We start from the raw sequence: 49,541 nt of genomic DNA, 5'->3' as shown, positions 1-49,541 counted from the left end.
ATGATGCTGTCGCCCGAGAGACCACCGGTAAGCCGTGTGCGGGAAATCCGCACGCACGGTTTGAACGGGAGTCTTGCTCAACCCAGGCGCGGATGTCCGCGGAGGAAGAGATAGGATTTACCAATGGACCCGACCCGAGACACCAGCGAGACGCGTGACCTGCGCGAGCGGGCGCGAGCGTTTTTTCGTGACAACCGCCCGTCCGACCCGGGATTCAAGCTCCCGCAGACGTTTCTGGAGGTCGAATCGGAAGAGCAATTCCTCTGGCTCAAGGCCTGGCAAAAGCAGGTGTACGGCGCGGGCCTGCTCGGCGTCGAGTGGCCCGTGGCGTATGGTGGAAAGGGTTTGCCGCCCGGGTCGCAGCGCGTCGTGGCCGAGGAGATGGCGCGCGCCGGCGTCCCGTTCATCGTGAACCGCATCGGCCTCGATTGGGCCGGCCCGACGATCCTCGCGGTGGGCACGGAGGAGCAGAAGCAAAGGTACCTGCGGAACATCCTCTCCTGCGACGAGGTCTGGTGCCAGGGCTTCAGCGAGCCCGGCGCCGGCAGCGACCTCGCGAGCCTGCGCACGAGCGCCGTTCGGAAGGGCGACCATTACCTCGTCAATGGCCACAAGGTCTGGACGACGCAGGCGCTCTGGGCCGACTTCATGATCCTGCTCGCGCGCACGGACCCGAACGCGCCCAAGCACGCGGGGATCAGTTATTTCCTGTTCCCCATGAAATCGAAGGGCGTGTCGGTGCGGCCGCTCGTGAAGATGACGGGCGAGGGCGGGTTCAATCAGGTGCTCTTCGAGGACGTCGAGGTCCCGGCCTCGTGTCTGCTCGCCGGCGAAGGGGACGGCTGGCGCCTCGCGGTCATGACGCTCGCGTTCGAGCGCGGCGCGTCCGAGGGCAGCGCGACGGGCGGGGCGCTCGCGGCGGGCGGCGAGGTCGCGCGGCTCGTCGCGCTCGCAAAAGAGGTGTCTCGTGATGGTCGTCCCGCGAGCGAGGATCCCGTGATGCGGGATCGTATTGCGGAGCTCGCGATCGAAGAGGAAGCGCTGCTCGCGTCGGCGCTTCGGGCGCGTGTCCCCGGGCTCGTGGAAGAGCACCCGCTCGCGCTTCCGTTTTTGAGCAAACTGGTGGCGACCGAATTCGGGCAACGGCTCGCGGCGCTCGGTCAGGAGCTCGAAGGGCCGCTCGCGCAATATGCGTTCGGCGCCGAGCGCGCGGCGGACGGGGGCCATTTCCAGCGCGCCTACATGAACAGCTTCGGCTTCACGATCGGCGGCGGGACGAGCGAGATTCAGCGAAACCTGGTGGGCGAGCGGATCCTCGGCCTGCCGAAGAGCACCTGAGGAGAGCGACCATGCAAAAGAGCGCTCGGATCCCCGACGATTTCGGTTATGGCGAGGAGCAGGCGCTCCTCCGGCGCGAGGCGCGGAAGCTATTGGAATCCTCCTGCAAGACGGAGGACGTGCGGCGATGGATGGAGACGCCCGCGGGGTATGACGTGGGCCTTTGGGCGCGGGCGGCCGAGGCGGGCTGGCTCGGCCTCGTGGTGCCCGCGGCGCACGGCGGGAGCGAGATGTCGATGACGAGCCTCGTGGTCCTGATGGAAGAAATGGGCCGCGTGCTTTTGCCCTTGCCGTTCGTCGGGACGCTCTTCGCGACGCTCGTCCTCCGGGAGGCGGCGAGCGAGGCCGAGAAGGCGCGCTGGCTGCCGCTCATCGCGGAGGGCAAGGTCCGCGCGGCCGTGGGCCTCGAGGAGCGGCGCGGGGGGTGGAACTTCGCGCATGTCGAGGCCACGGCGCGCCGCGAGGGAGAGCGCATTCTTCTTTCCGGCGAGAAGGAGCTCGTCGTGGACGCGCCGAGCGCAGACCTCCTGCTCGTGACGGCGACCGAGCCCGAGGGGCCGAGCCTGTTCGCGCTGCCGGCCGCGTCGCCGGGCGTGACGGTGTCGCCGGACAAACTCGTCGATGCCACGCGACGGAGCGGGGCCGTGCGGTTCGAGGACGTGGCGGTGAGCGACGCGGATCGGATCGGTGAAAAAGGCGCGGCCGCGTCGATCCTCGGCCGGGTGATGCCGCGGATCTGGACGGCGCTCGCGGCGGAGATGGTGGGCGGCGCGGATCGGCTGCTCGGCATGACGACCGAATACGCGAAGATCCGGCAGCAATTTGGCCGGCCGATCGGCGCCTTCCAGGCCGTGAAGTTCCCGCTCGTGGATCTGCTCGCCAAGATCGAGCTTTCGCGTTCGCTCGTGTATCGCGCGGCCGCGGCGATCGATCACGCGCCCGCGCAGGCCGAGAAGCTCGCGCGCATGGCGAAGGCGCACGCGTCGGACACGTACGCCTTCGCGGCGGCGAAGTCCGTGCAGCTCCACGGCGGCATCGGTTTTACCTGGGAGTGCGACGTGCAGCTTTATTTCAAGCGCGCCCAGTGGAGCCGGGCGGCGTTCGGGGACGCGGCGCATCATCGCAAGCACATCGCGGAGATGGTGATCGACGGCTAGGAGGCGCGTTTGTCCGAGGACGGCTTTCGACTGCCGGAGACGCGCGTGGTCTTCTCCGGCTCCGAGCGGCGGCGCCGGCGCGCCCGCAAGCTCATGATCGGCAGCCTCGCCGTCTCGCTGCTCTGCGGCGTGCTGGGGTTTGTCTTTTCGGGCGTGTTCCTGTGGCCCCTGATCGCGCTCCTCGTCGTCGCGGGCGTCGCGGCGATCGTCGCGGGGAGCGCGTCGCTCCGGCGCGGCGCTTCCTCGCCCGGATCCTTCGCGATCGAAGGGGAGACGATCGTGGTGCGCGCCGAGGGCGAGCGCGAGCGATCCTTCTCGCTCGGCGCGGTCGCCGAAGGCTGGCTGGAGGCGCCGGGCCGCGCGGTCTTGCGTCTCCGCGACGGCCAGGATGTCGCGATCGACGTACCCGACGATGCGACGGGCCATCAATTGCTGGAGGCCGCGGGCGTGGGCGCGTCCGCGCGCGTGATGCGCGTCGCGCTCGCCAGCGCCGCGTCGCGCGTGCCGTGGGGGGAGGTCCTGGGCGTGAGCGGCCTGCTCTTCACCACGCCGCTCACCGTGCTCCTGGTCGCGGTCCTCCTGGCGAGCTCATTCGAAAAGGGCCCGGCGAGCCCGAGCGTCCTCTTTTCGTTTGTGCTCATCCCATCCCTGGGACTCTTCGGGCTCGTCGCGGCCCTCTTTCGATTCATGCGCAGCCGGGAGGTCGTGGTCGGCACCGACGGCGTGGTGTTTCACGGCTACTTCGGCCCGCGCTTCATCCCGTACACGGAAATCGAGAGCGTACGCCGCCATTCGCACGGGGTCTTGCTCGGTCTGCGTCATGGGAAGAAGGTCCTCTTGCCCGTGCGCGCGGCGGTCCTGCGCGGCATGCCGCTCACGCCGCCCCCTCGCGTGGCGCGCGCGGCGGCGGCCGTGCTCGACGAGAACCTCGTCCGCCGCGAGATGCTCTTCCGGCGCATCGAGGAGGCCCGCGCGGCGCGAGGGCAAAGCAGCGGCGTGCGGATCGACCTGGAAAAGCTCGACCAGCAGGACAAACCGTTTTTGGTGTGGCTCGACGAGATGCGCCGCCTGCTCGCGGAGCGTGGTGGGTATCGCGAGAGCCGCATCGTGCCCGAGGATCTCGCGATGGTCGTGGAGGACCCCGGCGCCTCGCCCGAGCGCCGCATCGGCGCGGCGATCGCCCTCTCGCAATCGAACGACGAGGGCACGAAGCGGCGCATCCGGATCGCCGTGGAGGCGTGCGCGGACCTGGAGCTGCGTGCGGCGCTGGAAGAGGCGGCGCACGGAGAGATCGTCCAGGCGCGCGTGGAAAAACTCCGGCAACGCTTCCGCGATTGAAACGCTCGAAGCCGTCCGCCTTCCTTTCCGGCACGACCGCTGCTAGGTACGTCCCATGACCGTCTCCCCGCCCCTCGTCGTTCGTCCGGCCAAGCCCGAGGACGTCGCCGCCCTCGGCCGCATGGGCTCGGCGCTCGTCCGCTTTCACCATTCGCTCGATCCGCTCCGGTTTTTTCTGGTGAGCGACGAGCGAGGATACGGGGCGTTTCTCGTGAGCGAGATCCGCCGGGAGGGCTCGATCGTGCTCGTGGCCGAGAACGGGGCAGGGCAGGTCGTCGGGTATGCCTGGGGTCGCCTCGAAGGCCGCGACTGGACGCTCTTGCTCGACGCTTGCGGCGCCCTGCACGACATTTACGTGGAGCCGGAGGCGCGAGGGCTCGGCGCGGGGCGCGCGTTATGCGAGGAGATGATCCGGAGGTTGTCGGATCTCGGCGCCCCGCGCGTCGTGCTCTCGACGGCTTCGAAGAATGAAGCGGCGCAGAAGCTTTTTGCGTCGCTCGGGTTTCGCGCGACGATGATCGAGATGACGCGCGAGCGGTCGTCTTAGGAGCGAGGGGAATCGCCGCGCCCCGAGGCGGGGGAGGAGAGGGCCTCGGGGCGCGGCGTTCGTTTTTCAGAACCCGCAGTAGCCGTAGGGCTGGCTCGGCTGGGGCAGGGCGACGGAGGAGACGATCGTCTCGGGGCTGGTCACGTCGCTCGCGGTCACGCCGCCGTACGAGATCGCGTAGACGTAATCGTCGATGAACACGCCGCGGCGAACGTCGACGCCGTAGTAGCCGCCGCAGTAGCCGTACGGATCGGACTGGAAGAAGTTCGTGTGGTCGATCGAGCCGCGCTTCACGATGCCGCCGTCGAGCGTCACGTCGAAGAGCTCGAGCGAGCTCTTCATGTTACCCGTGTTCGGGTTCCAGCCGCTGAAGGGGAACGCGAGCAGGTTCTTCGGGCCATACCAGTTGAACGCCTTGTGGTTGTACGACGCCTCCGAATAACCGGACTCCGCGCCCGAGAACGTGTACTTGTGCATCAGCGCCGGCGCCGTCGGATTCGTCACGTCGAAGACCTGCAGCGCGAGGCCGATGACCTGGCCTTCATTCGTGGCGTCCTGGCCGATCGTGAGCAGGTGGTTGTCGTCGATCGGGTGCATGTACTCGCTGAAACCCGGGATCTTGAGCTCGGCGAGGACAGCGGGGGCCTCGGGCGTCGAGAGGTCGATCACGAAGAGCGGGTCGACCTGGCGGAACGTCACGACATAACCACGGTCGCCGATGAACCGCGTCGAATAGATCTGCTCGCCGGGGGCGAGGTCCGTGACGGCGCCGACCTGCACGAGTTTGTCCTCGCTCTGGCCGAGGACGTACACGGAGTTCGAGGACGTCCAGTCCGTCTGCGAGGCGAGCTGCCGCGTCGTCGCAATGCGGAGCAGGCCGTCCTTCTCGTCGAGCGAGAACTGGTTCTTCACCTGGCCGGGCACCGTGCCGGTGGCGACGTAGGCCGGCTGCGCCGGGTTCGTCGCGAGGTCGAACTTGTGGACGAACGTCTCCGTGGTGTCGACGGCCTCGACGGGCAGGCTCCAGTTGTACGACGGGTCCTTCCAGGACTGCGCCGCCAGGTAGAGCGAATCCGCGTTCGCATACACGGTGCTCACGCTGCCGACGATGCTCGTCTCGACGACGGGCGCCTGGAGGTTGTCGAGGGCGAACGATTGCACCTGCACGAGGCCGTACGCCGTCGAGCCCTCGCTGGGCACGTAATACGAGCCGCAGCTCGGCGGGACGACCGAGACGGCGCCATTGCTCTTCTCGAAGCGGTAGGGCAGCCAGTCGTTCAGGGTCGAGCCGTAAATGGCGAGCGCGTTCTTGAAGCGGAGGTCCTCGAACGCCGCAACCCAGCCGTCGACCGTCTGCGGGTAATCGGATTCGTTCTCGAACGAGGGGTAGTAGCTGAGCGCCGGGCCGTGCTGGCCGCCGGAGAGCACCGTGCGCACGTGCTGGCCCACGCGGCGCGAGGAGGCGTAGTTGCCCTCGAAATAGACCTCCTTCTGCACGCCCGTCGTCTGCCCGGCCTCGAGGCCGAGGACCGTGATCTTCGTGAGCGGCGCGTAATACGGGTTGTAATACCCGTCGTAGGCCACGCCCCCGCCGTAGTAATCGTAATACGGCGAGCGCGGCTCGACGCCCGCGTCCGTGTAGAGCTGCGAGCCGTCGACCTGCGAGTAGATGACGAGCTGGTCCTCGGTCACGAACATCTCGATCGGGTTGCCCTCGACCGCCGTGGTCGTGTTGATCGCGAGATCCGAGGCGGGGAAGGACTTCAGGACCTCGAGGCTCTGGCCGTGGAGCAGGTAGAGGTAATTGCCGTCCGTCTTGAGGATGTCGGCCTCGTCGACGCCCGCGACCTGCGTGTTCGTCTCGGAGTGCTCGGGGGGCGTGCCATTGCCGTCGCCGCCGCTGCTCGGATCACCGCTGGCGCCGCCCGAGCCGCCCGTGCCTGCGCCGCCGCCCGATCCGCCCGTGCCGCCGGGGGGAGGTTCGGGGAAGCCGCTGCCCGAGGAGCCGACCTGGCCGCCGTCTTCCCAGCCGTAATCGGGGTAGCCCCAGTAACCGCCGTTGGCCTCGATCTCGGCGATGATCGCGTCGATCTGCGCGTTCATCTTCGCGACCGCGTCCTGCTTGAGCATCTGCTCGAGATCGGCGCAGCTCTGGGCCTGCGTCAGCGTGCCGCGCGCCTCGGCCGTCACCGGCTTGGGCGAGTCGACCGTGCCGCTGCAGCCATAACCGGCCGCGGAGAGGGGGAGAAGCGAAGCGAAGAGCCACCAGGCGGAGCGAGCGTGTTTCATCATGCCCGCCCATCGAGCAAGCGCCGGGCCACCGGGCGCTCGGGACGGGTCCCTTGAATTTCCACGTGAAATGGGGCTGTGTCGTGGTGCCGGAGTGTGCCATCGAGGCGCCGATGCCAGGAGGGGCGAGGACGGATGGCACAAGCGGCATCTCTTGAGGAGCGAGGGCGGGCGAAGTAGGGTGTGCTCCATGCGCGTCGTCACCGTCCCCTGTTTGAGCGACAACTATGCGTATCTCGTGGCCGACGAGGGGCGGCGCGAAGCGGTGGTCGTGGATCCTTCGGAAGCGGAGCCGGTGCTCGCGGCCCTCGCGCGCGAGGGGCTCGATCTCGTGGCCATCCTGAACACGCACCACCACTGGGACCACGTGGGCGCCAACGAGGCGCTGCGGAGCCGCTTCAGAGACGTGCCCGTCTACGGACACGCGAGTGATCTGGCACAGGGGCGGATTCCAGGGCAGACGGTCGGGGTGGAGGAAGGGACGCCGTTCGAGGTGGCGAGTCTCACGTTCCGACCGATTCACGTGCCGGGACATACACTCGGCGCGGTGGCGTACGTCGTGAAGAACGCGGTTTTTACCGGGGATACGATGTTCGTCGCGGGCTGCGGGCGGCTCTTCGAGGGCACACCCGCCATGATGTATGCCGCTTTGTGCCAGAAGCTCGGACACCTCCCGGGCGAGACGAAGCTTTATTGCGGGCACGAGTATACCGTGAGCAACCTGCGATTCGCCGCGTTCGCGGAGCCCGAAAACGAGGACGTGAAGCGCGCGCTCGAAGCGGCCCAGGACAAACGCAGCCGCGGCGAGCCCACGGTGCCTTCCACGATGGCGGAGGAGCACCGGACGAATCCGTTCTTGCGCGTGGATGAGCCGAGCCTGCGGGCGAAGTTTGGCGGGGCGAACGGGGCCGAGACGCTCGGGAAGGTGCGGGCCGCGAAGGACGGGTTCCGTTAAGCCGTCGGGTTCGCGTTCGTGTCGCCCAGGGCGCCGAGCACGACGTCGACGAGCTCTTGCGCGACGACGATCCCGCCCTCGCGCAGGGCGCGCGCGTGCGTGAGCGCCTGAGCGCGGTGCACGGGGTTTTCGTCGAGCCTTTGGCGGAGCTCTCGGACGTCCGCCTCCTGGAGCAGGTATTGCGCGAAGAAACGGCTCACGGCGTTCCGAGGTTCGGAGGCGAGGAGCTCATCCATGACGTAGACGTCCGAGAGGCCATCGTCGTACTCGCCTTCCGGCGTCGCCGTGCGGAAGAAGGGCGCGAGCCGGATGCGGAGGGATCGCTTTTTCGTGCGGGTGAACGGGAGCGGGCCGTTTCGTCGAGCGCGCGGGCGGGCTCCGTTTTCGGGTTTGTCGCCGAGGAGATAGTCGTACATCGTCACGTCCGTGAGATGCACGATGCCCGCGGCGTCGAGGGTCGCGACCATTTCCGCGAATTGGATGTCACCCGGCGATACCCGATAGCCGCCCTCGCTCCTCGGGGAGGGCGAGAGCGGCGAGACCACACGCCCATGGCCCGCGAGCCAAATGAGCTTGCCCCACGAGGCCGATCCCGATCCGCTCGCACGCCACTCCGTGCTGGTGACCGCGTACTGGAGGGTCGACTCGCCCCCGAGCGCGCTCCGCAACGTGAGGATCGAGCCGAAGACGCCCGCGCCGCCCACGGCGAGCAGGAGCAATCCGAGCGCGCCGCAAGCGAGCAGCACCCAGACGCGGCGCTCACCGTCGTGATAAGGCCCGATGAGGACGAAGAGCCCGAGGCACAGGAGGGCTCCGAAGAGCGCAAGCCCGAAAACCGAGCCTGCCCAGCCTTCTTTGTTGACGGTGAACGCGTGGGACCGGTCGCAAGGCGGCTCGCCGCAGACGGGGCAAACGGCGTCGTTCGGGGTGCGCTCGCCGCACGTGAGGCAATGGGCGAGCGCCTCGTCGGGCACGCCCGGGGTCTTTTCGCGCTTGCCCATGAGGGTCTGCGCGGCGAGGGATAGCAGGACCGCGCCGATCGAGCCGAGGAGGAGCACGATGAACCCCTTGAGCAGCGCGGCGAGCACGGGATGCATGTGGAACGGCGCCGCGAGGATGCCGAACGCGAGCGCGAGCAAAAAGAGCGCGAGCGCGAAGGCGCAGATCGCGCCGAGCACCCGGGAGCGCGTGCCGAAATCGAGGTCGTCGAGCACCGAGCGAGCTTACCAGCGGAAAGCGCGCCCGCGCCACCCTCGTCGCAGACTCAGTCCTTCACCCAGAGCCGCAGGAACGGAACGCCGCGTGTCTCCTCGGGCAGGTGCACGAATCCCTTGGGAATCGCGCCGCCGAATCCGTGAAAGGTCACGACACACGTGCCGCGCCGGGCCCGCGCGAGCGCGGCCTCGACCCGGGCGACGTCCCCCGAGGCGCGCTCCTCGGAGAGCGGGATCGTCCGGTCGACCCATTGCGAGGGCGCGAAGGTGCCCTCCTCGAAGGGGTTGAACAGGTAAAACCCGTCGTACGCGTCGAAATCGACGTCGTCGAGCGTGCCGTGGATCAAGGTGACGCGCGGAATGGCGTACGTCGCGACGACCTCCCGGCCGGCGGTGACGAGGTGTTCCCGTTGCTCGACGCCGGAAAACTCGACGTCCGTGGTGATCGCGGCGATGGCGCAGAACTTTCCCATGCCGGCGCCGATGTCGAGCACGCGGCGCGCGCCGTGCTTCGCGAACAGGAATGCGGCGTGGCGGGCCACGTGGACCGGGGTCCAGTATCGATTCGAGAGTTTGCGAATGCGCTCGGGGTAGAGCCGATCGAAGGCGAGGTCGGAGACGGTGCGGCCCGCGGCGAGGTCGGCGAGCAGGGCCCTGCGCGCGTGGTCGCGGGAGGTCGAGCCGGACGCGCGCGACACCGAGCGTCCTTTCTACGAGACGTCGCCCGCGTCGCTCGCCCGCGTGGGGCGCGGGGCTGCGGGCTTCTGCGCGCGCGTGGCGCGTTTTTCGACCTTCGGCGGCGGGACCGGCTTCTTGCCGAACTGCCGCTTGAACGCGAGCACGATGCAGACGACGCCGAGCAGCCCGCAGGCGAGCGCCGCGGCGATCTTCGCCCACTCCGGCGCCTTGATCCCGTACGCCATGCCCGCGACGTTGAAGAGCGCGAAGCCTCCCATGAGCAGGATCCACGGGTTCGGTTGATTCATGATCGCGGTCGTCCTCGGAGGCGCCCGAAGGTAAGACCCCGACGCGGGGATGTCTATACCTCGACCACGCGGAGGAGCACTTCCTCGGCCTCGGGCGACGCGTCGCCGCGCGCCGCCTCGGCGAGGATGCGCACGGAAGAGCCGTCCTTGGCGAGGATCTGCGAGCGGCCGTCGAAGTGGCTGTCGAAGACCCGGCCGAGGAGCTGCGCGGTCACGCCGTAACGCACGGCGCGGAGCGGGGCGCTCTCCATCTGCGAGAAGAGCCCCTCGGCGAGCCATTGCTCCTTGCGAATCAGGCTTCCGTCCATTCCGCCGAAGGTCCAAGGCGTCTCCCACGGCCAGAAATTCGCGGCGGGGTGGGCGACGACGCTGCAGCCGTGATCGTCGTAATGGGAGAGCAAGGGGCAGAAGTCGGGCTCGCGCGGGGTGTGCGGGACGGAGAAGCCGTCGTAACAGATGAGCGTGCCGACCTGGCCGAACGGCGTGGAGAACGGCATGAGCTCGCCGCGCCGGCCCGGCGAGAGGCCGAGCGTGTCCTCGACCGTGGGGACGAGGTTCACCTTGCGCGAGACGCCGACGTGGCGGCCCGTGGGATTGAAGGTGTAGGAGGTGTTGTAGACGCGCCCCTCGGCCGGCGAAAAGGAGTCGGCGAGGTTTCCGTGGGCATTGCGAGGCAAGAGCGCGCTGCCGGCGACGGTCCAGGCCTCGTAGCGGCGCGCGAAGCGGGAGAAGGCCTCGCGATAGATGCGCCGCACCCCCGGGGCGACCGCGAGGAGAAAACCGACGCCCGTGCGGATCGTCTTGCCGCGGAGCATCGCGGACGCCATGCGGAAGGGCGAGCGGATCGCGACCTTCGTGAGCGCCTCGTCGACGGTGCGCGCCGCGCGGACGGCGTCGAGGCGGCCGGCGAGCGGCAAGAAGCCGCCGATCATCTCGGGGAAGACGGCGAGGCAAGGGTGCTCGTACGCGCCGCTCGCGAGGCGCGCGCGGCTCTTCGAGAGTTTGTCGCCGACGCGATCCAGCATCGCCTCGAAGGCCTCGGCGGAGGCGTAATCGTCGGGCGTGACGTGGACCTGGCAGGCGGCGAGCTCGACCTTCTGGGGCATCTCGGGCCTCCTATTTCTGCTCCAATTGCCGCTCCACGCGAATGGCAGGCACGCCTTTGGGCACGAGGAGCGCGTTCGGCGCGCGATAGCCGCCGGGCGCCTCCGGATCCACCTCGCGCTCGAGCTCGCCATAGACACGCACCCGATCGCCCGGACGGATCACGATCTCGTCGACCGTGTCGAAGGGGAAGGGATCGAGCCCGGCGTCCTCGGGGTCGTCCTCGTGCGAGATTGTCTGGACGAACTCGTCGACGGGCGGCGCGTCCGAGCGATCGACCCGCTCTTTCGGGCCTTCGATGCGAATGCGGCCGCCGGGGACACGCAGGCTGGTGCCGTCGTCGAGCTTGACCTCGAAGCCCGAGGTTTCGGCGTCATGCAGCATGAGGTCGGTCCCGAGGAACCGCTTGTTGCGCAGATCGAGCGACCAGGCGACGCACGACGTGCCCGTCGCGGGCGCGAGCATGCTGGTTTGTCCGAGCACGACCCCGCTCGGCCCGGCCTTGCGCCCGAGCGACGGGGGCTTCGTGAGCCCGCCGTTCGGCCGAGGCCGGTTCTGGTAGGCGCGGATGGCCTCGACGATCTTGGCGATGAGCCAGTAGAGCGCGACGCCGGCCGCCGCGATGAGCGCGATCACGGCGACGACGGCGACGAACTCGCCTTCGAGCGCGACGCTGCCGCAGTCGCTGCAGCCGCTGCAACCCTCGAAGATCGTGCCTGCGCCGAGGCTCGTGCCGCCGGCCTTCGCGAGCTGTTTGGCGCGCCTGCGCACCGACGGCGGGCCCCACACCTCCGTGCGCAGCGCGTTGCGTCCCGTGGGCGTGTCGACCGAAACGACGCGGTGCTTGGGCCCGCCGTCGCACGTTTCCTTGGGGCCGAGGAGCGTGCGGCAGTCGACGCACACGCGGGCGCGAGGGAATGCGGCGCGCGTGGCGAGCGACGCCTGGTTGGCTTTGGACGTGGTGAGGGACGTGGACGCCATCGAAGGGGGCGCATCGTACTATGCGGCCACGTCGAGGCATCTCCCGAGCAGCATCCGAGCCTGCTTGACACGAACTCCCCCTCGCTTCGATCCTGCCGCCCCGGTCCTCGCCCGGGGGGAAGCCTTGTTCATGACGCCGAGACTCGCCACGGTTCTGCGATCCATCGTCCTCGTCCTCGTCGTGCTCGTCGCCGCGGCCTGCAACCGCAGCAAGGACGGGCCCGCCGCCTCCTCGGACAAACCTCGCGTCGCGGTCTCGATCTTCCCGCTCTGGGACATCGCGCGTCGCGTCGCGGGTGACGGCCTCGACGTCGTGCTCGTGCTTCCGCCGGGCCGCTCCGAGCACAGCTACGACCCGACGCCGAAGGAGATGGCGCAGGTCGCGAAGAGCAAGCTCGGCGTCTCGGTCGGCCTCGGCATGGATGGCTGGCTGGAGAAGATCGTGCGTGGCGCCGCGGGCACGGACGTGCCGATCGTGCAGCTCGGCCCGAAGGCGAACCCGCGGCGCATGACGGCCGAAGAGGTCGGCGCCGAGGCCGCGGAGGACGGCGAAGACCACGACGAGAAGGGCCACGACGATCACGACGCCGACAAGGCGAAGCACGAGAAGGAGCACGACGAGCACGCCGATGGTCGCGAGCACGACGACGGCGATCACGCGCCGAAGCCCGAGCCCAAGGGCGCGGCGAAGGGCGAGCACGACCACCACGGCCATCACCACGCGCACGGCGCCGAGGACCCGCATTTCTGGCTGGATCCGGTGCGCATGAAGGCGGTCGTGCCCGAGCTCGTGGAGGCCTTCTCGAAGCTCGATCCGAAGGGCGCCGAGGGCTACAAGGCGCGCGGCAAGGCGGTCGAGGCGGAGCTCGACAAACTGCACGCGGACCTCGAGGCGCGGGCGAAGGGCTGGACGAAGAATACGATCGTCACGTTCCACGGCTCGATGGGGTATTTCGCGGAGCGCTACGGCCTCACGATCGCGGCCGTGATCGAGCCCTTCCCCGGCAAGGAGCCGACGGCGCGGTACGTGAAGGACGTGCTCGGCGCGGTGGAGAAGACCAAGCCCGCGGCGCTTTTCTCCGAGCCGCAGCTCGATCGCAGGCCCGCGCAGGTGATCGCCGATCAGGGGAAGTTGCCGCTCTTCGAGCTCGATCCGATCGGCGGCAGCGCCGGCGCCGAGACCTACGAGAAGCTGCTCCAGAAGAACGCCGACGTCCTCGACAAGGCCCTGAAATGAGCGCCGTACACGCCGAAGCGGAGGGGATGCCGCAAGGGCATTTCACGCTCCCCGATCCATCGCTGTCGCGGGTGCTGGAGGTCGAGAACCTCATCGTCGACGTGCCCGGGCGGAGGCTGCTCGACGGGATCTCGTTCTGGGTGCCGAAGGGCGAGTTCGTCTGTCTCTGCGGACCGAACGGCGCGGGCAAGAGCACGTTCCTGAAGACGGTGCTCGGCCTGATGCCGCCGACGAGCGGTTCGATCCGGATCATGGGCAAACCCGCGCAAAAAGCGCTGCGGGAAGTGGGCTACGTGCCGCAACGCAAGACGAGCGACATGACGTTCCCGGCGCGCTCGATCGACCTCATCGTGGCGAGCATGCGCGGGAGCTGGCCGCTGCGCATCCGCGAGGAGGAGCGCGCCCGCGCGGCGGAGATCCTGCGGCACGTGGGCGGGGAGAAGCTGCTCGAAAAGGAGATCGCGCGGCTCTCGGGCGGCGAGACGCAGCGGGTGTTCCTGGCGCGGGCGCTCGTGAACAAGCCGTCGCTCGTGATCCTGGACGAGCCGACGGCGGGCGTCGACGTGAAGGGCCGGGCGGAGTTTCTCGATCTCTTGGCGGAGATCTCGGCGAGCGACGAGCTCGCGGCGATCCTCGTGACGCACAACCTGGCGGCGGTCGCGCGGTGCGCCGAGCGGGTGGTGTATCTCGATGCAGGGAGGGTCTCTGCGTGGGGATTGCCGAGCGAGCTGCTCGGCCAGGCCTCGCTCTCGGCGATCTCGGCCGTGGCGGGCGGCGATCACGCGGCGCATTCGCATCACCATCATTTGCCGGACGAGGAGTGAACGTTCGTGGACGCGTTGCTCGAGCCCTTGCTGGTGCCCTTCATGCAGCGGGCGATGATCGCCGGCGCGGTGGTGGGTGGTCTCTGCGCGATGATCGGCGTGTTCGTGGTGCAGCGGGGCCTGTCGTTCATCGGCGACGGCCTGGCGCACGCGGCGTTCGGGGGCATCGCCCTCGGCCTTTTGCTCGGCGTGTCGCTCGAGCGAATGACGTGGGTGGCGCTGCCGTTCACGGTGCTGATCGCGCTCGGAATCGGCTACGTCCTCAGGCGCGGGAGCCTGCGCGGGGACGTGGCGACGGGCGTGTTTTCGGCGGTGTCGTTCGCGCTCGGCGTGCTCCTCCTCGGGCTCCGGTCCACGGACGGGCCGCAAGTGAACGTGGAGACGGTGCTCTTCGGGAGCATTCTCGCGATATCACCGGATGATCTGATCACGGTGGGCGTGGTCGGCGTGGTGACGGCGGTCTTGCTCGCGTTCACGTGGACGAAGCTCGCGTATGCGACGTTCGACCCGGAGCTCGCGGCGCTGTCGGGCGTGAAGGTGGCCGCGCTCGATTACATGCTGCTCGCGCTGACGGCGGTGGTGATCGTGGTGGCCGTGAAGACGGTGGGGATCGCGCTGGTGAGCTCGTTCGTGGTGATCCCGGCGGCGACGGCGAAAATGGTGGGCCGGAGCATCGGGCGGGTGGCGCTTCTGGCGATTGCGATCGGAACGATCGGGTCGTCGATTGGATTGATTCTTTCGTACCACGCGAACGTGGCCAGCGGGGCGACGATCATCCTGACGCTGGGGGCCGTGTTTGGGCTCGCGCTGTTGTTGAGGAGGCGGTGACCCACAGCATGGTCTTTTTCACGAAGATCGACGATCGAGCGAAGGTGAAGGGATCTCGGGATCCGCTCGGCATCGAGCCCATCTGGAGCGCCTTCGGGCGGGAAGTCGTAGGAAACCTGACGACGGTCACGACCTCCTTACGTGGGTTCACGACGCTCGTCTTGGGCATGTATTTTGTGGATCGCCTCGTTGAGCGCGGGAGAGTGAGTGAGGGAGCACGTCTCTCGTTGTTCCTGCGGGCCGAGCAGCTCGCGGCATACAGCCGCCACGCAGCAGGACAAGAAGGACTCAGGGGAGAGCTGCGTGGAATCGAGCGGGTGAAGGACCGCCTTGCGAGCGGGGGAAGCGTGAAGATCTCCGCGGACCCCGCGCATCAGATTTTGAGCGATCAGCGAACCTACGGCTTGTGGGGCTTGTACAGTCAAGCGGCGCGCAAGAGCGGCATCTTCGACACCTACGCGCAGAAGCTGACGCCCGACGCAACGGACTTCGTCGAGCTCTTCCACGCAGGCAAGCTTCGCGGCTTCAGGAAGGAGATCGAGGATCTCATTGGTAAGAAGGAGGCCGCGACCTTCGACCCGTACAACAAGCACAGGGCTTGCGCCGCCACGCTCGCAAGACAGCTCGCGCCGAAGGTCGAACAAGAAGAGCGAGACTATTACATGAAGACGCTCGTCGAGGGCGGCGAGGGCATGCCTCCGGTCGTTCGGGCGCGGCAATCGGAGCTGTGGGAGACCATGGCCGAGGTCTACGATTCGAAGCGCGTGCCGTGGAACAGTTGGTTTGGCATGAAAGACCTCCGCGAGCTTGAGCATCGTGCGGAGAAAGCGGGGCGCGGCGCGCTTGCCGAGCGCCTCTCGTACATCCGCGACGTCGAGCCGCTCCTCGGCGCGGTGGCGCGGCTCTTCGGTTATCTGATGCGCTGCGGGGGCCGCTCGGTGAAGGCGGTCGCGAAAGATGTGGAGGACACATGGGGAAAAGGGCTCGTTCATCTCGAGCCGGAAGCGTTGCCGCGAGGTGCGATCATGATTTTCGATCACGCGGCCTCGGACAAGGCCCGCGGGCGTATCGTCGACGCGGGCAGCGCGATGCAGGCTGGGAAGTATAGCGACGCCATCCGCCTCGTGCTCGAGCAGAACGAGGCCGTCATGAACGCGCGAGGGGGCGCGGCCCCGTGGGTGAAGATCGACCGCGGCAAGCTCGACGTCCGTTTCCGTGGTGATGACTGGCCCTCGCTCCCCTCGCGCAGCGAGATGCCGGATCTCTGGACGAACTCCTACTTCCTGAACAGCTTGAAGGCGATCGGTCGCTCCGTCGTGGGGCGTGCTTGATGCAAAGCCCCATTCCCGAGAATTCGCTTTGCGATGCGCTCCGTGACGCCATCGGCGAGGGCCGCGTCGTGGCCGCGGCCTTCACGACCTACGCGTTTCAGCCGGCGTTTTTCGAGGAGAACGTGCTCCCTGTCCTCTGGGACAGGACGTTTTCGCATCATCCTCGCGCGCGGCTGATCGAGGTTGGTAATGCCTTGCGCGACGTGATGACCGAGGTCGCGGTCTATTATGATCCGGCCGGGCTCGACAAGGTCGCCTCGCCGCGCCTCGGCGTGACGTACCGCGCGGTCGTTCGGCGAAGAGGGACGAAGTTCCACCCGAAGGTCGTCCTCGTCCTTGTCGAGGGAGATGGTGCGAAGCGGCCACGAAGGCTCGTCGTTTGCGTGTCCTCGGCCAACCTCACGGAGCCCGGATATTTCACCAACCTCGAGTGCTTCCACATCGAAGAGGTTGCGGCCGAGGCGAGATGTTCATTTCGGGACGACCTGCGCCACTTGCTGAGCGCAATCCGGAGCGACGCACCAGAAGGCGAAGAACACACGGCGCTTGACACCATCGATGTGTTTGTCCGCGAGCTTTTGCCTGACGAGCGCAAGAAGACACGGCTCTTCGTTGGACAGAACGAGCTCACGGAGTTTCTTGGCGAGGTGTTGGCTCGGGGCGTACGGAATCGGTGTGGGCTGGAAGTCGTATCGCCCTATTTCGATGACACGGACGCAGCACCCCTTCGTGCGCTCGCGGACGCCCTCGCTCCTACAGAAATTCGTGTCTACCTGCCGACGGACGACGAGGGCAAGGCGTCTTGCTCCGCGGAGTATTTCGAGGCCGTCAAGAGCATCGCTACCTGGTCGGACCTGCCGGCCCAGCATCGCAGGTCGTCCGAAAAGGATACGAAGGCGGCTCTTCGCCGTGTGCACGCGAAGCTCTACAGGATCCTGGTACAGGACGGCAGAGAATACTCGCTCGTCGGCTCGGTGAACATGACGAGCGCGGGGCACGGGAGCAACCGGAAGGGAAACCTGGAGGCGGCATTCCTCGTTCTCGAGAAGTACGCCGAGGGCCCGCGTCCCTTGCTTTTGCCACTCGGACGAGCGCGGCCCAAGGCCTTCACGGACCCGGAGGAGGCCGACGCCGGGGACGACGTGGACGAGCCCATCGTTCTTCCGTTGTATCTCCGTTATAACTGGGAGACCCAGCGCGCAGACTATTTCTGGGATGGGAAGGTGGCGGCTATTCCCCGGCGAATTGGGATCTCCTTGGCGGGCGCGCCGATCACCACCATCGCGACCGTCAAAGCGAACCAATGGGTAAATTTTCCGGACGATGTATCCCGCTCCATCGGCGAGAAGCTACGCGGCACGTCGTACGTGACCGCGAAGGCGGATGAACTCCCGGAGGTCATCGTGCTCGTGCGAGAGATGGGTATGTCCGAGAAACCGTCCTATGCAGAGGGGGTGCGGTGGACGGCGGAGGACATTTTGCGGGCCTGGTCGTCGCTCAGCGAAGAGCAACGACAGATTGCGCTGGAGCGCTCTCTCGAAACCATGCCGCTCGGCGGCTCCGTGGCGCGGGCAGGTGCGACTCCGAAGGAAGTCGAGAAGAGCCTATTCGATGGCGTCGCGGGGATCTACCAAGGCTTTTTTCGCCTCGAAGATCGGGTGGTTCAGGCCATCAAGGACAAACGGCCGAGAGAGGCTGAGTTTCTACTCTTCGGGAAAGGATACGATACCCTGCCCGCGCTCCTCAATCACGTCATCGAGGACGAGAAAGGGGATCGCGTGCATCGATACGTCACGCTCCTGTCGGCGCGGGTTCTTTTCGATCGCCTCGACCGGCTGGGAGACGACACCATTTCGGACTTCCTTTCGGAACGGTCGAAGCGACGTCGAGAGTTGGAGAGCAAGCTTGACCAGAACATCGACGTCATCCGCGCGACGTTCACCTTCGACGACGTCGAGCATCGTCGGAGGTTCTTTGCGTGGTTCGATCGCTGGTTTCGTAGAAGTGTAGAGCGTGGAGACGACGTGGAGGACCGGGGATGAGAAAGCCCATCACGCGAATCGGTCTCTCCGAGGCGCGGAAACTCCTGGACTTTCACGCGAAGGGGCCCATCGGTCAGGACCTGGCTGACGGTCAGCTTCGCGGCACCGTGGCCCTCCACAATATCCTTGCAACACAAAATTTTGCCTACCTTGCCGATGAAGTGGGGATGGGCAAGACGTACGTTGCTCTCGGCGTTTTGTGCATGCTCCGATTCGCGCATCCGGATTTGCGCGTTCTCGTGATTGCGCCCAAGAAAAACATCCAGGAGAAGTGGATCAAGGACTGGAAAAATCTCATCGCCACAAATTATCTCGCCACGGACCTCGTCGTGAAATCCTTCGGCGGCGTTCCTGCGCGTCCTGCAGTCGCCTGCAACAGCCTGATTGAATGGGCAGACGAGGTCGTGAAGAACCCGGACCGAGATGCGTTCTTGCGGCTTCCGAGCTTCAGCTTCGGGCTCGCGCACGACAGCGGGGCGGCGGGGGAGAGCAAGAGGAAGATGCGCGACCAGCTCGTGCGGCTCGGGCCGATGCTCGAACGCTCGGGCCTCGACCTGCGTTCGCTCCAGGACAACGACGCGTTCAAGGACGCGTATGCGCGAAGCATCAACGCGCTGCTTCCACATTACGACCTCGTCATCGTGGACGAGGCGCACAACTTGAAACATGGGTATGGCGATGCCGGCCGCGTGTCGGCGCGCAACCGCCTGCTCGCAATGACGCTGGGCTCGGCCCCGGACGGCGCACACGATGCGTTTCCATTATGGGGGAAGCGCTTCGATCGGGTGCTCTTTCTCTCGGCGACACCCCTCGAGAGCAGTTACGACGAGCTCTACCGTCAGCTCGCGCTGTTTGGGTTCGGGGAGCAGGCGCAGGCCCTCCTCGGCGAGGACGCCGACAAGCGAGCGAAGGAGTTCATGATCCGCCGGCTCACGCGCCTTCATATCGGAGGGGTGCAGCACACGAAGAACATGTACCGCCGCGAGTGGCGGGGCGGGGGCGTGAGGACACACGACGAAGCGCTCGAGATCCCGGACGATCAGCAGCGGATGGTCGTCGCGCTCGTCCAGCGAAAGGTCGCGGAGGTCATCCGGCATCCGAAATTCGACAAGACATTTCAGATGGGCATGCTCGCGTCGTTCGAGAGCTTCGGACAAACGGCGCGCAAGAAGAAGCGCGGAGCCTCGGGGGAGGACGGGAACTTCGAGGGCTCGGATCAAGCGGAGACCGATGCCGAGAAGGAAGGTGCCGACGTCGGCGTCATCGAGGGGCTGCGCAAGTCCTACTTCAAGCACGTGGCCCCGCGGCCCATGCCGCACCCCAAGATGGATTGCGTCGTCGACAGCCTTCGAGCGGTGTTCGAGGATGGCCAGAAGGCGCTCGTGTTCGTCCGGCGCATCGCTAGCGTCCGTGAACTCGGCGATAAGCTCAGGGACCATTACGACGCGTGGATCGAGGAGACGCTTTGCTGCGAACTCCCGGACATGCGGGCCGAACTCGGTAAAGTTTTTGATGATTACCGTACCTGGCGCCGCAGCCGGATGGGTATTTCGCGCGTTGAAGGGGAGGTCGTTCCCGTTGAGGAGGACGATGGGGCGGCGCCGCGCATCGCCACGGACGAGTCGGGAGACGTCGACGATCCAGACGATGACGTGACGTTCTTTTCGTGGTTCTTTCGCGGCGAGGGGCCGGAGAAGCGTTTCTCCGGCGCTTCCTTCCGCAACAACCAGCTTCAGGGAGATTCCTCGCCATTCGGCACGTTCTTCGAGGAAAACTACGTTATTCTCTTGCTCGGTGCCGCTGCGGACGAGGATCCGCTGGGGGCGCTCTCCCGGGCGACGGAGCAGGATCGAGCGAGCCTCTCTGAGCGGCTCCGGCAGCTTGCCGCGGCGAAGGTGCAGGGGAGACGGGGCGAAATTCCGCGGCGGGCGATCTTCGAGGCGTATCAGGCCGCGGCGCTCGTCGTGCTTGCGGGTGCGCGGCGCTCGTTCAAGAGGTGGGCGGATGCGGAAGCGCTTCTCGATTTGCGATTTCCCGGCACGAAGCGGGAGTCCGATCGGATGGGTCGAAGCTCCTTCCCGGACCCTGACGAATATCTCAAGATCCAGACGTTTTTTTCTGAAGTGCAGAGGCGTCCGGCGCTTGCACAGGTGTTCTTTCCACGGGCGCCCGATGGGCCCGCGAAGTTTGCGCTCGACCGAGAGCTGCGTCGAGAGTTGCTCTCGCATACCGCGCGGCTCGGGCACGCCTTCATTACGTTATGGGCGCTCGCGGCTGAAATGCTCGGCTCGCTCGAGGCGAGGCGAGCCGAGCGCGGCCACGACATCGTGTCGAGGTTGCTGAAGAAGTACTGTGACCGCCTCGCCTCCGAGATCGGTCGAGGGGGGCTCACTGCGATGTACGAGCTGTCGAGCGTATCGCAGAACTTCGACGAGATCGTCCGCCTCAACTTCCCGGAGGCGAAGCGGGCCAAGGATACGGCGTCCATACGCAAGGAGCTGCGCAAAGAGCTCTCGGCGCAGCGCCCGGTCGCCGGGATGTTCGGCGGTGTCACGCCGCGCATCGTGAAGCAATTTCGGATGCCGGGGTATCCGCTCGTCTTGGTGTCGACGGACGTGGTGAAGGAAGGGGAGGACCTTCACACGTTCTGCTCGAAGGTCATTCACTACGGGATCGCCTGGAACCCTTCCGAGATGGAGCAGCGGACAGGTCGGATTGATCGGATAGGCTCGGCGACGCACCGGAGACTCGGGGCGCTGGAGCGGCCGGTGCGCGCGGACGAGAAGCTCGAGGCACAGTACCCATACCTTGGAGAGACCGTGGAGCGGCTCCAGATGGCGCGGCTCTTCCGGAAAATGAATCGCTTCGTCCGAACCATGCACCTGTCCTTTGGAGGCGAGGAGCTCGGGAGCAGGGGCCGCGAGTCGGCGGTTCACGTGGACCAGGCATTCGCCGGTGATGAACGCGATACGGCACCCATCGAGGGATTACTCGAGACGAAATTCGAAATCGACGAGAAGCTCCTCTTGCGGGGGGCTCAAAAGATCGAACCGAGGGAGCGGCAGGAACGTGCGGAGGCGTGCGTCGACCGCTTGTCGGCGCTTCTCGAGTCGCTCGGAAAACGAATTCGAATCGATTGGCACGATGAGAAGCGCGAAGCGCGCGTGGGCACGACGTATCGACAGGGGCCACGCCTCCTCGGTCCTCGAGACGGAGCCGTTCCCGGCGAGAACGGCGTCAGGCTGCAGCCCTTTCTGCTCTATGTCGAGGGGGCGCCGATCGAGGGACGCGCGCTCGTGCATCTGACGAGTCCTGTTGGCAAGATCAGCGAAGACACAGCGCTGGCTGAGCTCCTGCAACATCAGGAAGAATCACTGGGCGCCCGCATCTGTCTCGTCACGGAGAAGGAGGGCCTGCAGAGCTACACGGTGACCGTAGAGGGAGATATCTTGCTCGATCCAGCGACGACAGAGGTGGAGGAGCTCTGCGATCTCTTCGCGGCAGTTGCGCTTTGTGCGGACGACGTGGAGCAGATGCTCCTGCCGGATGCAGATCGTGAGTACAGGACGTTCGAAGAGGATCTGAAGAAGGAGCGGGCGACGGTACGTGATGGATAGGTCTCTAAGAGCTGCCTGTGCCCGGTCGGACGAGACAGCGAGATTCTCCCTGGAAGGGAGCGTCGTGACCATCGTATGGCCCAGATCAGGGCGAGGGCACGAGGTGCGCTGGGAGCACGATGCTCGCAGGGACGCGCTCGTTTTGCGGGCGATCGTCGCGCGTGCCGGGCAGATTCAGAACATCCGCGACGCCGACCTGGCGAGGATCGTCCTCCAACAAAACCGCGCCACGCGCGTCGTCACCTTCCGGCATGTGGCGCGGTGGGGGAGGATCGAAGCCACGGTGCTCTGTCGCGCGAGCACAGCCTCGCCGGAGGAGATACGGTTTTATCTGCTTGTCCTCGCGCGGGAGGCGGATCGACTGGAACTCCTGCTCACGGGCGCCGATGCCCCACTCCCTGGAACGTCGAGGGGATAGGGCATCTCGAGGAAGTCAGCCCTCGCCAAACCAGATCCGCGCAAACACCCGCGGACGCGCCTTCCCGATCGGCCCCGCTGCCTCCTCGTCCGACACCAGGATCGCCGCCACACCCGCGGCGTCGTCCCGCGCGAACGCGCGCAGCGCGACCCGCGCCCGTTCGCCGGCGAAGCTCGGCTTGCGGTAGGCGATCTCCGCCGCGCGCGCGAGGAGCGGGTTTTTCCGCCCGTGGTCCCATAACCGGCGGAGCGCGGCTTCCACGAACAGGCGCGGATAGACCAGCGAATTGACGTGTTGGTTCGAGTCCGTATGGTCGAGCCCGAAGATCACCGGCGCCTCGTCGAGCGTGAATTCGTCGTCGAGCCAGCGCGCCCCCGGCGGCAGCTCGATCGAGGCCTCGGGCGGTCGCCACGTGTAGCGATCGGGCGGCACCTCGGGCAAACCCGGCGCCGAGATGCGCGTGACCTTGCGCGCCTCGGGCGGGCCGAACGGGCGCGTGATCACGTGCTCCGCGAAGACGCGACCCGCGAGCAGGCGCTCGCCCGCGTTCGCCGGCGGAGGCCCGTGCGTCCGGCCCGCTTCGCCGTACACGTTGCACCACATGTTGAGCACCAGCCGCTCGACCGCTCCATTGTCTCCCACGGTATGGGCAAGCTGGAACTTTCCCTCCCCCTGGATGGCCGACATCACCGACAGCGGGCCCTCGCCACCCTCGATGACGAAGCGGCTCAGGATCGGCAAGACGCCTTCCGCTGCGAGTGCAGCCGTCGCGCCTTGCTGCCATACCGCTCGCCATACCGATGGCCCGAGCACCACGGGCATCGCATCGAGCAGTAGTTTTCCGTTCTGGCTAATGTCCTCGTAACGTATGACCAGCGGCCCCGATGCGTGTTGCGCGGCCGGGACCTCGGGTTCCGCGGGGATGAACGTCATGCGCGGCGAGATGTAGCAACCTTTGGCCGTCTCGCCCGTGACAATTGTCGAACGACGTCGTTCCTGGTGAGCCAGGGCTCATGTAGAATGAGCTCGTGGGAGGGTCGCCATGCGCGCTCGTCTGACTCGATCGCCTGTCTTGCGCCGCGTTCTTCGTTCCTTTGGCCTCGCCGCGACGGTCGCTCTGACCGCGTCGTGCCACGAAGGCATCGATACCACCCGGATTGAGCCGCCGAAGGCCACGCTCGGCGACGATCTGTACGGTGTGCTCTGCGATCGTATCGGCGCGAGCTCGCTGACCGAGGATCTCACGGGCGGCTCGTACCACGCGATCTGCCACTACTCGAACCAGGGCATCTACGCGGACAAGGTCGATACGAGCTTCCTGCCGCCCGTGAGCGGGCCCGATCAGGAGAAGGCGCGCGCGCTCGGCATCGCCAAGGTCGAGGCCATGGCGCGGCGGCGCAGCGATCTCGTGCAGGCCTTCAACGCGATCTTCCCCGACGTCGAGATCGACGACGTCACGACCGAGGCCGAGGGCGACAAGGTGCGGCTGCACGACGCGCTCCTCTCGTTCAGCCAGAACCTCTCGCGCCTCTACGAGTCGAATCCGTTCGAGCCCCAAGGAACGCCGACGGTGCCCGCGTCGACGCGCGCGCTCGGCGAGGTCTTCGCCTCGTTCATGCAGAGCGAGCCCGCGCGAGAGGCTTTTTCGAAGATCTGGGGTCGGCAAGGCTACAGGCCGACGGGCGCGTCGCTCGGCGCCGTGCGGCCGCTCCTGTCGTATCCGCGCCTGCGTCCGCTGCTCGGGAGCGCGCTCGACGTGCTCGCGCCCGAGGGCGTGATGGCGCCCGAGCTCACGCAGATCCTCCGCGTCGTGGAGCGTGATCTCGCGACCGCGAAGCCGACGCTCGCGCCGCTCGCGCCGCTCACGGTGGACGCGGCGACCGCGCAGCCGAGCCGGCCGATGGAGACGCTCGAGATGCTCTCGCGGATCATGCTCGATCAGAATGATCGGTACGCCAAGGATCAAGCCGCGGCGCCGACATGGATCGCGCGGCGGGATCGGCGCGGGTTCGTGGTGCCGTACGGCAATGTGCCGGGGCAGGCGGGCACGGTGCCCGCGCCGTTCGCGGATACGAACGGCGACGGGTTCGCGGACACGGACGAGTTCGGGCAGTTCGTGACGGACATCAACGTGCCCGTCGCCGCGCTCGCGCCCTTCAGCCCGCAAGGGACGCCGGGCACGGACACGTTCGGTCGGCCCGAGCCGCAGGTGTACGAATACGTCGATACGTCGCGCACGCTCATCGGAGCGGTCGCGCAGGACCTCGCGCCGCTCGTGGACGCGACGCAGTACGCGCCGAACGAGGGCGAGGACGCGTGGCAGAGCGAGCACGAGACCTTGATGTACGCGGTCGCGGGGGCGACGATGCTGCTCGGGGATCGCGAGGACGCGGTCTACGATCTCGAGACCGAAGAGGTCAAACCCGCGGGGACGGAGTGTGCGAGCTGTGTCCCGTATCGGCGTTTCAAGGCCGATACTTCGCCGCTGCCGGATCTCGCGCATGCGCTCGGGCAGATCCTCGCGGATCCGGAGTCGGACGCGCTCGTGCTCGGGCTCATCGATCTCGTGGAGAACCACGAGCAGGAGCTCGCGCGGCTGCTCGGCGCGGCGCTGAAGATCCGGAAGATCGCGCTCGATCACGACGCGCTCGCGGCGCAGGGGAAGGAGAAATTCGCGCAGATCCCGTACGAGGCGCCGATCTGGGACGAGATCGCCCAGGTGATGGGGCGGATCACGCAACGCCCGGGGCTCACGGCGAAGCTCATCGGATCGTTCGGCGATCCGGCGTTCGTCACGCCGACGGGCGGCGTCTCGCACATGGGCGAGTCGCTCATGCGGCTCATGACGAACCGCGACGAGCTGACGTATTACGACGACGACCTCAATGGTCCGGCGTGGAACGTCACGACGAACAATACGCTCGATCCGTCGACGCCCGTGGATCGGACGAAGCCGGTCGCGGGGGAGAACCGCTCGTGCTGGGAGCGGACGCTCGACATCATTCATCACGCGAACAACGTGAAGGCGTGTAACAAGCAGGGCGCGAAGGTGAAGGCGGCGCTCGGCGGGATTTCGCTGACGTGGCCGCTGATCGGCAGCTACGACGAATGCGAGCTGCTCTCGTTCGAGAATCTCGCGGTGTTTTACCTCGACTCGGTGCTGCCGGCGAACCACCCGAAGCGGTCCGAGTTCAAGATCAAGGCGGGCGAGCTCGATGCGCTCCTCGACTTCCTCGGCGTTTTCACGAGCAAAGATGGGCTCTTCGAGCAGTCGTCGGGCATCACGGGCCTCACGCTCCACCCGGAGCCGAAGGCGCTGAACCGGCTCGTCTTCTTCGGCGCGACGTCGGATCAGTTCAGCGTGCTGCCGGACCTCGACCTCTACATCCTCGGCGGCAATACCAAGAACAAGAAGACGAACGATTTCATCTCCAACCTGATCGAGCCCGTCCCCACCGTGGTTTGTCCGCAGACGCAGCTCGATACACGCAAGTGTTCGACGTCGGCGGACATCCTCAGGCTGCGCGGAAAGAATACGCTGTTCGTCCTCGAACGGTTCGGCTTCTACGATTACCTGCGGCCGCTCGTGACCACGTTCGCGAATGCCTCGTCCAACGCCGACGGCGAGGTCATGTTGCTCGACCTCATCGAGATCCTGAAGCGCCACTGGCCGGGGCCGGATCACGGCGCGGAGTGTGATTCGAGCGGTGATGCCCAGTCGAACCCGATCTATTGCTCGGGCGCGGGCGTGAACACGTACGAGCCGATCCTGGCCTACGCATTCGTGACCGACATCGTGCCGGCGCTGCACGAGTTCTCGAAGGCGATGCGCGACGTCTCGAAGGTCACGGTCGCGCGCGGGCCAAACGCGGGCAAGGTGCTGACGGGCGCCGACGTGCTCGAGAAGACCGCGCAGATCCTGTTCGACCCTGCGTACGCCGAGGCCGCGGGGATGACGGATCGAAAGGGGAACAAGGGCACGACGTGGGTGGACGGGACGCCGCAGGCCCAGCACACGGTGTTCACGTTGTTTGCCGATGGTCTCCACGGCATGGATCTACGCTTCGACAATGCGTGCGGCTGCTCCGGGAAGACGGGGCAGGAGCTCGCCGATTGCCAGGCGGCATACGACACGTGCAAAGTGGACGCGGATCGGCGCAAAGGGCAATGGAAGCGGGCACGTTCGCAGCTCGTGGATCAGTTCCTCGCCGTGGAGGGCGAGGGCGCGACGGCGAAGTTCGCGAACCCGGCCATTCCGCGGGCGCTCGCGACGACGCTGCGCGTGTTCCGCGAGCAGGTGAACGCGCATTGCCCGGACCGCGAGAACGGGACGCCGTGCACCTGGGCAAAGGAAGAGCTCGGCAAATCGCTGGCCGATGGGCTCGATAGCCCGATGGTGGCCGCGCTCGTGGATCTTCTCGAAAAGATCCGGCAGGACGAGACGGCGCGGCGCGAGCTCGAACGGCTGCTCGATCATCTCCTGTCGTCCGCGAGTGACGGGCAGGCGCTCGAAGCGACGCTGTCGTCGCTCGCGGACGCCCTGCAAGCGCTGCTCGCCGATACCGAGATCGCGCCGCTCCTCAATGCGGCGGCCCCGGGCGCGCGGCCCGAGGACGAGGCGGGGAACAAGGGCGCATTGCCGGCGGCGCTTCAGCTCCTGAAGGCGCTCAATTCGGACACGTACGACAAGTACCACGTGATGGATCACATCCTGCCGAACCTCGTGACGCCGATGGCGCCGGTGGACGGCGTGGCGAGGCTCTCGCCGCTGGAGATCATCATGGATACGGTGGCCGAGGTGAGCCGCATCGACGCGGCGGCGAACCCGGGGCCGCTCGCGCCCCCCGATTACGAGACGATCTTCGGCTCCGCGCGTGATTTCCTGACGAGCCCGACCCGCGGCCTCGAGCAGATCTACACCATCGTCCAGAAGCGGCCCCGCGAATGACCACGAAATCCTCCCCGCGGAAGCGCGCCCTCGCCCTGGGCGCGCTGGCCGCCGTCTCTCTTTCGCTCTTCGCCGAACCCGCCGGAGCAGCGGGCCTTTATCTGTCGGAGCGAGGCGTGCGCCCGCTCGGTCGCGGCGGAGCGTTCGTCGCGGGCGCCGACGATCTCGGCTCCGTCGTCTACAATCCGGCGGGGCTTTATGACGCCGGGATGAGCGTGCTCCTCGACGCGAGTTACGTTCATTTTTCGAGCGAATACACGCGCCGCACCGTCGTCCGGCAGACGGATCCGAACACGGGCGCGACCGTGAGCGAGGGCGTGAAGACGTTCGATCCGGTGCAGGGGAGCGCGCCGTTCTTGCCGATCCCGACGCTCGGATTTTCGTTCGTCCCGCACGATCAATGGGTCGTGGGCGTGGGCCTCTGGGCGCCGTACGCGGGCATCGCGACGTACCCCGAGACCTCGAACGGGCAGCCCGCGCCGCAGCGATATTCGCTCCTCTCGCTCGAAGGTTCGATCCTCGCGGTGGGCGGCGCGTATGCGGCGTATGCGCCGACGCCGAAGCTCCGGATCGGCGCGGGGATCGAGGTGCTCGCGGGGACGTTCCGGAGCACGGTGGTGTTTTCGGGCTGCGTGCCGGACCGGTTTTTCTGCGCGCCGGAGCAGCCGGAGTGGGACGTGCTCGCGGAGCTCGCCGTCGGGCCGATCATCGCGCCGTCGGCGAACGCGGGCCTGATTTACATCCCGCATCCCAAGGTGCGGGTGGGTTTGTCCGGGCATTTGCCGTTCTGGGTGCGGTCGAGCGGGACGATCCGGACGCGGCTGCCGTCGGCGGCGCCGTTCGCGACGGCGCGGCAAGAAGGCGAGGACGCGGACGTGGCCTTCGAGCTGCCCTGGAACGTGCGGTTCGGCGTGGAGGCGCGGCCGAACGACAAGCTCCGGGCCGAGCTCGCGCTCGCCTACGAGGACTGGGGCGTCCACGATAGCATTCGCGTGAATCCGAACGGGGTCGCGCTGAAGAACGTGGTGGGTTTTCCCGAGACGTATCTTCTGCCGCCCGTGAACCTGCCGCGCAATTTCCGGGGCTCGTTCTCGGCGCAGCTCGGCGGCGAATACATGATCCCCGTGGGGAAGATGCAGCTCGACGTGCGAGCGGGGCTCCGCTTCGAGACGAGCGCGGTGCCGAACGAGTACGTCTCGGTGCTGACGATCGATTCGAACAAGCTGACGCCGTCGATCGGCGCTGGCCTGCACATCGGGCCCGTCCGGCTCGACCTCGTGGTGGCGCACGCGATCATGTTCTCGCAAGACGTCGATCCACGCGAAGCGAAGATCCCGCAGGTGAGCCCGCTCGTGGCGAACCCCGCGCCGCAGCCGAACATCATCAACGGTGGGAGCTACTCGGCGAGCGCGACGATCGTGGGCCTCGGCGCGATGTATACGTTCGGCAAGGCTGCGCCGGCGAAGGCGAACGCCGCGGGGAACGGGACGTAGGCGTCCGCGGACGCAGGTCAGCCGGGTCCGCTTCCGCCGACCTTTTGTGCGATCCTCTCCAGCCGTTCGAGCGACCGCCTCAAGTCGTCCCGGTAGGCATGGTCGTCCGTGTGGACGAGCTCGTTGCGCATCTCCCGCAGCCGGATGTCGAGCGCGATCCTGAGCTCTCGTGCTTCTTCGTCCGCGATCTCGAGGTTCATGCGCGAAGGCATGGAGCCCGGGCTCTCCGGCGAAAAGCGGGGGGCGCGCGGGCCCGTGACGAATGCGGGCGTGCGTGCTGAGATGGCGGCGCATGAGCGGGCGCGAGGACGAGGACGAGTTCGACGACAAGGTGGAGACGGAGCTCGTGCGCAGGCCCGATCGCGCGGCCTCGCCCGGGTTTTCGCTCGTGGTCGTCGCCGGCGCGAGCCGCGGACAGACGTTCACGATCGCGCCCGGTCACCCTTCACGCGTGCTCGTCGGGCAGAGCCCGATGTCGGATCTGCGCATCGACGATCGGCTGGTCTCGCGCAGGCACGCGGCCTTCGAGATCCTGCGCGGCAAGTTGCGCGTGACGGACCTCGACTCGACGAACGGTACGTCGGTGCAAGGCGTGGCCGTGCTCGACGCGCTGCTCACGGGCGGCGAGGTCGTGACGATGGGCGAGACGCAGATCCGCATCGACAAACTCGCCGATCAAGCGCCCGCGGAGATCCCTTCGGCCGTGCGGTTCGGCGCGATGGTCGGCGCGAGCCCCGAGATGCGCGCGCTTTATCCGCTGTGCGAGCGGCTCGCGAGCGCGAGCGTGCCCGTGTTGATCGAGGGCGAGACGGGCACGGGCAAGGAGGTCTTGGCCGAGTCGTTGCACGAGCTCGGGCCGCGCAAGCAAGGGCCGTTCGTCGTGTTCGACTGCACGGCGGTGCCGCCGAACCTCGTCGAGTCGGCGCTGTTCGGGCACGAGCGCGGGGCGTTCACGGGCGCGACCGAGTCACGCAAGGGCGTGTTCGAGGAGGCGCACGGCGGCACGCTCTTGCTCGACGAGATCGGTGATCTCGAGCTGCCGCTGCAAGCGAAGCTCCTGCGCGCGCTCGAGCGCTCGGAGGTGCAGCGCGTGGGATCGAACCGCTGGATCCGCGTGGACGTGCGGATCCTGGCGGCGACGCGGCGCGATCTCGATCACGAGATCCAGGCGGGGAGGTTCCGCGACGATCTGTTCTACCGGCTCGCCGTCGCGCGGATCGAGCTGCCGCCGCTGCGAAGGCGAACGGGCGACGTGCTCGTGCTCGCGCAACACTTCTGGCGGCAGCTCGCCGGCAAGGACACGCCGTTTCCGCAAGACTTCGCGCGGCGCATCGCGGACTACGCGTGGCCGGGCAACGTGCGCGAGCTCTACAACGCGGTCGCGCGTCGCGTGGCCCTCGGCGAGCTCGCGCCCATCGCGACGCTCCGTCCGAACACGCCACGTCCGCCCGGCGTGCCGCGGCCGAGCTCGCCGCCGAGGCCCGCGGCGGCGTCGGGTTTCATCGAGGAGATCCTCGCGCTCGACCTGCCTTTGCCGCGGGCACGCGAGCGCGTGGTGGAGGAGTTCGAGCGACGTTACGTACAGCGGGTGCTCGCGGCGCACGGCGGCAACGTGGGCGCGGCCGCGGCGGCGTCGGGGATTGCGCGGCGCTACTTTCAGCTCATCAAGGCGCGGCACAAGGGGTAGTCTCGGGGCTGAATGGAAGCCGAACGCGGCTCGCCCCGGGTGCTCGTTCTGGGCCGTTACCGCGTGTACGACGAGATCGCCGCGGGCGGCATGGCCACGGTGCACCTCGGGCGGCTCATCGGCGACGAGGGATTTTTGCGGACGGTGGCGATCAAGCGCCTCCATCCGTGGCACGCGCGGATCGCCGAGGTCGTCGCGATGTTCACGGACGAGGCGCGGATCGCGGCGCGCATCCGGCACCCGAACGTGGTGGGCACGCTCGATGTGGTGTCGCAGGAAGGCGAGGTCTTCCTGGTGATGGAGTACGTGCACGGCGAGCCGCTGTCGCGGCTCATCAGCGTGGCGAGCAAACGCAAGCAGAAGATCCCGCCGCCCATCGTGGCCGCGGTGCTCGCGAACGCGCTGCGGGGGCTGCACGCGGCGCACGAGGCGAGGGATGCGCGGGGCGAGCCGCTCGGCGTCGTGCATCGCGACGTGTCGCCGCAGAACGTGCTCGTCGGCGTGGACGGCGTCTCGCGCGTGCTCGACTTCGGCATTGCGCGCGCGGCGGGGCGGGCGCACGTGACGAGTGATCACACGATCAAGGGCAAACTCGCGTACATGTCGCCCGAGCAGCTCCGCGGCGAGGTGCTCGATCGGCGCGCGGACGTGTATGCGGCGGGCGTGGTGCTGTGGGAGGCGCTCACGTGCCGGCGGCTTTATGCGGGGGCGTCGGAGGATCTCGCGCTCGTGCGCCTGCTCGAAGCCGAGGTCGAGGCGCCGAGCAAACGCGTGGCCGATCTGCCGACGTGTTTCGACGAGGTGACGCTGCGCGCGCTGCGGCGGGACGCGGACGCGCGATACCCCACGGCGCTCGAAATGGCGATGGCGCTCGAAGCGTGCGGGCCGATGGCGACGCCGTCGGAGGTCGGCGCGTGGGTCGAGGCGATGGCCGGGGAGACGCTCGCCGAGCGGGCGCGGCTGATCCAGGCGATCGAGAGCGAGGAGCGCCGCACGTCGTTGCCCCCGGTGCCGAAGGAGCCGGCGAAGCCCGTGTCGAGCCGCGAGGAGGAGACGAAGCTCGACTCGCTCGCGCCGCCGGCGCCCGCGGCGGCGGTGACGTCGGTCTCCGCGGCGAACACGGAATCGCAACATGCGGCGCCGGCAAACCCGCCGGAACGACGCGTGACGCCGGTGGTGCTCGGTCTCGTCGGGCTCGTCGGGATTCTCGTGGTGACGCTGGTCGTCATTCTGATGCGAGAGAGCCCCGAGCGCATCGCGTCCGCGCAGGGGGCGCCTTCGATTGCAGCGAGCGTCGCCACGCCCGAATCCGTGGTCCCGAGCGCGCCTTCCGCCGCCCCCACGCCGGCGCCTTCCGCGACGAGCGTCGTGTCGGCCGCGCCGACGGCTTCGGCCAGCGTGACCGCGCCGCCGCGGACGACGGCTCCGCGGGCGAAACCGGCCTCGCCGAGCGACGGCTGCGATCCGCCTTTCTTCATCGACGCATCCGGTCGAAAGAAGTACAAGCGCCATTGCCTCTGATGGCCGAAGGTTCGTCGAGAAGAACCGAGCTCCGGCGTTCGCGTGTCCTCTACGCGGCGCTCGTGGTCGTGACGATCGGGCTCGGCCTGCTTTCGCGGAAGATCCCCGGGTTACCCGCGTGGCTCTCGAAGGGCGCGGGGGACGCGCTTTATGCCACGATGAGCTTCTGGCTCGCGGGGCTCGTCGCGCCGGCCTCCCGGACGGCGCAGGCGTCAATCGCAGCGCTGCTCTTTTGTTACGCCGTCGAGGCCAGTCAGCTCTATCACGCACCTTGGATCGATGCGATCCGCGCGATGCGGCTCGGTGGGCTCGCACTCGGACATGGATTCCATGCGATGGACCTCATTTATTATGCGGTCGGTGTGATCGTCGGGATCGGGATCGAGCGCGCGGGGAGGCTGCGGAGGGAGCGGCCTTCGTGATACGTTGATGCAATGGATCCAGACCTCACTCCCCTTTCCACGAAGGCCTCCGAACAGGACAGACAACGGCGGGAACGTTGCCTCGTCTACGTGCGTGAGCACGCGGAGGGCCCGGTGGAGGGGCTCTTCGCGCAGGATGGAATGGTGCGGCGAATCTGGCGGGAAGCGGCGATGCTCGCCGCCATTCCGCCGGCGGTGGTCCTGGAGGTGCTCTTGCCCGAGGTGGCCGAGGGCGTGGGGCGGTTCAGCGATTATCAAACGAAGCTGATGGCGAGGACGCGGCGGACGGTGTACGCGACGCACGCGCTCGTCTTCGGGGATCTTTCGATGTCGATCGAGGTGGGGGCGCGGATCTTCCAGCTCCACGAGCGCGTTCGCGGGAGGATCTCCACGCGTTCGAGCGAGGCAAGGGCAGGGCAGCGGTATCGCGCGAACGAGCCGGCCGCGATGCAATGGGTGTTCGCCACGCTGGTGCAGGGGGCGCTGACCACGTACGAGGCGATCGTGGAGCCGCTCGATCGCGGGGAGCGGGCGCAGTTTTACGAGGAGTCGAAGCGATGGGGCGCAGCCGTGGGTTTGTCCCCGGAGCAATTGCCGGCGGACTTGGAGAGCTTCGAGCGGTATTTCGAGGGGATGGTGGAGCATTCGCTGGAGCTCGGGGACATGGCGCGGGACATCCTGCGGGTGCTGTTCGGGCCGCCGTACATGCGCGGGGCCGCGAGGCTCTGCGCGGGGCTCTTGCCGGAGCGGTGGCGGAGCGCGGTGGGTTTGCCCTGGGATGCGGAAGCAAAACGCGCGTACGAGCTCGCCATCGGCGCGATGCGCGGATCGAGGTATTTGCCGCCGGCATTGAGGTACGTGCCCGCGTGGCATCAGGCGGCGGCGCGGATCGAGGCGGCGCGGGGAGAAGGGGTTTCGAGGACGACGAGGGTCGTGCGGGCGCTCGACCAGCGCGGGTGGATTCCCGCGGGGCTCGCGCCGCCCGAGCGTGTCATGCGCAAATGCCCGGGCAGTGATTAACCCGCGGCAATGGCCTGGAGGAAGGCGCGGGCGGCCATGGGCCCGGACAAACGGTAGGGCGCGCGGCTCGGGCGAGGGCCGACGTGCATGGCGACGTGCGGAGCGGGGAGCGCGGCGAACATTTCTTCGTCGACGAGGTCGTCGCCGAGCGCGACGACGCGTGCGCCGGGGGGAGCACCTTCGAGGAGCGACGCGACGAGCGCGCCGCTCCCCGCGCCCATGGGGCGGATCTCGACGATCTTGTCGCCGGGGAGGATCTCGACGGGCGTGTTCTTGAGCAAATCGCCGAGGTGGATCCGCAGCTCCTTGGCCTGGAGCGCGCCGAACTCGGGGTCGGCCATGCGGTAATGGAAGGTGAGGGAGGCGCTCTTTTCTTCGAGCAATGCACCCGGGGTGCGGGCGACGAACTGGCGGAGCAAGGGCAGGAACTTCGCACTCCATTCGGAGGGGATGTTTTTCCGGGCGCACCATTCCCCCCCCGAGGCGTCGCGCGTCCAGAAGCCGTGCTCGGCCGCGAGCGCGATGGGCAGGTCGCCGAGCCAGCGCTCGAGGGCGGCGCGCGTCCGGCCGCTGACGACGTGCACGCGCGTGCCCGGGCGTCGCGCGAGGGCCGTGAGCAGGTGCCGGAGGTCCGGGTCGGGCGCGGCTTCTTCGGGGGCGCGGGCGAACCGGACGAGGGTGCCGTCGTAATCGAGGAGCAACGTGAGGCGCGGGGTCTGGCGGAGCTCGGCCGTGAGGACTTCGAGGGCCGCGGGCGTGGTCGCGCCGAGGGGGCGCCCGCTCGACGCATCGCCTTGCTCTTCGAGCGTGGTGACGAAGCTTTGCGCCCAGCCGTGGACGTCGTGCGCGAGGACGTGCTGCCGGAGATTCTGCATGCGCTGGCGTCGCTCGTTTTCGGGCATGGTGAGGGCCCGCTTGAGCGTGGCCGCGACGCCGCCGATGTCGTACGGATTGACGAGCAAAGCGTCGGCGAGCTCGGAGGCGGCGCCGGCGAGCTCGCTGAGGACGAGCACGCCGTCCTCGTCGGTGCGGGACGCGACGAACTCCTTGGCGACGAGGTTCATCCCATCACGCAAGGGCGTGACGAGCATGACGTCGGCCGCGCGATAAAGCGAGGCGAGCTGGCGCTCGTTGAAGGAGCGATACATGGAGTGAATGGGCACCGAATGGACCGTGGCGTAGGCGCCGTTGATGCGGCCCACGAGCTCGTCGACCCGGCTGCGGTATCCCTGGTAGGCTTCGACGTTCGTGCGTGAGGGGACGGTGACCTGGACGAGGCGTACCTTGCCGCGCAAGGCGGGCTCGCGTTCGAGGAGGCGCTCGAGGGCGAGGAGGCGGCGCGGGATGCCTTTCGTGTAATCGAGGCGGTCGATGCCGAGCAGAATGCGCTGGCCAGGCTGGCGGAGGGCCTGCACCTCGGCGATGACCTCGGGCGTGTCGGCGAGGGCGGAGAGCGCGGCGGCGTCGATGCCCATGGGAAACGCGCCGAGCCGGATCTCGCGGCCTTCGGTGAAGACTCGGTCGACGTTGGCTTCGACGCCGAGCACGAGGAGGAGCGCGGACGCGAAATGGCGCAGGTACGGGAGCGTGTGAAAACCGATGAGATCGGCGCCGAGCAGGCCTTCGAGGATCTGGGCGCGCCACGGGAGGATGCGGAAAACCTCCGAGGAGGGGAAGGGGATGTGGAGGAAAAACCCGATGCGCGCGTTCGGGATTTTTTTCCGCAGGAGGCCGGGGACGAGCATGAGCTGATAGTCGTGGACCCAGACGAGATCGCCTTCGCGGTAGTGCGCGGCGACGAGGTCGGCGAATCGCTCGTTCACGCGGCGGTAGCTCTCCCAGTCGCGTTCGCCGCCGAGCGGGACGCGATCGAGCATGTAATGGAAGAGCGGCCAGAGGACGCCATTCGAGAATCCCTCGTAATACCTGGAGACCTCGCTTGGAGAGAGGTGCTGCGGGACGTAGCGGAGCTCTTCGAGGCGCGCTTCGAGGGCGGCACGTTGATCGGGCGAGAGGCGCGTGACGTCGCCGGGAAAGCCGAGCCAGAGGCCTCCGGAGCGCTCGTGTGGCCCCTTCATGCCCGTCGCGAGGCCTCCGGCGCTCCGGGTGACGAGGACCTCGCCATGCTCGACCTTCACGGTGACGGGCAGGCGGTTCGAGACGAGGAGCAAACGTGCCATGGCGGGGGAGGGTGGCATCGACGAAAATATTTGTCCACCAACAATCGGCTGGCGAAATGATGCTGCCGCGACGAACCGGCCGGGGAGATAAAGAATTTTCTTGCGAGGCCCCCGGGAGGTGGGTAAGGTGGCCGCGACGCTGACGAAGCGTCGCCCTATGGTCTCCACGCACTGAACACGAGCCCCCGCCATTGCGATACCGCTGCTCCTCCCCGTACGTCCATCGTGGACGGATCGGGTGGAAGTCGAGCGCCGGTCGTTCGCTCGTGACGGGTCCGAAACCGTAGTTGCTGCCTGCTCGAACGCCGGCGGATCGGTCGGCGTGTGTCTGGAGATTCGGTATGAGAAAACTCGTGTATCACGTCGCCATCACGGCGGACGGCTTCATCGCGCGTGAGGACCATTCGTTCGATTGTTTCCTCAACGAAGGGCCGCACGTGGACGATTACCTCGCGTCGTGGGCGGGCTACGGCGCGGTCGTGATGGGCCGCCGCACGTACGACATCGGGCTGAAGTTCGGAGTCACGGATCCGTATCCGATGATGGAGACGTACGTGTTTTCGCGGACGTTGAAGGAAAGCCCGAATCCACGCGTGAAGGTGATCGCGGAGGACGCCGTGGGCGCCATCCGGAAGCTGAAGGCCGAAGAGGGGAAACCCATCTATCTGGCAGGCGGCGGAGACTTCGCGGGGATGCTGATCGCCGAAGGCGTCGTCGACGAGCTCTTGATCAAGCTGAATCCGCTGCTGCTCGGCGCGGGCATTCCGTTGGTGTCGAGGCTGCCCGCGCACGTGAACCTCACGCTGCTGTCGACGAAGGTGTACCGCAATGGCGTGCTGCTACTGCAGTACGCGGTCGGTCACTCGGCGCAAGCGGCGGGGAGCGTATAGCCGAGCTTGGGCGCGATTTCGCGATGGAGAGATAGGCCGACGAGGCACGCCTGCGGGTCGTCCGGCGCGTTCAGCAGCAAGCGCTTGGATTCCACGCAGGTTTTGCTGAAAGGATTGTCCCCGCCCTTCAACGTGGCCGCCGCATCGAGCCCGCAGACGCAATCGCTGTAACGCTGGCACGGGGGCGGGGGCCCAGCGCCCCCGTCCTTGGCCTCGGTCTTCGGCGCGTTCGCCTGCTGTCGCCGCTGCGCCTCGGCCGGCGTCAGATACTCACCATTCCATCGGGAGGCGTCCGCGCCCGTCAGCTCGGCGATCACCGAGGTTTCGGTGATCGTGAGCTTGCCGTCGAGGGGCACGACGTCCCAGCCGTCAGGGCCGAGCGTCGCGCGACCGAGGCGCGTCGCTCGGTACGTCTGGTGGACGTACTCTCCTTCGAGCGTCGCCTCGAGGACCGCGACGCGGAATTCGGGAGCGGAGGACCCGATCTCCGCGCGGAACACGAGGTTCGAGTCATAGACGAACGCATGCCCAGGCGGCGCGTCGCGGGTGAGCGGGTGCTTCTGCATGTCGCCGGGGATCGTGACGTTCGGGCGCGGGAGGGGTTTGTCCTTGGAACAGGCCGGCGCCACCGCAAGCGCGAGCGCGCAGGCGATCGAGAGGAGGACGGGCCGCATCCGCAAATGCGTATCCGACCTCTCCAGGCGCTGCAATGTTCGCTGGGATGGCGGCGAACGTCAGGCGGAAACACGCCGCCTTCGTCGGCTGACACGCTCGACCGCCGGCGGCAGGACGTCGCCGATGCCGGCTTCGACGCGGAGGTCGACGTACGGGTCGTACGGGGTCTCGCCGCGATTGACGAGGATCACGCGCGCGCCCGATTCGATCGCGACGGCGACGAGCGACGCCGCGGGGTTCACCACGAGCGAGGAGCCGAGGACGAGCATGAGGTCGCAAGCCTCGGCGTGATTTCGCGCCTCGGTGAGCTCACGCGTGGGGAGCGGGTCGCCGAAGTTGACGACCGACGAAATGAGCCGGCCCTGGCAACGGGGGCATTTCGGCTGGCCGCGCACCGGCGCGTTCGTCCGATAGCCAGGGCCGAACCGGGCCGGATCCCAGCCGACCTCGCGCCGCGTGAACTGGCGGTCGCAGAGGAGGCATCGCACGAGGTCGCCATTGCCGTGCAGCTCGGCCAGGCGCTCCGGGTCGATGCCCGAGCGGCGGTGGAGGTTGTCCGTGTTCTGCGTGATGAGGTACGCGAGCAGGCCGAGCTCCTGCAAGGTGACGAGCGCGAGGTGCGAGGTGTTCGGCTCGACGCGGCCCGACGGGACACGAAATCGCGGCGGCGGAAGGCCCGCGTCGCGGCGGGTCCAGACGCCGTCGGGGCCGCGGAAATCCGGGATGCCCGAGTCGGTGCTGATGCCGGCGCCCGTGAAAGCCACGAGGTGGCGGCTCGATTCGATCCAGCGAGCGATCTGAGCGATGGTCGTGGAGAGGGGGCTCGTCATGAAGGCCTCCGAAGAGCGCGGCTCTGGGGCCGCCCTCCGAAGACCGCAAGGCCGGCGATCAGACGCGCTTCATCTGGACCGGCGTGAGCCGCGCGAACCGGAGGACGAGCGCTCCCGCGACAGCGAAGAGCGCCGCCGTGAGCCCCCACCAGATCCCGACCGCGCCCATGCGGAGGGCAAACCCGAGCAGGAGCGCGAGCGGAATGCCGAACGCGTAATACCCGATCACGTTCGCATTCCGCGTCGACGTCGTGTCCCCCGCGCCCCGGAGCGCGCCGGCCGCGACCGCCTGCGCGCCGTCCGCGAGCTGGAAGATCGCCGCGATGCGAATGAGCGGGATGGCAGCCTCGATGACGTCGGGTTTGTCCGAGAGGATACGCGCGCAAAACGCAGGGGCCGCGGCGAAGAGGAGGGCCGAGAGGCCCATCACGGCGCTCGCCGCGACGATGCCGAGGAGGCCGACATGGCGAGCACCCGCGGGATCCCCTCGGCCGACGGCACGGCCGACGAGGACGGAGGTCGCGTTCGACATGCCGAGCGCGATGGTGAACGAGAGGCTCGCGAGGGAGAGCGCGACCTGATGGCCCGCGGCCGCCCGCGGGCCGATCCAGCCGGCAAAGATGCCCGCGATCGAGAAGGCGCCGACCTCCGCGAGCAAGTGCGTGCCGATGGGCCAGCCAACCCGGACGATGGAGCGCGTGGTCTCGCGATCGGCGTGGAGCTCCGCGGCGCGGACCACGCCGTCGCGCCGGACGATCGCGCGGAACACGACGCCGAACGAGATGACCGACGCGAGGCTCGACGCGAGGCCCGAGCCGAGGACGCCGAGCGAAGGCAAGCCGACGCGCGGGAGGCCGACGGCCACGAGGCCGTCGTCGCCGTAGATGAGGAGGATGTTGGCGATGATGTTCGTGACGTTCGCCCAGACGGCCGACCACACGAGCGCGCGCGTGTGCCCGCGCGCCTGGAGGTAGACGCGGCAAGCCGTGATCAGGAGGAACGGCACGACGTTGGGGAGGCGGCCGAGCAAGAAGTGGAGGATCTGGCGCGAGGTCTCGGCGTCGATGCCGGCGCGGCCGACGAACAGGCCCGCGATGACGATGAGCGCCATGCACGGGACCGACAGCAGGAAGCCGAGGCGCGCGGCCTGGCCGAGGACGGCGCGGGAGCGGCTGCGATCACCCGCGCCCTCGGCCTGGGACACGAGCGGATCCATGCCCAGGATGACGCCCATGAAGAGCACGGTGATCGAGAAGAAGATGCCGTTGCCGATGCCGACGGCGGCGAGCGACGTCGCGCCGAGGCGGCCGACCATGGCGGTATCGACGAACCCGAGGAGCTGATTGGCGACGAAGCTCAGCGTGATCGGTCCGCCGAGGGCAGCGAGCTCGCGCAGCTCCGCCCTCCACGTCCGCGGTCCTTCGGCGGACGTCTCGTCGACGATGCGCGAAGCACTGAGGTTCGGGGTTACGTCGCTCATGGAGGGGCCCGGTATACCCTGGCCCGCGCGGGTGCGCCCGCCGATTCCGTGCCTGGATCTCAGGCGGCAATGCGTTCGGCGATCGTACGCACGTCGAGCTGCGTGTAGTCCTTCTCGTGGGAAGCGACGACGGCGTCGGCGACGTGGTTCGTGTGCGCCGCGAGGGTGCCGCGCAAGAGGCCGAGGAACTTGGGCGGCGCGGCGAGGACGAGCTCGCGGAAGGCATGCGCGTCGTAGAGCGAGGCGAGCCGGTCGGCGAGGCTACGCGCGAACTTCTGCGCCTCGACGTCCTTCGGGTCGGTTGCGTACTCCTTGGCGCTGCGGCCGGCGACCTGGCCGCCGCCGGTGAAGGCGCGGCCGGGTTTGTCCGCCATGAGATCCCGGGCCATGGCGCGGCTCTCGGGGTGCTCGAACTCCTCGACGAGCTCGAGCAAGGCGTTCTCCTCGTTGCTCCGCTTGAACAGGCGGGCTCGGCTCGCGTCGGCGATGAGGACGAACGTGATCCGTTCCGTTTCTTGCACGCGTTCCTCTTGCACGCGTCCCTCCCTCTCGCGCCTCGTCGGCGCGGACGCGCGGAACATGGAGGGGGCAGGTGCATCCGGCAATGGAGCGCAGGCGCGCTTGACGTGGAGGGGCCGGGGGACTAGGCCGGCCGTCCCTCGACCGCGTCGGCCGAGAAAGAGGACCGCATGAGCCTGACAGGAAAGCAGCGCCGCCATCTGCGCGCGCTCGGTCATCACCTGGACCCCGTGGTCCAGCTCGGCAAACACGGGCTGACCGACGGCATCGTCTCCGCCGTGAATGACGCGCTCGAGCAGCACGAGCTCGTCAAGGTGCGCGTGGGGACCGAGTGCCCCGACGAGCGCGGCGACCTCGCCGAAAAGATCCCGCCCGCCGTGCGCGCCGAGCTCGTCCAGGTGCTCGGCCGGACGATCCTGCTCTACCGGCGTCACCCGAAAGAGCCGAAGATCACGCTGCCGAAGGCCGGCTGAGCGCGGCCGGCCGTCAGGGCTTGCCGCGGGGATTTTCCTGCGGAGCGGCCAGGCGAGCGAGGATGCGTTGCAGCTCCTCGACGCTCATGTCGATGTACTCGACGACGCGGCCATAAAGCATGGCCGTGGGGACGTTGCGGCCCCCGCGCTCTTCCTGCGTCTGGTGGAGGACCCAGAGGACGATGCGTTCCTTGCGGGTCAAGCCATCCCGCACGTCGGGGAGGTTGTCGTAGGGGCCGGGCTGGTAGCGCTTCATGGTGCGGGAGCGCGGGCGCTCCGCGCCCGGACGGGACGCTCCTACCCCTCCCGGCGAGGGCATGCAAGAATGGGCGCGCGATCCGGTTCGCCGACAACGACGAGTCATGCGCTCCGCCAACGACATCCATCCCGGCGCCCTGATCGGCGGTAAGTACCGCGTTCGCGCCATCCTCGGGCGTAAACATGGCCTCACGATGGACGCGTTCCACACCGCGTTCGACCAGCGGGCCATCATCAAGCTGCTCCTGCCCCACCAGGCCGACGCGCGCGAGATCGAGCGCTTCCGCCGCGAGGCGCGTGCCCTGTCGAGGATCGCCTCCGAGCACGTCGCCCGCATCATCGACGTCGGCAACGAGCCCGACGGGACGTTCTACCTCGTCCGGCAGTACCTCGAAGGCACCGACCTCGAACGTTACGTCCGCAAGACCGGGCCGCTGCCGCTGCACGACGCGATCCTGTTCGTGCTGCAAGCCTGCGAGGCCGTGGCCGAGGCACACGCGAACAGCATCGTGGTGCGCGATCTCGAGCCGTCGCACCTCTTCGTGACGCAACGGACCGGCGGCGCGCCGATGATCAAGATCACGGACTTCGGCACGGCGAAGTTGCTCGGCGGCGCGCAGGACGCGACGGGCGAGATCACGGGGACGGCGATGTTCGGCCTGACGCCGTACGCGTCGCCGGAGCTCGTGCGTAAAGCGAAGGACGTCGACGCGCGCACGGACGTGTGGTCGCTCGGGACGATCCTCTACGAGATGCTCGCAGGTCGTCCGCCGTTCCAGGGCGAAGCCGCGTATCTGATGCTGCAGATCACGCGCGAGGAGCCGATGCGCGTGTCGCAACTGCGCGCCGACGTGTCTCCGGAGCTCGATACGGTGCTCGGCTGGGCGCTCGCGAAGGACGTGGAGGCGCGCTTCCGGAGCGTGCACGCGTTCGCGCACGCGCTCCTGCCGTTCTCGCCGCCCGAGGGCCGGCTGCTCGTGGATCGGATCGGGCAGATCGCGCAGGCCGCGCGCGAGCGGAAGGCGACCGGATCGGTGCCGCCGCCCGCGCCGCCGCCGTCGGCCCCGGCCGCCGCGGGCGCGTGGCTGCCCGCGCCGAACCCGCCGCCGATGGCCGGGGGCGTCGTGCCGCACGACTTCGCGCACCTGCCCGCCGACGAGGACGCCGAGACGGGCGTACATCCGGGCTCGGCGAACCAACCGGCGCCGATGCCGCAAAGGTACATGGCTGCGGCGCTGCAGCAGGCTGCACCCGCGCAGGTGGCGATGGACGAGCCGATGACGGAGGTGTTCTCCGGGCCCGTCGTCATCCCGCCTGCGGCTGCGTCTGCGCCCGGGATTGCGCCGGCTCCTGCGCCTGCTGCTGCGCCTGCGCCGGCTGCTGTGCCCGCTGCTGCGCCTGCGCCGGCTCCTGCCGCCGCGCCAGTAGCTGCGGCCGCGCCTGCTCCCGCGCCCGCCGCCGCGCCTGCGCCTGCGCCTGCGCCGGACAACTCACGCGTCATCCGCGTGCTCCTCGCGTTCTGCGCGGTCGGCTTGCTCGGTATCGTCGTGCTCATGGTCATGCTCCTGCGCAAGCAATCCGAGCCGACCGCCACGACGACGACCCAGTCCCAGGAGAACGGGCCCATCGCGATCCCCACGCCTCCGCCCGCGGCCACGCCCGCTCCCTCGGCCGTCGCCGTGCCGGCGAGCACGCCGGCTCCCTCGGCCGCGCCGCCTCCCGCCGAGAGCGCCTCCGCGGCTCCGTCGGCCGAGCCGCCGGCGTCCTCCGCATCCGCCGTCGCGGCCGCCACGCCGCCGCCCTCGGGTGGGGACGAAGCCGCGCCGAAAGCGGGTTCCGGCGCGTCCGAGCCGGCGAGCAAGTCGCCCTCGACGCCCGCGCCCGCGCCCGCCGCGGCTAACGGGACGCTCGTCGCCGTCGCCGTCGGCGGTCCGTGCTCGTTCACCGTGAACGGGGCCTCGAAGGGCAAGTCGTCGTCGCTGCGTTTGTCGCTCAAGGCCGGCACCTACTCGGTGACGTGCAAACCCTCGAGCGGCGCTGCGAAGTCGAAGAGCGTGACCGTTCGTCCCGGCGAAACGGCCATGGCCATGTTCAAGCTCTGAAGCGGTTCGGGCTATCGTCTATTTCCGTTCGTACACGACGGCCCGGCTGCGGGATGGGCGCGTAGCTTGCTTTCGTGGGTGGCGGACCGTGCGGCATCAGGCCCGCACCTCCGGGGCAAGACGGTGAACCATCAAGAAGCGTTGCGGATCGAACCCGACCGTAGCGGTAGCCATCCCCTTCCGGATCTGCGCGGGCCGCGGCGCGTGGACGGAGCCGAGAGCCGGGTCGGCCAGCTCCTCGAGGCGCTGCGAAAGCACGAGGGCCGGCACGTCGTCGTCATCCGGGGATACCCGGACCCCGACAGCCTGGCGAGCGCATGGGCGCACCAAAGGCTCGCCGCGAGCGTGGGAATCGAGTGCGACATCGCCCATCTGCCGCTCGTGAGCCGGGCGGAAAACCGGGCGATGGTGAACTTGCTCGATCTACCACTCGTCCGCGTGACCGCGCCGGAAGACCTCGACCGGTACAGCGCGCTCAGCCTGGTCGACGCAAACTCGATCGAGCTGCCGAGGAGCGCTGGGCTGCCCTGCGTGTCCATCGTGGATCACCACGCCATTCAGGGAAAACCCGTCGCGGACTTCGTGGACATCCGGCTCGGCGTGGGCGCGGCGAGCACGATCTACACAGAGTACGTGATCGAGGCGCCGACGCGGGTCCTGGAAAGCGGGACGATCGCGACGAGGCTCGCGACCGCGCTGGCCTATGGAATCCGGAGCGATACGGACGATCTGCTCCACGGGAGCGCCGACGACCTCAGGGCGCTCGCGAGCATCATCGATCTCGTGGACACGGACGTGCTGAGCGCGCTGTCGCGGTACGCGATCCCGTCGAGCTCGATGCGGATCATGCGGCGGGCGCTGGAGGCGATGCAGGTGGAGGGGACGTGGGTCTTCGCGGGCGTGGGGCAGGTGCGCTCGCAGGACCGAGACGCGATCGGGCAAGCAGCCGACTTCCTCCTCCGGCGCGAGGGGATCAAGACGGCGATCACGTTCGGCCTGGTCGAAGGGTGGATCGACGGATCGCTCCGCACGACGGACGCGTCGCTGGATCCGGCGACGTGGCTGCGCGACGCGTTCGGCATCGGCCCGCTCGGAATGCCCTACGGCGGCGGGCGGCGCGGCAAAGGCGGATTCCAGATCCCGCTCGGGCCGCTCGCGGCCTGCCCGAACCAGGACGCGCTGTGGCAGGTTGTCCGGGAAATGGTCGAGGACACGATCCGGAAGCGGATCGGCACCTCGGACGAGGGCGGCTGAGCAGATCGGGGTTTTCGGGAATCGTCGGGGGAAATCGAAGGGCGTCCGGTCAAACCGGGCGCCCTTCGTGTCCGCGGGGGACGGCGACGAGGGTCGGCTCGGGCGGTTTGTCCTTCGCCGACTCGCCGTTGCCCATGGCCCCGAACGCGTCCGAGAGCTCGTTCACCAGGGCGAGCGCGTCGAAGGGTTTGGGGAACACGCGGCGGACGTCGAGGCCCATGATGCGCCGGCGGAGCTCGACGTGCGCCGAGACGACGATGATCACGTTCGGTCGCTCCTCGGGGGGTTTTCCGAGCAGGGCCCGAATGACGCCGACGCCGTCGAGGCGCGGCATCATCAAATCGATGACGAGCGCGTCCACGCGGTGACGCTCGAGCAGCTTGAGGGCCTCCACGCCGTCGGCGGCGAGCAAGACGTCGAAGTCCGATACGATCAGGAGGTTGCGCATCGAATAACGAATCTCGTCGTCGTCATCGACGATCAGAACGGTCGGTCGCGAGCGCTTTCCCAATTTCGTGCCCCCCACTGGCAGTGAACCCCTCCGTCCCTAATGAAGCAATCGTCGACGAACGCAAGGTGGCACCGTGCAGGAGACGACGATCGATTGGACGGAAGTGATGGCGCGGGCCCCCGATGGGGTGGTCTGCGCGGACGAACGTGGGCGGATCGTGTACGCCAATCCAGCCGCAGAGCGACTCCTCGGGCGCTCGCCCGGAGAGCTCGTCGGCGAATCGTTCCCCGAGCTCGTGGCCTTGCCCGGAGGGCAAGCGCATCGCTGGGACGAGGCGACGGCCGCGCCGGAGCGAGCCATCGGGCATCGGAAGGACGGGACGGACGTGCCGATCGAGGTGTCGCTCGTCCCGCCCGGGAGCCGCGCGTTCGCGACAGCGTTCGTGCGAGACCTCTCGGCGAGTGATCGATCGGTCACGACGAAGCTGCTCGCCGCCGAGCGCGAGTCGTTCCTGTCGATGGCCGCGCATCAGCTCCGCGCGCCGATCCAGCCCGTCCTGAACTCGCTCCGGACGATCGAACGCGCGCTCGCGCTCGGCAAGGCGCCGCCCGACGGGACGATGGCGCGCGCGCTCCGGCAAACGCTCCGGCTCGGGCGGCTCGTGGACGCGATCCTGAGCGACGCCGCGGCGATCGAGCGAGGGACGCTGGAGGTGCACATCGCGCCGTTCGACCTCGCGGTCTTCACGCGCGACGTGGTGGAGGACTTCCGCCTCGCCGCGCCGACGCAGCGGATCGAGTACCACGGGCCCGGCGACGGGGTGCCCGTGATGTCCGATCCGGACCGGGTGCACCAGATCCTGATCAGCCTCATCGACAACGCGATGAAGTACTCGGGGCGGCAGCGCGTGGTGACGGTGGAGGTCGAGGGGACGGAGTCACGCGTGCGGGTGCGCGTGATCGATCAGGGGATCGGGATCCCCGCGGCGGAGCAGGCCAGCGTGTTCGGCAAGTTCTACCGCGGCTCGAACGTGCCGAGCTCGGCGAGCGGGCTCGGTGTGGGGCTTTATCTGGCGCAAGGGCTCGCGAAGCGGCTGCACGGGAGCTTGACGGTCGCGAGCGAGGTGGGGCAAGGGAGCGCCTTCTCGCTGGTGCTGCCGAGGCACTGGCCGGAGGGCACGAGCGTGGCGGCGCCGGCCCATCGGGGGACCCACGATGAAAGCCGCCCGCCGCATTGAGCCGAGCTACGAGGCGCTCGCCGCGAGGCTCGCCGAGGCCCAGGAGGAGAACACGCGCCTCCGCGGGGAAAACGAGCGACTCACGCAGGAGCGAGGCGCGCGCGAGGCCGCCGCAGAGGAGGCGCGGCTCGAGCTCGGGACGTTCTTCGCGCTCGTCGCGCACCAGCTCAAGAGCCCGCTTTTGCCGCTGGAAGTCTCGCTCATGACGATCGCGCGCGCGCTCGAGCGAGGGACGAACGTCCCGCCCGATACGTTCCCGCGGACGATGCGGCAAGCGCGCAGGCTGGGCCGTCTCATCGACGCGCTGCTCGTGGATCTGCCCCGTATCGAGGACGGATCGCTGCGCGTGGCGGCGCTCTCGTTCGACCTCCGAGAGCCGGTGCGGCGGGCGGTGGGCGAAGCGAAGCTGATGCTCGAGTCGCGGACGTTCACGCTGCACGAGCCCGCCGCGCCGCTGCTCGTGCGGGGCGACCCGGAGCGGGTGGAGCAGATCGTGGCGTCGCTCGTGGAGAACGCGGTGAAGTACTCGCCGCCCGAGGCGCCGATCGGCGTGCGGGTGATCTCCGAGGACCGGGCGAACGCGATCGTGGTCGTGGAGGACCGGGGGATCGGCATCCCGGCGCGCGAGCTCGGCCAGGTGTTCACGAAGTTCTATCGGGGTTCCAACGCGCCGAGCTACCTGTACCGCGGGCTGGGTGTAGGTCTGTACCTGGCACACCACCTCGCGACGCTCTGCCGAGGTCGTTTGTCGGTCGAGAGCGTGGAGGGGCAGGGGACGATCTGTCGGCTGTGCATCCCGCTCGACGCGTGATCACGAGCGCATCGACCGTGCGTGCCTTGCTCAGGCCGGGTGGCGCGCCCGTTGCTGAGAGCGCGTGGCGATGCACGAAGATCCTCACAAGTCGGAAATGGGCGGCGCGCACCTCAACGGTCACGCGACCGGGGCCGCGCGGATGGTTCGTCAGGTGAAACGTGCCGACGACAAGCTGGTCGCCTTCGTCGAAGAGCGGCCGCTCGTCGCGCTCGGAGTGGCGCTCGCGTTCGGGTACGTGCTCGGCCGCGTGATGACGCGTCAGGGATGAGAACGGAGGGGTTCATGGTTGGCGAGAGACAGCAGAGCGGCACGACGGAACAAGGGGCGGACAAGGGGCCGCTCGCAGCGCTCGGGGGCGTCGATCCGAACGAGGTGCTCACGATGGTGAGCAACGTGGCGCGGGCGAACCCGCACGCGGCGCTCGCCGGCGCGGTGGCGGTGGGCTTTCTGCTCGGCGGCGGCCTGACGCCGCGGCTGCTCGGCGCAGCAGCGCTGTTCGCGGCGCGGCGCTACTTCCGCGCGACGGTGGAAGAGACGCTCTCCGGTCTCGAGCACGGGCTCGCGGAGCGGATCGGAAACGCCGGGGCGCGCTGAGAGCTCGAACGACGAGAGCGCCGACTCGTTCGGCGCTCTGCGAGCTCGCGCATCGATTTTCCCTTCCGGACGAAGGGCAGACCCGCTCAGGGCTCGGTCTCCTGCCGCCGCACGAAGCTCGCGCCGCGCGCCTCGAGGAGGCGCTCGACGGCGCCGGCCGCCGCAGGCGAGGTCCGGACCGCGACGAGCGAGCCGCCCATGCCGACGGCATCGTCGAGCAAACGCGCCTCGAACTCCGGGTGACGCGCCCCCAGGATCCCACCCACCGCCACGCCGAGCGCGCCGATGACGCCGGCGCCCGCCGCCGCCGCGACGACGGGGCCCGCGAAGACGGAGCCGGTCGCAGGCACGACGAGCGAGCCCGCGGCGCCGAGCGCGCCCACGATCGCGCCGAGCAGCCCGCCCATCGCAGCGCCGATCGCGGCGCCCTCCGAGGCCTTGCTGCCGAGGTGGAGGCCGAGGTCGCCTCGATGGCCGACGTGCTTGGGGATGACGCTGACGTCGGCGGGCAGGACGCCGAGCGAGGCGAGCTCGGCGAGCGCGCCTTCCGCGTGCGCGCGTTCGAAGAAGAAAGCGATGAGGATCTCGTGTTTCATGGTGGATCTTCGGCCGAAGAGGGACCCGGCGCGCGCTTCGCCGCCGGGACTTCCGCGCGGACGAACCGCGCAGGAGCCGCAAAGCTCGAAGCGTGCAAACCGTGCACGCAGCGCGTACACGGTTCGCACGTGAGGTGTGTGGGAGCGCGCCACGAACGAAGGCGCGCGCCTCTTTGCTAGCGGTTCTGGCCGACCTCGTTCGACGTGGCGAACGAGCGCTCGCGGACCTGGCTCGCGGCCGACTCGAGCTCGCCCCGGACGCGCCCGGCGGCGAAGCGCGCGCGGTCCTTGACCCGATCGGCGCCCTGGCGGAGCCGCTCCCGGGTCTCTTCGCCCGATTGCGGCGCGTAGAGCAGGCCGATGCCCACGCCGAGGGCCACGCCGATGCCGACCCCGATCGAGGCAGGCAGAAGCCAGCTCGCCGTGGACTTGCGCTCGTAAGGGAACGAATCCGACAAACGCTGGATGAAACCGTAGTTCTTCATCGTGCAGGCTCTCCGTCGGGGATGGATCGGATGCCTCACGTGGACGCGCGGGGCCCGCGATCGCCTAGGCGATCCGGTGCTCCGCGCGGACAACGAACCACGTGCAGGCCCGATCGAATCCGCGTGGGGGGGCCAGGCAGCGCGCATGCCACGACGTGAGCGGGCAGGGGGAGCGCACACGGCGCCGCGAAGATGTCCGCGGCGCCGTGCGAGGAGAGGATGCGAGAACGCGGGAGCTACTTGCAGAAGCCGTCGATGCAGATCTTGCCCGACGCGCAGGCGAGCCCGGCTGTGGGATCGCACTCGTTGCCGAGGTTACTGTTCGAGCCGCAGACCTGGTGGTCGCCGGACATCGTCGAGACGGTCTTGCAGACGTCGAACGACGGCAGGTTGTTGCAGGCGTTGTCGTTCGGCGCGGCGCACGAGATGTAGCAGGCGTGATGCAGGCAGATGGACCCTGCGGCGCAGGCGTCCTGCACGCCATCCTGGTTGCAGTAGAAGGCGGCCGTCTGGTTCGGGATGCAGCCGTTCTCCACCCAGACGTCGCCTGGCGGGCAGGAGCCCATCTGGCTGCGCGGGACGCACGCGCCGTCGACGCAGACCTCGTCGGCCGAGCCGCAGTCGTTCGTGATGGTGCACGGCTTGGCGGGCACGGTGCAGACGCCGAGGACCGGGTCGCAGGTGTAGCCGCCGTCGCAGTCCGTGTCGTCGCTGCACGCCGGGGTGCATTTGCCGTCGACGCACTTGTTGTTCGCCGGGCACTGGGTCTGGTCCGTGCACTGATCGGCGGGCGCGGTGCAGACGCCGCTCACGCACGCGTAGCCCGCGCCGAGCGCGCTGCAGTCGGCGTCCGTGCCGCACGCCGCCGGGTTCTGCGGGACGCACTGCGAGGCCTCGCAGGCGTAGCCGTAGACGCAGCCGACGACGTCGCAGGTGCCCGGATGGCAGGTGCCGTCGGGCCCGCAGGTCTCGCCCATGGCGCAGTCGTCAGGGTTGCCGCACCAGGTGACCCCTCCGCCCCCGGCGCCGCCCGTGCCACCTGTGCCACCGGTCCCGCCCGTGCCGCCGGTCCCGCCCGTGCCGCCCGTGCCGCCCGTGCCGCCCGTGCCGCCGCTGCCCGGCTCGCAGCTCGCCTGCGTGCCCTCCACCACGCATGTAAAACCTTCGGAGCAGCCCCAGACCGTGCAGTCGCCCGTGTGGCACTGGTTGTCGTTGCCGCACGTCTCGTTCAGGCCGCAGTCACTCGAGTCCCTGCAGCCGCCGTTCGAGCAATCCCCGGAGGTGCAGGGGCCTTCGTTCCACTCGCCGTCGTCTTCGTAGATGGGACAGCCTGCGAGGAACGTCGCCATCATGCCGATGAAGCCCAGCAGAGAAAGTCGCTTCATACCGTCTCCCGAAAAGCACCG

The 49,541-nt window shown here is 68.2% G+C and carries 44 protein-coding genes; 25 read left to right on the top strand and 19 right to left on the bottom strand.

What is annotated here, in order from left to right; translation table 11 throughout:
- Window positions 1-123: 123 nt before the first annotated feature.
- The 4 genes from QHF84_RS19185 to QHF84_RS19170 are packed head-to-tail and all read left to right on the top strand — an operon-like array spanning window position 124 to window position 4,380.
- Window positions 124-1,338, top strand: a complete 1,215-nt coding sequence (locus tag QHF84_RS19185) for an acyl-CoA dehydrogenase family protein (protein ID WP_281314776.1) — start codon at window positions 124-126, stop codon at window positions 1,336-1,338.
- A gap of 11 nt (window positions 1,339-1,349) precedes the next feature.
- Complete coding sequence (locus tag QHF84_RS19180; protein WP_281314775.1) at window positions 1,350-2,495, top strand: acyl-CoA dehydrogenase family protein; 1,146 nt, start codon at window positions 1,350-1,352, stop codon at window positions 2,493-2,495.
- A 9-nt stretch (window positions 2,496-2,504) separates the two neighbouring features.
- On the top strand, window positions 2,505-3,833 hold the full coding sequence (locus tag QHF84_RS19175; protein WP_281314774.1) for a hypothetical protein: 1,329 nt from the start codon (window positions 2,505-2,507) through the stop codon (window positions 3,831-3,833).
- Between the two features lie 55 nt (window positions 3,834-3,888).
- The gene (locus tag QHF84_RS19170; protein ID WP_281314773.1) at window positions 3,889-4,380 is read left to right on the top strand and encodes a GNAT family N-acetyltransferase; all 492 of its coding nucleotides are present in this window, start codon (window positions 3,889-3,891) and stop codon (window positions 4,378-4,380) included.
- Between the two features lie 66 nt (window positions 4,381-4,446).
- Here QHF84_RS19170 and QHF84_RS19165 read toward each other — a convergent pair whose 3' ends face one another.
- Window positions 4,447-6,672, bottom strand: a complete 2,226-nt coding sequence (locus tag QHF84_RS19165; RefSeq protein WP_281314772.1) for a beta-propeller domain-containing protein — start codon at window positions 6,670-6,672, stop codon at window positions 4,447-4,449.
- 187 nt (window positions 6,673-6,859) lie between these two features.
- Here QHF84_RS19165 and gloB point away from each other — a divergent pair, with 187 nt between their 5' ends.
- Window positions 6,860-7,624: a hydroxyacylglutathione hydrolase gene (gene gloB, locus QHF84_RS19160; protein WP_281314771.1), complete on the top strand. Its 765-nt coding sequence runs from the start codon at window positions 6,860-6,862 to the stop codon at window positions 7,622-7,624.
- Here the strand turns inward: gloB and QHF84_RS19155 are convergent.
- From QHF84_RS19155 to QHF84_RS19135, 5 genes are read right to left on the bottom strand one after another with little or no spacing between them, the layout of a single operon-like run.
- The gene (locus tag QHF84_RS19155) at window positions 7,621-8,838 is read right to left on the bottom strand and encodes a hypothetical protein (RefSeq protein ID WP_281314770.1); all 1,218 of its coding nucleotides are present in this window, start codon (window positions 8,836-8,838) and stop codon (window positions 7,621-7,623) included. The two genes, gloB and QHF84_RS19155, sit on opposite strands and share 4 nt — an antisense overlap.
- Window positions 8,839-8,888: 50 nt before the next feature.
- Entirely contained in the window at window positions 8,889-9,536 is a 648-nt protein-coding gene (locus QHF84_RS19150; protein ID WP_281314769.1) for a class I SAM-dependent methyltransferase, read from the bottom strand.
- Between the two features lie 12 nt (window positions 9,537-9,548).
- Complete coding sequence (locus tag QHF84_RS19145; RefSeq protein WP_281314768.1) at window positions 9,549-9,824, bottom strand: hypothetical protein; 276 nt, start codon at window positions 9,822-9,824, stop codon at window positions 9,549-9,551.
- 53 nt (window positions 9,825-9,877) lie between these two features.
- Window positions 9,878-10,930, bottom strand: a complete 1,053-nt coding sequence (locus QHF84_RS19140) for a carbon-nitrogen hydrolase family protein (protein WP_281314767.1) — start codon at window positions 10,928-10,930, stop codon at window positions 9,878-9,880.
- Between the two features lie 10 nt (window positions 10,931-10,940).
- A complete protein-coding gene (locus QHF84_RS19135; RefSeq protein ID WP_281314766.1) occupies window positions 10,941-11,909 on the bottom strand; it encodes a hypothetical protein in 969 nt (322 codons plus the stop codon).
- A 130-nt stretch (window positions 11,910-12,039) separates the two neighbouring features.
- Between QHF84_RS19135 and QHF84_RS19130 the strand changes: the two genes are divergently transcribed.
- The 5 genes from QHF84_RS19130 (at window position 12,040) to QHF84_RS19110 (ending at window position 18,171) form a co-directional block, all read left to right on the top strand.
- Window positions 12,040-13,146 carry a metal ABC transporter substrate-binding protein gene (locus QHF84_RS19130; RefSeq protein ID WP_281314765.1) on the top strand — a complete coding sequence of 369 codons (1,107 nt, stop codon included), beginning with the start codon at window positions 12,040-12,042 and terminating at the stop codon, window positions 13,144-13,146.
- Window positions 13,143-13,970 (top strand): ATP-binding cassette domain-containing protein, encoded by an 828-nt coding sequence (locus QHF84_RS19125; RefSeq protein ID WP_281314764.1) that lies wholly within the window; start codon window positions 13,143-13,145, stop codon window positions 13,968-13,970. The genes QHF84_RS19130 and QHF84_RS19125 overlap by 4 nt, the downstream gene beginning before the upstream one ends.
- A gap of 6 nt (window positions 13,971-13,976) precedes the next feature.
- A complete protein-coding gene (locus tag QHF84_RS19120; protein ID WP_281314763.1) occupies window positions 13,977-14,798 on the top strand; it encodes a metal ABC transporter permease in 822 nt (273 codons plus the stop codon).
- The gene (locus tag QHF84_RS19115) at window positions 14,795-16,129 is read left to right on the top strand and encodes a hypothetical protein (RefSeq protein ID WP_281314762.1); all 1,335 of its coding nucleotides are present in this window, start codon (window positions 14,795-14,797) and stop codon (window positions 16,127-16,129) included. Before QHF84_RS19120 ends, QHF84_RS19115 begins: the two co-directional genes overlap by 4 nt.
- A gap of 383 nt (window positions 16,130-16,512) precedes the next feature.
- On the top strand, window positions 16,513-18,171 hold the full coding sequence (locus tag QHF84_RS19110) for a hypothetical protein (RefSeq protein WP_281314761.1): 1,659 nt from the start codon (window positions 16,513-16,515) through the stop codon (window positions 18,169-18,171).
- 761 nt (window positions 18,172-18,932) lie between these two features.
- On the opposite strand, the gene QHF84_RS19105 is transcribed toward QHF84_RS19110, so the two are convergent.
- Complete coding sequence (locus QHF84_RS19105) at window positions 18,933-19,268, bottom strand: hypothetical protein (protein ID WP_281314760.1); 336 nt, start codon at window positions 19,266-19,268, stop codon at window positions 18,933-18,935.
- A gap of 24 nt (window positions 19,269-19,292) precedes the next feature.
- Here QHF84_RS19105 and QHF84_RS19100 point away from each other — a divergent pair, with 24 nt between their 5' ends.
- Complete coding sequence (locus QHF84_RS19100) at window positions 19,293-21,788, top strand: helicase-related protein (protein ID WP_281314759.1); 2,496 nt, start codon at window positions 19,293-19,295, stop codon at window positions 21,786-21,788.
- Window positions 21,789-22,221: 433 nt separating this feature from the next.
- Here QHF84_RS19100 and QHF84_RS19095 read toward each other — a convergent pair whose 3' ends face one another.
- A complete protein-coding gene (locus QHF84_RS19095) occupies window positions 22,222-23,139 on the bottom strand; it encodes a hypothetical protein (RefSeq protein WP_281314758.1) in 918 nt (305 codons plus the stop codon).
- 109 nt (window positions 23,140-23,248) lie between these two features.
- Between QHF84_RS19095 and QHF84_RS19090 the strand changes: the two genes are divergently transcribed.
- Together QHF84_RS19090 and QHF84_RS19085 are read left to right on the top strand one after the other, a co-directional pair.
- A complete protein-coding gene (locus QHF84_RS19090; protein ID WP_281314757.1) occupies window positions 23,249-27,154 on the top strand; it encodes a hypothetical protein in 3,906 nt (1,301 codons plus the stop codon).
- Window positions 27,151-28,647, top strand: a complete 1,497-nt coding sequence (locus tag QHF84_RS19085; RefSeq protein WP_281314756.1) for an outer membrane protein transport protein — start codon at window positions 27,151-27,153, stop codon at window positions 28,645-28,647. The genes QHF84_RS19090 and QHF84_RS19085 overlap by 4 nt, the downstream gene beginning before the upstream one ends.
- Window positions 28,648-28,664: 17 nt before the next feature.
- Here the strand turns inward: QHF84_RS19085 and QHF84_RS19080 are convergent, their stop codons facing one another.
- Window positions 28,665-28,847: a hypothetical protein gene (locus QHF84_RS19080; protein ID WP_281314755.1), complete on the bottom strand. Its 183-nt coding sequence runs from the start codon at window positions 28,845-28,847 to the stop codon at window positions 28,665-28,667.
- A gap of 92 nt (window positions 28,848-28,939) precedes the next feature.
- Here QHF84_RS19080 and QHF84_RS19075 point away from each other — a divergent pair, with 92 nt between their 5' ends.
- The 4 genes from QHF84_RS19075 (at window position 28,940) to QHF84_RS19060 (ending at window position 33,297) form a co-directional block, all read left to right on the top strand.
- The gene (locus QHF84_RS19075) at window positions 28,940-30,334 is read left to right on the top strand and encodes a sigma 54-interacting transcriptional regulator (protein ID WP_281314754.1); all 1,395 of its coding nucleotides are present in this window, start codon (window positions 28,940-28,942) and stop codon (window positions 30,332-30,334) included.
- 12 nt (window positions 30,335-30,346) lie between these two features.
- Window positions 30,347-31,855, top strand: a complete 1,509-nt coding sequence (locus QHF84_RS19070; RefSeq protein WP_281314753.1) for a serine/threonine-protein kinase — start codon at window positions 30,347-30,349, stop codon at window positions 31,853-31,855.
- The gene (locus QHF84_RS19065) at window positions 31,855-32,277 is read left to right on the top strand and encodes a DUF2809 domain-containing protein (protein WP_281314752.1); all 423 of its coding nucleotides are present in this window, start codon (window positions 31,855-31,857) and stop codon (window positions 32,275-32,277) included. The genes QHF84_RS19070 and QHF84_RS19065 overlap by 1 nt, the downstream gene beginning before the upstream one ends.
- A 90-nt stretch (window positions 32,278-32,367) precedes the next feature.
- Window positions 32,368-33,297, top strand: a complete 930-nt coding sequence (locus QHF84_RS19060) for an oxygenase MpaB family protein (RefSeq protein WP_281314751.1) — start codon at window positions 32,368-32,370, stop codon at window positions 33,295-33,297.
- Here QHF84_RS19060 and QHF84_RS19055 read toward each other — a convergent pair.
- Window positions 33,294-35,477: a bifunctional alpha,alpha-trehalose-phosphate synthase (UDP-forming)/trehalose-phosphatase gene (locus QHF84_RS19055; RefSeq protein ID WP_281314750.1), complete on the bottom strand. Its 2,184-nt coding sequence runs from the start codon at window positions 35,475-35,477 to the stop codon at window positions 33,294-33,296. The two genes, QHF84_RS19060 and QHF84_RS19055, sit on opposite strands and share 4 nt — an antisense overlap.
- 341 nt (window positions 35,478-35,818) lie before the next feature.
- On the opposite strand from QHF84_RS19055, the gene QHF84_RS19050 reads away from it, so the two are divergent.
- On the top strand, window positions 35,819-36,367 hold the full coding sequence (locus QHF84_RS19050) for a dihydrofolate reductase family protein (RefSeq protein ID WP_281314749.1): 549 nt from the start codon (window positions 35,819-35,821) through the stop codon (window positions 36,365-36,367).
- Here QHF84_RS19050 and QHF84_RS19045 read toward each other — a convergent pair.
- The 4 genes from QHF84_RS19045 to QHF84_RS19030 are packed head-to-tail and all read right to left on the bottom strand — an operon-like array spanning window position 36,337 to window position 39,888.
- Complete coding sequence (locus QHF84_RS19045; RefSeq protein ID WP_281314748.1) at window positions 36,337-37,041, bottom strand: hypothetical protein; 705 nt, start codon at window positions 37,039-37,041, stop codon at window positions 36,337-36,339. The two genes, QHF84_RS19050 and QHF84_RS19045, sit on opposite strands and share 31 nt — an antisense overlap.
- A 60-nt stretch (window positions 37,042-37,101) precedes the next feature.
- Complete coding sequence (locus QHF84_RS19040) at window positions 37,102-37,872, bottom strand: Sir2 family NAD-dependent protein deacetylase (protein ID WP_281314747.1); 771 nt, start codon at window positions 37,870-37,872, stop codon at window positions 37,102-37,104.
- 58 nt (window positions 37,873-37,930) lie between these two features.
- A complete protein-coding gene (locus QHF84_RS19035) occupies window positions 37,931-39,352 on the bottom strand; it encodes an MATE family efflux transporter (RefSeq protein WP_281314746.1) in 1,422 nt (473 codons plus the stop codon).
- A 59-nt stretch (window positions 39,353-39,411) separates the two neighbouring features.
- Window positions 39,412-39,888, bottom strand: coding sequence for a host attachment protein (locus QHF84_RS19030; protein ID WP_281314745.1), 477 nt, complete (start codon window positions 39,886-39,888; stop codon window positions 39,412-39,414).
- A 153-nt stretch (window positions 39,889-40,041) separates the two neighbouring features.
- On the opposite strand from QHF84_RS19030, the gene yhbY reads away from it, so the two are divergent.
- Window positions 40,042-40,344, top strand: a complete 303-nt coding sequence (yhbY, locus tag QHF84_RS19025) for a ribosome assembly RNA-binding protein YhbY (protein WP_136930941.1) — start codon at window positions 40,042-40,044, stop codon at window positions 40,342-40,344.
- A 13-nt stretch (window positions 40,345-40,357) separates the two neighbouring features.
- Here the strand turns inward: yhbY and QHF84_RS19020 are convergent, their stop codons facing one another.
- Window positions 40,358-40,600, bottom strand: a complete 243-nt coding sequence (locus tag QHF84_RS19020) for a hypothetical protein (protein WP_281314744.1) — start codon at window positions 40,598-40,600, stop codon at window positions 40,358-40,360.
- A gap of 106 nt (window positions 40,601-40,706) precedes the next feature.
- On the opposite strand from QHF84_RS19020, the gene QHF84_RS19015 reads away from it, so the two are divergent.
- A complete protein-coding gene (locus tag QHF84_RS19015) occupies window positions 40,707-42,704 on the top strand; it encodes a serine/threonine-protein kinase (RefSeq protein WP_281314743.1) in 1,998 nt (665 codons plus the stop codon).
- A 123-nt stretch (window positions 42,705-42,827) separates the two neighbouring features.
- A complete protein-coding gene (locus tag QHF84_RS19010) occupies window positions 42,828-43,958 on the top strand; it encodes a hypothetical protein (RefSeq protein WP_281314742.1) in 1,131 nt (376 codons plus the stop codon).
- Window positions 43,959-44,007: 49 nt separating this feature from the next.
- Here the strand turns inward: QHF84_RS19010 and QHF84_RS19005 are convergent, their stop codons facing one another.
- The gene (locus tag QHF84_RS19005) at window positions 44,008-44,484 is read right to left on the bottom strand and encodes a response regulator (protein ID WP_281314741.1); all 477 of its coding nucleotides are present in this window, start codon (window positions 44,482-44,484) and stop codon (window positions 44,008-44,010) included.
- Window positions 44,485-44,542: 58 nt separating this feature from the next.
- On the opposite strand from QHF84_RS19005, the gene QHF84_RS19000 reads away from it, so the two are divergent.
- The 4 genes from QHF84_RS19000 to QHF84_RS18985 all read left to right on the top strand — a co-directional run bounded on the left by QHF84_RS19000 (window position 44,543) and on the right by QHF84_RS18985 (window position 47,054).
- On the top strand, window positions 44,543-45,646 hold the full coding sequence (locus tag QHF84_RS19000; protein WP_281314740.1) for a PAS domain-containing sensor histidine kinase: 1,104 nt from the start codon (window positions 44,543-44,545) through the stop codon (window positions 45,644-45,646).
- Complete coding sequence (locus tag QHF84_RS18995) at window positions 45,624-46,457, top strand: HAMP domain-containing sensor histidine kinase (RefSeq protein ID WP_281314739.1); 834 nt, start codon at window positions 45,624-45,626, stop codon at window positions 46,455-46,457. Before QHF84_RS19000 ends, QHF84_RS18995 begins: the two co-directional genes overlap by 23 nt.
- Window positions 46,458-46,527: 70 nt before the next feature.
- Window positions 46,528-46,728 (top strand): hypothetical protein, encoded by a 201-nt coding sequence (locus tag QHF84_RS18990; RefSeq protein WP_281314738.1) that lies wholly within the window; start codon window positions 46,528-46,530, stop codon window positions 46,726-46,728.
- Between the two features lie 14 nt (window positions 46,729-46,742).
- Entirely contained in the window at window positions 46,743-47,054 is a 312-nt protein-coding gene (locus QHF84_RS18985) for a hypothetical protein (RefSeq protein WP_281314737.1), read from the top strand.
- 86 nt (window positions 47,055-47,140) lie between these two features.
- Here QHF84_RS18985 and QHF84_RS18980 read toward each other — a convergent pair whose 3' ends face one another.
- The 3 genes from QHF84_RS18980 to QHF84_RS18970 form a co-directional block, all read right to left on the bottom strand.
- Entirely contained in the window at window positions 47,141-47,650 is a 510-nt protein-coding gene (locus tag QHF84_RS18980; protein WP_281314736.1) for a hypothetical protein, read from the bottom strand.
- Between the two features lie 176 nt (window positions 47,651-47,826).
- Window positions 47,827-48,135 (bottom strand): YtxH domain-containing protein, encoded by a 309-nt coding sequence (locus tag QHF84_RS18975; protein ID WP_281314735.1) that lies wholly within the window; start codon window positions 48,133-48,135, stop codon window positions 47,827-47,829.
- A 236-nt stretch (window positions 48,136-48,371) separates the two neighbouring features.
- Window positions 48,372-49,520: a hypothetical protein gene (locus QHF84_RS18970; RefSeq protein WP_281314734.1), complete on the bottom strand. Its 1,149-nt coding sequence runs from the start codon at window positions 49,518-49,520 to the stop codon at window positions 48,372-48,374.
- Window positions 49,521-49,541: the final 21 nt, after the last annotated feature.

This window comes from Polyangium sp. y55x31 (genome assembly GCF_029946505.1).
Taxonomy (GTDB): Bacteria; Myxococcota_A; Polyangia; order Polyangiales; family Polyangiaceae; genus Polyangium.
This window is presented reverse-complemented; position numbering and strand designations above follow the sequence as displayed.

Excerpts from the sequence above, each read along its gene's own strand:
- QHF84_RS19185 (WP_281314776.1), top strand. The coding sequence starts at position 124 with ATGGACCCGACCCGAGACACCAGCGAGACGCGTGACCTGCGCGAGCGG.
- QHF84_RS19180 (WP_281314775.1), top strand. The coding sequence starts at position 1,350 with ATGCAAAAGAGCGCTCGGATCCCCGACGATTTCGGTTATGGCGAGGAG.
- QHF84_RS19170 (WP_281314773.1), top strand. The coding sequence starts at position 3,889 with ATGACCGTCTCCCCGCCCCTCGTCGTTCGTCCGGCCAAGCCCGAGGAC.
- QHF84_RS19165 (WP_281314772.1), bottom strand. The coding sequence starts at position 6,672 with ATGATGAAACACGCTCGCTCCGCCTGGTGGCTCTTCGCTTCGCTTCTC.
- gloB (WP_281314771.1), top strand. The coding sequence starts at position 6,860 with ATGCGCGTCGTCACCGTCCCCTGTTTGAGCGACAACTATGCGTATCTC.
- QHF84_RS19145 (WP_281314768.1), bottom strand. The coding sequence starts at position 9,824 with ATGAATCAACCGAACCCGTGGATCCTGCTCATGGGAGGCTTCGCGCTC.
- QHF84_RS19140 (WP_281314767.1), bottom strand. The coding sequence starts at position 10,930 with ATGCCCCAGAAGGTCGAGCTCGCCGCCTGCCAGGTCCACGTCACGCCC.
- QHF84_RS19135 (WP_281314766.1), bottom strand. The coding sequence starts at position 11,909 with ATGGCGTCCACGTCCCTCACCACGTCCAAAGCCAACCAGGCGTCGCTC.
- QHF84_RS19130 (WP_281314765.1), top strand. The coding sequence starts at position 12,040 with ATGACGCCGAGACTCGCCACGGTTCTGCGATCCATCGTCCTCGTCCTC.
- QHF84_RS19125 (WP_281314764.1), top strand. The coding sequence starts at position 13,143 with ATGAGCGCCGTACACGCCGAAGCGGAGGGGATGCCGCAAGGGCATTTC.
- QHF84_RS19105 (WP_281314760.1), bottom strand. The coding sequence starts at position 19,268 with ATGCCGGATGACCTCCGCGACCTTTCGCTGGACGAGCGCGACGACCAT.
- QHF84_RS19100 (WP_281314759.1), top strand. The coding sequence starts at position 19,293 with ATGGGCATGCTCGCGTCGTTCGAGAGCTTCGGACAAACGGCGCGCAAG.
- QHF84_RS19095 (WP_281314758.1), bottom strand. The coding sequence starts at position 23,139 with ATGACGTTCATCCCCGCGGAACCCGAGGTCCCGGCCGCGCAACACGCA.
- QHF84_RS19090 (WP_281314757.1), top strand. The coding sequence starts at position 23,249 with ATGCGCGCTCGTCTGACTCGATCGCCTGTCTTGCGCCGCGTTCTTCGT.
- QHF84_RS19085 (WP_281314756.1), top strand. The coding sequence starts at position 27,151 with ATGACCACGAAATCCTCCCCGCGGAAGCGCGCCCTCGCCCTGGGCGCG.
- QHF84_RS19080 (WP_281314755.1), bottom strand. The coding sequence starts at position 28,847 with ATGAACCTCGAGATCGCGGACGAAGAAGCACGAGAGCTCAGGATCGCG.
- QHF84_RS19075 (WP_281314754.1), top strand. The coding sequence starts at position 28,940 with ATGAGCGGGCGCGAGGACGAGGACGAGTTCGACGACAAGGTGGAGACG.
- QHF84_RS19070 (WP_281314753.1), top strand. The coding sequence starts at position 30,347 with ATGGAAGCCGAACGCGGCTCGCCCCGGGTGCTCGTTCTGGGCCGTTAC.
- QHF84_RS19065 (WP_281314752.1), top strand. The coding sequence starts at position 31,855 with ATGGCCGAAGGTTCGTCGAGAAGAACCGAGCTCCGGCGTTCGCGTGTC.
- QHF84_RS19055 (WP_281314750.1), bottom strand. The coding sequence starts at position 35,477 with ATGGCACGTTTGCTCCTCGTCTCGAACCGCCTGCCCGTCACCGTGAAG.
- QHF84_RS19050 (WP_281314749.1), top strand. The coding sequence starts at position 35,819 with ATGAGAAAACTCGTGTATCACGTCGCCATCACGGCGGACGGCTTCATC.
- QHF84_RS19045 (WP_281314748.1), bottom strand. The coding sequence starts at position 37,041 with ATGCGGCCCGTCCTCCTCTCGATCGCCTGCGCGCTCGCGCTTGCGGTG.
- QHF84_RS19040 (WP_281314747.1), bottom strand. The coding sequence starts at position 37,872 with ATGACGAGCCCCCTCTCCACGACCATCGCTCAGATCGCTCGCTGGATC.
- QHF84_RS19035 (WP_281314746.1), bottom strand. The coding sequence starts at position 39,352 with ATGAGCGACGTAACCCCGAACCTCAGTGCTTCGCGCATCGTCGACGAG.
- yhbY (WP_136930941.1), top strand. The coding sequence starts at position 40,042 with ATGAGCCTGACAGGAAAGCAGCGCCGCCATCTGCGCGCGCTCGGTCAT.
- QHF84_RS19020 (WP_281314744.1), bottom strand. The coding sequence starts at position 40,600 with ATGAAGCGCTACCAGCCCGGCCCCTACGACAACCTCCCCGACGTGCGG.
- QHF84_RS19015 (WP_281314743.1), top strand. The coding sequence starts at position 40,707 with ATGCGCTCCGCCAACGACATCCATCCCGGCGCCCTGATCGGCGGTAAG.
- QHF84_RS18995 (WP_281314739.1), top strand. The coding sequence starts at position 45,624 with ATGAAAGCCGCCCGCCGCATTGAGCCGAGCTACGAGGCGCTCGCCGCG.
- QHF84_RS18990 (WP_281314738.1), top strand. The coding sequence starts at position 46,528 with ATGCACGAAGATCCTCACAAGTCGGAAATGGGCGGCGCGCACCTCAAC.
- QHF84_RS18985 (WP_281314737.1), top strand. The coding sequence starts at position 46,743 with ATGGTTGGCGAGAGACAGCAGAGCGGCACGACGGAACAAGGGGCGGAC.
- QHF84_RS18980 (WP_281314736.1), bottom strand. The coding sequence starts at position 47,650 with ATGAAACACGAGATCCTCATCGCTTTCTTCTTCGAACGCGCGCACGCG.
- QHF84_RS18975 (WP_281314735.1), bottom strand. The coding sequence starts at position 48,135 with ATGAAGAACTACGGTTTCATCCAGCGTTTGTCGGATTCGTTCCCTTAC.
- QHF84_RS18970 (WP_281314734.1), bottom strand. The coding sequence starts at position 49,520 with ATGAAGCGACTTTCTCTGCTGGGCTTCATCGGCATGATGGCGACGTTC.